Raw genomic sequence first — 56,600 nt, 5'->3', positions numbered from 1 at the left:
GAACCGTCACCGGAGCAGACCGTGCCCACTCCCCCGGCCGAGGCGGTCGCACCCGCCGATCCGTCGGCGGGGATCGACCGCGACAATTGGCAGGATCCCGGCAATGTCCGATGGTCGTTTCAGAACGTCAAGCAGGTGCTGCCGACGACGCCGATCTCGCGTGGGACCGGCCCGGTGGCCGAACTGCCGGTCGATCTGCAGGACCTCGGTGAGGTCGAGATCCCGGCGACGGAGTTCTCGGAGGCGCGCAGAGTCCGCAGCGTCATCGAATCGACCGACACGGATGCGTGGATGCTGTTGCACAACGGAACCGTGCTCACCGAGGAGTACTTCGGTGCGATGACGCCCGGCACCGAACATCTGCTGATGTCGGTGTCGAAGTCCCTCGTCGGCACCGTCGCCGGTGTGCTGGTGGGTTCGAGCGACCTCGACCCGAACCGTCTGATCACCGACTATGTGCCCGAACTCGCCGACTCCGGCTATGCCGGGGCCACGGTGAGGCACATCCTCGACATGCGCTCGGGCATCCGCTTCTCCGAGGACTATCTCGACCCGAAGTCCGAGGTCAGGCAGATCGAGGAGTCGATCGGCTGGTCCGAGGCGAAGCGGGAGAGCCCGGGCATCGGAATGTACGAGTTCCTCACCACGCTCGAGGCGAAGTCCGCACACGGAGGGGTCTTCGAATACCGCTCGTGCGAGACGGATGTGCTCGGCTGGGTGTGCGAGAAGATCGCCGGTGAGTCCATGCAGACGCTCATGTCACGGGTGCTGTGGTCGCGGATCGGCGCAGAGCAGGATGCGCTCATCGCCACCGACCAGTACGGGGTCGGAATGTTCGATGGCGGCATCAACACCACGCTGCGCGATCTGGCCCGCTTCGGCTACGTCTACGCCAACCGCGGCCAGTCGCTGACCGGGCAGCAGGTCGCCCCGACGACATGGATCGGGGACACCCTGACGACCACCGAGGATGTTCGGCAGGCGTTCGCCGACGGCCCCGGGGACAACCGAATGCCCGGCGGGGCGTATCACAACCAGTTCTGGTTCCCCTTCCCCGATTCGCACGCTTTCCTCGCCCTGGGCATCCACGGTCAGATGATCTACATCAACCCCGGGGCGAACCTCGTCGGGGTCAAGCTCTCCAGCTGGGGCCTGCCGCAGGACGCCGCGAAGCTCTTCCCGACGATCCGGGCGTTCGAGGCCCTCGCCAAGGCCGTCAACTCGCCTGCCGCAGAGTAACCGGGAACCGGCGGTCGGCCCGAGCGCGCTCCTGTGTCCGATCCGCCACATGTGTCCCCGGATCCGCACACGGCCCGACATTCGTGGGCAATGGGTCATGGCAGAATCGTGGTGTATCGACAACGTTTGTGATCGCAGAAGTGCGAAGGAGTAAGACGATGACACCTGTTCGCCACTCAAATTGGATGCCCCGCTTGATGACTGTGGCAGCGGGCACCGCTCTGGCCTTGTCGCTCACGGCCTGCGGTGGGGGTGACGAGCCCGCCGAGGGTGAGAAGTCGGAAGCGGCCCAGGCCACCGAGGACTCTTCGGACGGCGGTGGATTCGGCGGAGGTGCCGCGACCTCGCCCGCAGCTTCAGAAACCGCCGAGGCGGAGCCGACCGACACGAAATCGACCGATCCGTTCGCCGACGCCGCCAGAACGACGAACTGGGCCAGTGACGATGGCATGAAGTTCGACAAGAAGGGCAACGGCACGGTGCCGGCCACATCCATCGAAGCCGACCTCGTCGACCTGTTCGAGAACAAGGTCGGCATGAAGGTCAAGAAGGCCGAATGTGCCGACGATATGGACCTCAAGGAGTGGTACGGCTTCGAGACCTGTGATGTCACGGTCAAGGACAAGGATCGGGTCAAGGGTGAGTGGACGTACTACGGGACCGTGAAGATCGTCGATCACAAGGACAAGATGGTCAAGTACGAGCTCGTGTTCCCCGGCATCGATCAGAAGGACTTCGACTTCAAGGACTGATCACCGAGGCTGCCCATCCGCACCCTCCTCGTCGCCCGCACAACTCTCGGTCGTGGGGGCGACGAATCGCTTCCGGGGGTGTCCGGACGAACCGGTGATGACGTATCGGCCGGCCGCCTCGGCGATGGATTCCTCTGAGTCCGAGACACGAGCCGTCTCCTCCTCCGCGGTCGGCGTTGTCGGGTCCGGTTCGGTCAGTGCCTCGCGGACGATCCGTCGCGGATCGTACTGCCGGGGATCGAGCGCCTGCCAGTGCTCGACACCCATCGAGTCGGCCGCCCGGGTCCGAGCAGTGTCGATCTGCGCCCGGAGCAGGCGAACCGCTTCGCCGAGCTTGTGCGCATAGGCGGGCAGCCGGCTCGGGCCGATGATGATCGCGGCGATGATGCCGATGAGGACGATCTTCTCGAAGCTCAGGCCGAACATGTCCGGCTCCCTTCCGTCGTCGAGGTCGGATCTGCGGTCGAGGTCGGATCTATGGTCGAGCTCGGATCCGTGGTGACGGTTCCTTCTGTGGTCGAGGACCGTGGTCGGTCGCTCCGCAGCGCCTCGCTGCGTGACCGCTCGATAACCGTGGAAGCGTCGTAACCGCGTGACCGGTCGTGCACCCATGCGATGGCGAGCGCGGCGAGGAAGAGCAGCGCCATCGGAGCGGCGACGAAGAACATCGAGAGCACATCGGCGGCGGGGGTGACCAGGGCTGCGAAGACGACGATTCCGACGATGCTCACCCGCCACGCCTTCGCGATCGTCCGCGCCGGAAGCACTCCGATGAAGTTGAGGACGACGAGGAACACCGGGAGGACGAAGGCGATGCCGGTGGCGATGACGATCTTGAAAACGAAGTCGAAATAGTACGACGCCTGCAGGATCGTGCTGTCCTCGGAGGAGGCGAACGAGGTGAGCACTTCGACCATCCGCGGGAAGACGTAGAGGCCGGTGAGGCAGCCGGCGACGAAGAGGGGAAGTGCCGCGCCGAGGAAGCCGAACGTGTACTTCTTCTCCTTCGCCGTCAGCCCCGGGGTGAGGAACCCGAAGATCTCCCCCAGCCACACCGGGCTGGAGAGGATGATGCCTGAGTACACGGCGATCCGCAGGTGGAGGTCGAACGCGCCGGTGACACTGTCGTAGTTGAGCGAGGCGCTGCGGGAGGCGGCGAGCTCCGTGATCGGGGCACGGAGGATGTCCATGACCAGGTCCGAGGTGAGATAGCCGATGACGGTGCCGATGAGGAGCGCCACCGCCGCGCGCACCGCCCGTCTCCGTGCCTCTCGCAGGTGCGCGGACAGCGGCATCTTCTCGGCGGTGGCGGTGCTCATGAGCGGGCTCGAAGGGCCGATGCGTCGGCGGAGTCACCGAGGTTCTGTTCGATGCTCGCCGAGGTGGGGCTGTCATTCCGTTCGACGCTCGCCGAGGTGGAGCCGTGGTCCCCTACAACACTCGCCGAGGTGGGAGCGGAGTTCCGCTCGGCCCCGGCGGAGGTGCGGTTCGAGGTGCCGGCCGGTGTCCCGGCCACCGGATCCGTGATGATGGGATCGGTTACTGCCTCGTTGCCATGGGAAGCGTTGGCGTTCTTTCGAGTCTCGGTCGTTTCGTCCTTGAGGATACGCACGGACTGGCCGAGGCTCTTGGCGAGCGCGGGCAGTTTGGCGGCTCCGAAGACGAGGATGATGATGGCGAGGATGACGAGGGCGTGCCAGCCCGTGAGGTTGTGCAGCATGATGGTGAGCCTTTCGGATGAGTGGTCTGGTGCGGCAGGGTGACGTGGCGGAGGGGTGACGTGGTGGACGGGTTCTCAGCTGTCGTCGCTGTCCGACGACTCGCTGTCCGACGACCCGCTGCCGGACGACTCGCCCTCAGTTGGGGTTCCGCCCTCCGGCCCCGCGCCGCCTTCCGGTGGTTCTCCGCCCTGGCCGCCGCCTTCGCCTCCGGGTGCCGCACCGCCGGTCGGTTCGGTGTCGGTGTCGACGGGCACGTCGAGGGAGGCCACGTAGCCGGAGTCGGTGTCGCCGCTGATCGTGGCGATCTGGTGTTCTCCTCCGTCGTCGCCGAAGACGTTGTCATCATCGAGGCTGATGTTCGCGAGGTTCTTCGCCGACCCGTCGTAGGCATCGAGTTCGAACACGGCGTTGCAGGCGTCCTCGGGCATGGCCATCTGCGAGGTGGCGATGGCGTTGTCGGCATCGGTGATGGAGTCGACGTCGGGGTAGACCTCGAAGTGGATGTGCGTCCACCGGCCCGAATAGCAGGCGGGGAAGACGGAGGTGAAGGTGACCTCTCCCTTGGAGTCGGCGACCTGCACGCCGCGCAGCCAGGTCGCATCCTCGACCCCGTCGGAGTACATCGAGTAGCGGCCCTGAGCGTCGCAGTGCCAAGCGTAGACGGCCACACCTTCGAAGGCCTGGTTGTCACCCGCCATATCGGTGACCTTGAGGGTGAAGGTCAGCGGCACCCCGTCGACGGTGTCGGTGCCGTCGATGTTCGAGCGGATGTCCGAGCGCACGATTCCTGACTCTTCGAGTATGTCGGGCCCGTTGGAGCCGTCTGCCGGGTACGGACCGGCCGTTTCGTCGGGGATCTCGGTGACCGACCCGCTGCTGCTCGAGCTCGTCGATCCGGAGGTGCAGGCGGCCAGGGCCATAGTGCCGACGCCGGCGCCGACGAGTCCGAGGACTCCGCGCCGGCTGAAGAGAGTGCGGATGTCGAACGAGGCGCCTTGATCGACGACTTCCTCACCGGGGCGGTCGAGGAGCCTGCCTTCATAGGCGGGTCCGTCGGGCGTCTGGTCGGGTTCGGGTACACGAGCCATGAGCTGTCCTTCCTTCGATGATGTGATGACACCATCGTGGTGACCGGCTCTGGCGTGGGACTGTGGTGTTCCTATGTCGGGGCTGAGGATGCTCAGACGGGTGGTGTTCCGTCCCACCAGTCGAGGACCCGAGTCGCCTGCAGCGTCACCCATTTCGAGGGTTCTCCCGGCGGCACATCGACGTCGAACCAGACATCACCGTCGAGGCGGTGGTCCTGATTCCAGGTCCCGTCAGCGGATCGTCGATTCCGGACCAACTCCACAGCCTCCGCCATCCGCGGATCCGGTGCGAGACCGTCGAGCATCCGCGCCTCACGGAAATGATCGAGCGCCGGAAGGATGCCGTAGAACCACCGCCGGGGATGGAACAGCGCCAGGGCACGGCCGTCGAAGGGTTCACCGGTGCCTCGGCGGCGGAACAGGTCACGGGAGAGGAGGTACTCCTCTCCCCCTGCCCTAGCGTGCTGAACGCGGGCCCTGTCTCCGGTGACCTTCTCATAATCGAGGAGGGCGACGAGAGCGTTGAGGGTGGAGTGGAAGGACGCAACCTCCGCCCCTTCGACCCATTCGCAGTTCCACCCGCCGTCGGGCAGCTGATGGTCGAGGAACCAGTCGACGAGGCTGTCGACGTCGGCACCCAGCCACAGTCCGTTCGACAGCGTCCACGAATTGATGCACACGTCGACCTCGCCGCCCCAGTAGGGCAGATCCTCGTATTCCCATCGTGCTGACTGCAGCTTCTCCGCCGTTCCCTCCAGCGCCGAGGCGGCCGCTCCCCATTCGCGCAGGTCCTTGAGCGCCCACGTCGTCGCTGTCCAGGGCTGCGAACGGTCATCGTCGAAGGCGAAGTCCGCGGGGAAGAACGCTCCGCCGGCCCATTGTCCGTCGGCGTCCTGGCGGGACAGAAGTTCGGCCCCGAATCCCTCGTGGACGACTCTCGCTCGGGTGGCCTGCCAGGTCGCCTCGTCGGCGCCGAGCAGGTCGCGTTCGACCTGCCATCTCAGCGCCGGATCGGAGTCAAGCAGCCAGTCTGACAGTTGTGTATCGATCATCGCTGATCCCCCACCCTGGTCGAACGGTTCCTTCGAGGATAGGCGCCGAGGCGGCCCTTGACTACGTTTCGAACACAGGGTGGTCCATGGCGATCTGTGCGCTCTTCGCCGTCGGCGGAAGGATGAGCGCTCCGCTCAGTCGCGCAGTGACCGCTCCCAGGCCAGGGTCGCCAGCGCCGCTGCCTGGTCGGGGAGGTGAGCATCATCGAACTGGACTTCCGGCGAGTGATTCGTCGCAGCGGTCGCCGGATCGACGCCTTCCGGTGACACGAAGAAGAAGACGAAGGCTCCCGGCACCTGTTCGAGCACGTACGAGAAGTCTTCGGATCCCATGACCGGGTTCGGTGCTTCGACGACGCGTTCGGCGCCGAAGCGTTCGGTCAGGGTCGTCAGCGCGAACTCGGCTTCGTGACCGTCGTTGATCGTCACTGGGTACTGTTCGTTCCAGACCACCTCGGCGGTGCAGCCGTGGGCGGCGGCAATCGACTCGGCCAGTCGGGTCGCACGTTCCGGGAACTTCCGCGTCGTCTCCGCAGACAGCGTGCGCACCGAAGCGCCGAGCTTCGCCGAGGCGGGAATGACGTTGACGGCGTCTCCTGCTTCCAGCTGAGTCACCTCGGCGACGATGGGGTCGAAGACGCTGAACGATCCCGTGATCATCGAATACAGCGCCTGCCCGAACTCGAGAATCGGACGGACGGGGTCGACGGAGTCCTCCGGTCGAGAGCTGTGACCGCCCTTGCCGTGCATCGTCACATGCAGAGTGTTCGCTCCGGCCATGACCGTGCCCGGTCGGGTGACGAACGTTCCCGGCGCTCCGGGGGCGACGTGGATCGCGTAGGCCGCATCGGGAGTCTGGCCGATGGCTTCGAACATCCCCTCGTCGAGCATGATCTTCGCCCCGCCCATACCTTCCTCTCCCGGCTGGAACATGAAGGCCACGGTCCCGCGCAGCTCGGCCTGATGGGCGGCGAGCAGCTTCGCGGCACCGACCAGTCCGGAGACATGGAGGTCGTGTCCGCAGGCGTGCATGTTGCCGTTGGCCGAGGCGAAGTCGAGTCCGGTGCTCTCGACCACGGGGAGGGCATCCATGTCCCCGCGCAGCAGAACCGTTGGTCCGGGCTGACCTCCGCGCAGGACCGCGACGATCGAACTGAGGTCTTTGCCGAGGGTGATGTCGAGCGGCAGTCCCTCGAGGGCTGCGAGGATCTGCTTCTGCGTGTACGGCAGTTCGAGCCCGATCTCGGGGTTGCGGTGGAGGTCGCGGCGCAGTTCGCGCAGTTCTGTGCTCAGGCTCGCGGACTCTGCGGTGAAGTCGATCGTCATGGTGGTGTCCTTCTGTCGTTGGTGTCCGTCGACCGAGTCGGTCGCGGAGGTTGTACGTGCCGTCCGAACGACGGCGTTCATGGTGTCGGGAACAGCATCTCGACGAGGTGGCCGAGCATCACCCTATCTGCGCGAGACAGGGGTATGCCGAGTCCTGTGAGCTGCGGTGGAAGGTCGGGTGCACTCGCGTCCTCGTCGACGCCCGCGTCGGGGTCGGGTATCGGAGGCAGCGAACTGGCCAGATCCGGGTTCGGCCTGCGCAGATGATGATCGGTGTGCGACTGGAAGAGCTCGCCGACCGACAGAACAAGATCTTCTCCTCTCGGGCACGTCGTTCCCGAGGCTGTCGGTCGTGCGCCGGACCCGACGAATTGCAGCGACAACGGCAGACCCAGTGAGTCGAAGCCCATCGGGACGGCGAGTGCCGGATTTCCGGTGGCGCAGAAGGCCGCGGTCAGGTTCCAGTCGTCCTGAGGGGTTCCGCCTTCGAACACGTAGGGCGGTGCGGACGACGGCCACGTCGGCAGCGCCAGGACGGCACCCCTGTCGAGGAGACTCTCGAGTCGCCCGCGCAGCTCTGCGGCTGAACGAAGTGCCGCAGCGTAGGCTCTGTCGGACACCAGTGCACCGGCGAGCGCGAGGCGACGGAAGGACCGACCGTAGTCGTTCCAGCGCGAGACCAGCCGCTCACGGTGGACGTCGTACATCTCGCGGAGCATGATCGTCAGAGTCGCCGTGATGAGGTCGTCGAGGTAGGGCAGGTCCGCTGATCCGAGGTCGAGTCCCAGCGTCCCGAGTGTACGCAGCCCGTCGTCGAAGGCGGCGGCCACCCCGGCGGAGATCCGCGGTGAGCCGATGATGTGCCTCGGAACGAGCACCCGTGTCGGCAGTTCCCGCGGTGAGGACCCGACAGGCACTCCGCGCATCACTTCGAGCAGCAGACGGCAGTCCTCGGCGCTTCTGGCCATCGGACCGACGATGTCGAGGCTCGGGGCCGCGGGCATGATGCCCTTCATCGGCAGCGAGCCGGCCGTCGGCCGCAGTCCCGTGACTCCGCAGTAGGCGGCGGGTATTCGGCAGCTGCCGGAGGTGTCGGTCCCCAGTCCGGCCGAGATGATTCCGAGACTGATCGCGATCGCGGTTCCGCAGCTCGATCCCCCAGGCCAACGGGTCGGATCCCAAGGGTTGCGGGGAAGCGGGAATCCGAGCGCAGGATCCGGCCGGCCGGCAGCGTGTTCGACCATCGTCGTCGTACACGCAATCACTCCCCCGGCCTCACGCAGTCGGGCGACGACCTCGGCGTCACGGCCTCGGTGGAAATCTCGATCGAAGACTCGACTCTGGGAGCTCGGGACCGCCTCGGCGACGGCGATGTTCGCTTTGATCCCCAGCGACATACCGGAGAGAGGTCCGCTGCTGTCCCCGCTCGTGTCGATCGCCGATTCGTCGAAGCGTTCGAGGATGGCGCCGAATCTGTCGTTCACTGTGCCAGCAGAGGCCGGACGGGTGCCGAGTCGAACCACGCTGCTGTGTCCTTGACCACTGCACCGCCTTGCACAACGGCCTTGACGTTGTCCGGTGTCGCCAGCGGAGTGATGTCCTCGAGCGGGTCGAAGTCGATGATGATGAGGTCCGCGAGCTTGCCCTCTTCCAGGGTTCCCAGATCGGAGTCGAGGCGGAGCAGTTCGGCGGCGTTCTTCGTTCCTGCGACGATCGCCTGCATCGGGCTCAATCCGAGCTCGACCGCGTGGACGGGCTCGCGCAGGTTCTCACCGTGCGGGCACACCCCGGAGTCGGTGCCGAGCGCGACCTTGACCCCGGCCGCCAGTGCGGCGGCGACGCGTTCACGGGCAATGGCCGACCACTTCACCTTCTTCTCGTACAGGTAGCCGGGAACCGCTGCCGGGTCGGGGACGCGCAGGGCGCTGCTGAGAGTCGGGACGAGGAAGGTGCCGTGCTCGAGCATCAGCTCGATGCCCTCGTCGTCGATGCCGTAGCCGTGTTCGACCGACCTCACTCCGCCGCGGATGGCGGCTTTGATGCCTTCGGCGCCCTGCGCATGTGCGGCGACCGGCTGGCCGGCACGTTTTGCGGTTTCGGCGACGATGAGCCGCACGTGTTCTTCGGGGACACCGATGTCGTCTGGTGTGTCAGAAGGACTGGACACTCCTCCGGTCGTGCAGACCTTGATGACGTCGGCACCGCCGCGGATGAGGAGGCGGATCGTCCGCCGCACATCGTCGTCGGTGTCGATGATCGGATTGACCGGCATGTGCATCGGCACTGCACGCCCGTTGGGCATCGTGAAATCCGTGTGCCCACCGGTCGGTGACAGTGGTGCGAGTGCGAGATGGGTGCGCGGGCCCTGGATGAGTCCGGCCGCGATCGCGTCGCGGTAGCCGCGGTCGATTCCGCCGAGGTCGCGGGCTGTGGTCACTCCTGCCATGAGCGTCTTCCGGGCGTTGAGCGCTGACCTGAAGGTGCGTTCCGACTCGAAGCGGGCCGCGTCGGCGGGTTGGTCCTCGATCGACATGCCCAAGTGGACATGGGCGTCGATGAACCCGGGCAGAATTGTTCTGCCTTCCAGCGCAACGAGCGTGGCGTCGGCTGGAGCGGTCTCACGTGCCGGTCCCGCATAGGTCACGCGGCCGTCCCTGACCTCGACCTCGGCATCGGTGATCGGAGCGTTGCCGGTGCCGTCGATGAGGGTGGCTCCGCGCAGCACCAGGTGATCTGCGCCGGGAATGGTGGAGGGAAGCTGTGCAGTGGACATGGGGTTCCTTTCGCGGTGGAGCAATGGGCAGATCGGTCAGGGACCGACGGGATCTGATGGCTCTTCAGACGCCTTCGCGCGTCTGGTCTGCCGCGGTGTCGGTGGCGGAGGCGGGTCCCTCCGTGTTGCTCTCGGGACGGATCAGCGCGAGAAGCACCGGGCAGAGACCGGTAGCTGCGGCGCAGATCACCCAGATGGAGATGTATCCTCCTGGAGGCTCCGGCCTCGGGAATGACGAACATCCCGAGGATGAGCGCGAACACGGCTCCGGCCAGTGCGCCGCCGAGTGTCTTCACGGAGTTGTACACACCGGTGGCGATACCTGTCTCGTCGGCGGGCGAGGCCTCGGTGGTCGCGCACGGAGTCGAGCAGAGGCAGGTAGTAGCCCTGCAGGAATCCACTGGAGAATTCGACGAAGACGAGAAAGCCGACGACGGCGAGGATTCTCTTGTTCGATCTGGTGGCGAGTGTCGGATCGGGGATGGTCATTGAGGTCCTTTCACGGGGTATCGGGTCAGTGCGGCGACGACCTCGTCACAACAGCACCGGATCTCATCGGCCGGTCGTCGACGAGCGGCCGACGAGCGAACACACGAGACTGCGGTAGGTGTCCCTGAGCGCGGCATCGTCGGTGCGACTGGCGTCGGGCTTGAGAGTGATGCGGAAGAGGGTGAAACCAGCGAGAGTGTCGATGATGAGGTCGTGATCGAGTTCGTCACTCATCTGGCCGCGGTCGACGGCCCTGGAGAGGATTTCTCGTCCCATGGCATGGCGAACCATCATGAATGACTCCGAGATGATCGGAATGACGTCCATGTTGAACATAGCCAACAGCAATCCGTTGTTCTTCGCGTCGTCCTTCGACCGGCGAAAATTCTCAAGATTCTGCCATGCGTGCTCGACGAGGTCATCCACCACGTCACCGGTGTCCGGCAGTTCACCGAGTGTGAGTCCATCGACGAGGGCCGCCGCGACGAGTTCGGGTTTCGTCGGCCACCGTCGGTAGATCGTCGTCTTGCCGCACCCCACGGCCGAGGCGATCTTCTCGATGTTGAGATTCACGAATCCGTGTTCCTCAAGCTGAGATCGCACGGCCGCGAGAACACGTCGGGTCAGATCATCATCGAGGGGCCGACCCTTCATTGTGCTCTCGGTCATATTCAGAGCATTGCATACGTCACATCTATTACGCAACACAACGTATCGTTTCGTAATTCGTCCTGTGAAATCGAAGATGTGCACATGGGCCTCAAGGCGGCCGAAGGTGTGCGTACTGGCCGCAAAGGAGTATCAAAGCGCGCTGACTGCGCAACCGAAGACGAGACGAGGCCACCCAGAACTCGGTCACTCCCCAGGGCGCCGGGCACGGACACCCGGTACCTGTCGATCAAGCCGCAGCGCGTCTGTCGACCCGCGCACCATTCGATATGCGCGCGCCCGCTTGATCGAGGTCGGAGTCCGGTTCTTGGGCATGAAAATAGCCCCTCACCGAGATCGAATCTCAGGTGAGGGGCCTGTCGGTAGCGGGAGGGGGACTCGATCCCCCGACCTCACGATTATGAGTCGTGCGCTCTAACCAGCTGAGCTACCCCGCCCCAGCGCCGCATTTGAGGCGGCACGAGAGCCCCGAAAGGGAATCGAACCCTTGACCTTCTCCTTACCATGGAGATGCTCTGCCGACTGAGCTATCGGGGCAACAGGTAAGAATTTACACGGGTTTGCGCGGCCGGGGCAAATCGGGATTCGGTGACCTCACTCACAAGCACCGAAAGCGGCAGGATCGGTCGGCGACGGTGCCCACATCACCCGTTGCCGCGCAGTACAGCCGCCCTACTTCACCGGGTCGAATCGTCCCGCCAGGAACCCCTGCAGGCGGCCCGGATGATTGGTGATGATCCCATCGACCTCAGCATCGAGGAGTTCCCGCCATTCGTTCATCTCATCCGCGGTCCAGACGAACACGCCGAGGTCGTTGTCCCGGATCTCCGTGACCACGGACTTCCGCACCGAGAATCCCCTGTACGAGGGATTGATCGCCACCGCTCCGAGCTCACGGGCGACCTCGATGTCCTCGGGCTTGGGCACCATCCGCAGCAGGAAGCGGGCGACCATCGGAAGCATGTCACGGCAGGTCTCCAACGTGACGGTGTTGAAGGACTGCACCACCATCCGATCCGCGATTCCTGTCTCGACGACCAGTTCGGAGATCCTGGCCACCGCACCCGATGACCACTCCCCCTTGAGTTCGAGGAGGAGTTCACCACCTCGGTGCTGGATCGATTGCATCACTGCCGACAGCGTCGGAACCCGCACACCGGTGAACCCGGGCCCCATCCAGGACCCTGCGTCGACGAAGGAGAGCTCCTCGGCGGTGAGGTTGACGACCGGCCCTTTGCGATTCGTCGTCCGGTCGAGATCGGGGTCGTGGAGGATCACCGGCACGCCGTCGGCACTCGTCGAGGTGTCGACCTCGATGAAGTCGACCCCGAGCGCACGGGCGGCATCGACAGCGGCGAGGCTGTTCTCCGGCACCACCGCCGAATAGCCTCGGTGAGCGATCACCAGGGGTCGACTGCCCGAACCAGGGCGTTCGACCATGCCGCGTTCGTGGAGGAACTGCATGAAACTCATGCCTCCACCCTATGCCCTGACCTCGATGACCGCCGCCCCGATGGGGAGGGGTCAGGTCCCGCCTATCAGGAAATCTCACCGAAACCTCCAAGCACGGCTCCTGGCGTAGTATCTTGTGATCCGGTTCACTTTCCAAATTTAAGGACCATCCATGGAAGCCATCTTCGCCGCCGCCATCGTTCTCGCCTTCATCGCCCTGGGCGAATTGATCTCGATCTGGTCGAAAGCACGCATACCCAGCCTGCTCGTGGCGATGCTCGGCATCTTCGTCTTCGCGAAGATCGGCATCGTCCCCGACTCCGTCGTCGACGACTCGATGCTCGTGCAGATCTACACGATCCTCGTCGCCCCGCTGCTGTTCCACATGGGCACGCTCATCCCGCTGCGCGTGATGCTCAAACAGTGGCGCTCGGTGATCATCGCGGTGTCCGGCATGCTCGTGGCCGTCCTGCTCATCCTCGCGGTCGTCGCCCCGCTCTTCGGATTCGAGACCTTCGTCGCCGGTTCCGGCCCACTGGCCGGAGGCATCGTCGCCACCAGCCTGACGACCGAGGGGCTGACGGCCCACGGAGCCGCCTCGTCGATCATCGTGCTCCCGGCACTCGTGCTCATGCTCCAGTCCCTGCCGTCGATGCCGATGACGAACTTCCTGCTCCGCCGGTACGCCACGAAGCTGCGCGACAGCGGCGAACTCAACGATCTCGCCGCCGCTCACCATGAAGACGAGGCCGAGGCCGCGCAGAAGAAGAAGCTCATCACCCTGCCGTCCTTCCTCATCGACAACCAGCTGTTCATGCTCTTCCTCATCCTCGTCGGCGGATCGATCGCCACCCTCATCGAGATCCCCACGCACATCCCATCCTCGATCGTCGCTCTCCTCCTCGGTATTCTCGCCACAGCGATCGGCCTCTCACCGGATAAGGCGATGGAGAGATCGAACTCGTTCGGCATCGCCATGGCCGGCGTCATCGCCATCGTCATGGCCCCGCTCGTCACCGCCTCGGTGCAGGACGTCATCAACGCCTTCCTGCCGACCATCTCGATCCTCATCGTCGGCGGCGCCGGCATCGTCATCGGCGGTTTCGTCGCCACGAAGCTGCTGCGGTGGAAGGCACCGCTGGGCATGTCGGTGGCGCTGACGGCAATGTACGGCTTCCCCGCCGACTACCTGCTCACCAACGAGGTGGCCCGTTCCATCGCCCGTGACGACGAGGAGAAGGAAGCCCTGCTCAACGTCATGCTTCCGCCGATGCTCGTCGGCGGCTTCACCTCGGTGTCGGCAGGATCCGTCGTCATCGCCAGCGTCCTCGTGAGCCTGCTGTGAGCGCGGCGCACAGCGGCACCCGGAACCTCCTCGCCGAGGGCGGAGCCCTGCTGTCTGAACTCCAGGATCTGCGGCGTGCACTCCACACGATGCCGGAGATCGGCCTCGACCTGCCCCGGACCCAGGCTGCCGTCCTCGAGGCCCTGGCCGGTCTCGATCTCGAGGTGACCACGGGCGAGAGCACCACCTCGGTGGTCGCCGTCCTGCGCGGCTCGCATCCGAACAGGCCCGTCGATGCTCCCGCCGTGCTCCTGCGCGGAGACATGGACGCGCTGCCCGTGGCGGAGGAGACGGACGAGCCGTTCGCCTCGACGAACGGAAACATGCACGCCTGCGGCCACGACCTGCACACCGCAGGTCTCGTCGGAGCCGCACGGCTCCTCCACAGCCACCGGCATGAGCTGGCCGGGGACGTCGTCTTCATGTTCCAGCCCGGGGAGGAGGGCTACAACGGTGCGTCGGTGATGATCGACGAAGGTGTGCTCGATGCCGCCGGTACGCGGGCGATCGCCGCGTTCGGAGTCCACGTGCTTCCGCTCGCTCGCGGGGTCGTCGCGACCCGCCCCGGAACTCTGCAGGCGGGTTCGAACACGCTGCGGGTGACCATCCACGGACGCGGCGGACACGGGTCTCAGCCGCAGACCGCCGTCGACCCGGTGCCGGCTCTGGCCGAACTCGTCACGGCGCTGCAGAACATGGTCAGCCGCCGCATCGACGTCTTCGACCCCATCGCGATGTCGGTGACCCAATTGCGCGCCTCGGACGCGATCAACGTCATCCCCGCCTCGGCGAGCCTGGGGGCGACCGTCCGCACGCTCTCCGACGAATCCCTCGACATCGTCCGCACCCGGTCGAAGCAGCTCGCCGACGGCATCGCCGCGGCCCACGGCTGCACCGCCGAGGTGGATTTCGACGTCCAATACCCCGTCACCGTCAACGACATCGACGAGACCGGGTGGGCGGTGGACGAACTCCGGGGCCTCCTCGGCGAGGACCGGGTGGACCTTCTGGAACAGCCGATCATGCCGAGTGAGGACTTCTCGTTCGTCCTCCGCGAGGTGCCGGGCACGTATCTCATGCTCGGGGCCGAGCGCACGGACGTTCCCGCCGACCGACAGGGCAACAACCACTCCCCCTTCGTCATCTTCGACGATTCGGTGCTCGGCGATCAGGCGGCTCTCCTGGCGCACCTTGCTATCGAGAGACTGGCGCAGGAGACGCTGACGTCGTAGCGCCGAGGCGGTGGCCGCGGTCGTGTGCCTCACGTCGCGGTCGCCCACCGGAAGCTCCCTCTCACCCTCACATCGAACCGTCCGTCACCGTCTCACCTGCGGAAGAAGTGCCACCACCGCCGAGGTGACCCACCGGACCCAGCGTCACCGTCGGCCGCTTCCGGGACACCGTCCGTCGCTTCCGGGCCACCGTCCGTGGGCGGTCGGCCTCTCAAGGGCGGGGCAACCTCGGCGCCGTCGGTCTTCATGGTTCGGTGGCTGCGTCGCAGCCGCCACGCGCTGACTTCCTTCTCCACGTCTCGCGGAGGGGTGAAGACGGGCGGGCCCTCGCGCAGATCCATCACCGCTTCGCGGACACGGGCGTTGAACCCTGCGAGGTAGTCGCGAACGTCGGATTCGCTGGTGAAGGCGTCGATGGTGTCTTCGAGGACGGCGTTCTCCTTGCGCAGCTGGAATGCGGCAGGCGCGACGCCGTTGATGCCTTCGTTGTCCATCTTCTGCTTGATCCACCAGTCGGGATCGGAGGACCCGTGCAGGCCGGTCAGCGGCTTGCCGAGGCCGGGCAGATCGTCGAAATCCCCGCGCTTGATGGCCTTGTCGAGGGCGGATTCGACCACGGCGTTGCGGTCCTCGAGCGAATTCAGACGCCGAGGCGACCCTTCGTCAGTCGGATCCTCACTCATCGTCTCGCCTCTCCTCACACCCGCGCACCGCGCGATGTCCCTCAACGCTAGGGGTCCGGTTCGGTCGTGGCAACCGCGGGCCGCGAGAATCCTGGGCTCCGCAACCGTGCTCAACACAACTGTCCGTCGAAAGTGCATACGTCCCTGCATTTGTGCCCGACGCCCGCATTTCCGATGCACAGTCGCGAATGTCCGCGGCTGAAGAGAGCCTGGAGCAAGCACGGGATACAAGAGAAGCTCCGTGACCGATCGGTCACGGAGCTTCTCCGTTCTGCGTGGCAGATGAAGGATTCGAACCTTCGAAGGCAATGCCGGCTGATTTACAGTCAGCTCCCTTTGGCCGCTCGGGCAATCTGCCGCAGTCAGCGCTCGATGAGCACCTGAAAAGAATACAAGGCTCGGGCCCGAATCTCCAACTCGATTGACGCACATCACATCCGGGGCCCTCCACTAGACTTGGCGGTGAGAATCCCGCCCGCCGGGCGCGGGCACGATGCCTACGAGAACAAGGAGCACCCATGGCCAGCGAATCCTCATTCGACGTCGTCAGCAAGGTCGACCGCCAAGAGGCAGACAACGCGCTGAACCAAGCGGCGAAGGAGATCAACTCCCGCTACGACTTCCGTGGCACCGACGCCTCGATCGCCTGGAGCGGCGAGGCGGTGCAGATGAAGGCCAACAGCGAGGACCGGGTCAAGGCCATCCTCGACGTCTTCCAGTCGAAGCTGGTCAAGCGCGGCATCTCGCTCAAGTCCCTCGAAGACGGCGACCCCTACCCCTCGGGGAAGGAGTACCGTATCGATGCCTCGATCAAGGAAGGCATCGACAAGGACAACGCGAAGAAGATCTCGAAGATCATCCGCGACGAGGGGCCCAAGGGCGTCAAGGCGCAGATCCAGGGAGACGAGTTGCGCGTGAGCTCGAAGAAGCGCGATGACCTGCAGGAGGTCATCTCCCTGCTCAAGAGCCAGGACCTCGAGGTCGACCTCCAGTTCACGAATTACCGCTGAGGTCGGTGCCGTTCACCCACTTCGCACTTCCTCGGCGAAGTCGAGCAGCTCGGTCGTGACGGTCGTATTCATCTGCTCGTCGCCGATGTGAGGCGAACCATCGCCTTTCTGCGCACCGTAGTCGCCGAAGCTCGAATGGCTGGCTCCCGGAATCTCGACCATCGTCGCCGAGGCGGGTAGCTTCTCACGGGCGTCCGCGACTTTCTGCGGTGTGGAGAGTCCGTCCTCACTGCCGGCGAGGCTGAGCACGGGAAGCTGATCGTCGGAGAGATCGGCGGCGCAATAGGAGCCGAAGAGCACCAGGGCGTCGGCTTCGTCGGCGGCGGAGCAGGCACGGACCCCGCCCATGGAATGCCCGCCGACCAACCACGACTCGGTCCCCGGCGAATAGTCCGTGAAGGTGGACAGACCGCGCGGGTCGACGATGGCCAGGCGCAGCCAGGTTTTGACGATGACGACCGTGGCAGAACCTTCGGCCACGATTCCGCTCAGACGCCGGGCGTAGGCTTCCGCGTCGACCTTCGCTCCTGGGTAGAAGACGAGACCGATCGATGTCGTCGACTTCTCGGCCGGGTGCAGCACGACAGCGTCGGCATGCTCTTCGACGGTGATCGTCGGGTCGGTGAGGGCGGTCTCCCAGGCCTCCGATTCGGCGTGCATCACTCCCGATTTCGCCCAGATCACCAACGCGATAACGGCGATGACACAGAGCGCCAGTACACCGGCCACCACTCGGACGGCCCAGCGGCGTACTGTTCGGATGGAAGTCACTCAAGAAGTCTACGCGCGACCGCGGAACAGGCCCCCATACCCCATCAGCGCTCAGCCTGCCCGACTATGACGGACTGCGTCGTCATCTGACCGAACCGTACGTTCCTTGACCCTCACGTGACGGGCTGTGACGCCGATCATCGGCTCGGCCCGCCCGCATCCGCCGCCGCTGTGAAGATGGCGGCATGTCCACCACACTGACCACGCCGCGGATCTCCGCCTCGGCACCGGCTTCTGCGATCGAATCGCAGCCGACAGCCCGGCACCGTCTGCGCCGAGCGCTGTCCTTCGAGGTCATCCCGCCCCGGTCCGAAAAGCAGGCCGCACGGCTGCCCGAACTGCTGCGATTCCTCGACTCGCTGAGTCCCGACTACCTTGCCGTGACCTCCTCAGCCAACAGCGGCTGGCTGCAGGGCACTGCGGACTTCATCGCCGACATCACCGCCACCACCTCCCTTCGGCCCTTGGCGCATCTGGCCTGCACGGCCGGCACCGAGGCGGAGCTGCTGCCCTGGATCGACCACCTCCTCGGCGTCGGGGTGCGAGGATTCCTCGCCATCCGCGGGGACTTTCCCGTCGGAGAATCGAGCCTGCCGTCCGGGCACCTGCCCCACGCCGATGCCCTTGTGCAGCTGCTGCGCACCGTCGAGACCGACAACGTCGCCCGACTGGCCGCCGGACGCCTCGGCATCGGCGTCGCCGCCTATCCTTCCGGGCACCCCGAGTCCACAGGGCCGGAAGAGGACCTCGACGTGCTGGCCGCCAAACAGCGCAACGGTGCCGACTTCGCGATCACGCAGCTCTTCTTCGACCCGAACGCCTACGCCAGGCTGCGCCGTCGCGCCGAGCATGCCGGCATCACCATCCCGATCATCCCCGGCATCCTGCCGATCACCGACATCAAACGACTCCACACGATGGGACGCCTCTCCGAACTCCCCGTCCCCGACCACCTCGTCGCCCGCTTCGATCACGCCGAGGATGCCGCCGCCGCTCGACGCATCGGGCTCGACATCACCGCCGAGCACACAGCCGCGATCCTCGACCAGGGAGCCGACGGCCTCCATTTCTACACCTTCAACGACCTGTCCACCACCGAAGAGCTGCTCACCGCACTCGACGACAAAGGAGTATCCGTGTCCTCATTCCCACCCCCGCCGCCACCTCGACGGTGGCCGCCGACGACCGACAGTGAAACCACAACACAGAAGGAAGCACGTTCATGACCAGCACATTCCCACAGGCCACGATCACCGGCTACCCGCGCATCGGACCGCGACGCGAACAGAAGAAGGCCCTCGAATCCTATTGGGCCGGCCGCATCGACGCCGCCGAGTTCGCCCAGGCCGTGCACACCCTGCGCATCGACACCTACCACCGGCTGCGTGCACTCGGACTCACCGAGGACTACGCGATCCCCGTGTCCTACAGCCACTACGATCACGTCCTCGACACCGCTCTGAGCGTCGGTCTCATCCCCTCCGAGACCACCGGCACCGACTTCGACCTCGACGAATACTTCGCCCTCGCCCGCGGCACCGCGCAGCGTTCCCCGCTCGAGATGACGAAGTGGTTCGACACGAACTACCACTACCTCGTGCCCGAACTCGAGGACTCGACGACGTTCAAAGCCCACCCTCAGCATCTGCTCTCCCTCGTCTCCGAGGCCAGGACCGCCGGCCACCTCGTCCGCCCCGTCCTCGTCGGACCGGTCACGCTGCTCACCCTGGCGAAGACCGCGCCGGGCACCGCCACCTCGCCGCTGGATCGGCTCGAGGAGCTCACCGCCGTCTACCTCGACGTCATCTCCATCCTCGCCGCCGCCGGCGTCGAATGGGTCCAGCTCGATGAGCCGGCACTCGTCACCGACGTCCCCGGGTTCACCGATGAGCAGCTCGCCGAGGCAGCCGGGCACGCCTATGCCACCCTGTCAGGGGCGAGCACGCACCCGAAGATCTTCGTCACCGCCCCGTACGGGACCCTGCGGTCGGGGCTCTCGGCGCTGGCGACCTCGGGCATCGACGCACTCGGAGTCGACATCTCCGCGGCCACCCGCACGAACGACCCGGACTACCTCGAGCGTGTGGCCGCCGAAGTGCCCGAGTCGACCCACCTCGTTGCCGGCATCGTCGACGGACGCAATGTGTGGGCCGCTGACCTGGAGGAGAGCCTCGATGTGCTCACCGGTCTGGGACGAAAGTCGCTGAGCGTGTCGACCTCGACCTCCCTGCTCCACGTGCCCTACACCGTCGCCAACGAATCCGCGCTTCCGGTCGACGTCGCCTCCTGGCTGTCCTTCGCCGAGGAGAAGGTCACCGAGGTCGAGGCGCTGTCGACGGCCTTGTCCTCCGGTCCGGAAGCCCGCACCGAGGCGTTCAACCGTTCGAATCGGGCCTGCCGCACCCGCGCCGAGTCCGCGCGAGTCCACGACGCCGAGGTGGCCGCCCGCACCGCGGCCCTGTCCGGTCACGACGGCTTCCGCACCGACTATGCGACGAGGCGGGAGGCACAGTCCGGCCTCGCAATCCCGTCCCTGCCGACGACGACCATCGGATCGTTCCCGCAGACGGCCGAGGTCCGCCGGGCACGTGCCGATCATCGGGCGTCGCGGATCGACGCCACCGCGTACGAAGCGGCGATGCAGGCGGAGATCGATCGGGTCGTGGCGTTGCAGGAGGACCTCGGGCTCGACGTCATCGTCCACGGCGAACCCGAACGCAACGACATGGTCCAGTACTTCGCGGAGAACCTCGGCGGCTTTGCCACCACGGACAACGGCTGGGTCCAGTCCTACGGTTCTCGCTGCACCCGACCGCCGATCCTCTTCGGCGACGTCTCCCGCCCGGCACCGATCACCGTAAAGTGGTCGACCTATACGGCGACGCGGACCCAGCGGCTCGTCAAGGGCATGCTCACCGGGCCGGTGACGATCCTCGCCTGGTCCTTCGTCCGCGATGACGTGCCGTTGGCCGAATCGGCCGATCAGATCGGAATCGCTCTCTCGGACGAGGTCGCCGACCTCGAAGCGGCCGGCATCGGCATCATCCAGGTCGATGAGCCGGCCCTGCGAGAGCTGCTGCCGCTGCGCGAGGCCGATCGGGAAGCCTACCTCGGCTGGTCGGTGCGTTCCTTCCGGCTCGTCAACGCCCGTGTCGCTCCCGGTACGCAGATCCACACACATCTGTGCTATTCGGAGTTCGGTGAGATCATCGACGCGATCAATGCCCTCGACGCCGATGTCACGAGCATCGAGGCGGCCCGGTCGCGGATGGAGGTGCTCGATGACATCGCGGACTTCGACTTCGTGCGCGGGATCGGGCCCGGCGTCTATGACATCCATTCGCCGAGGGTTCCCTCGGTGCCCGAGCTCACCGAACTCATCGATGCCGCACTGGCGAAGGTTCCGGCCGAGCGGCTGTGGATCAATCCCGACTGTGGGCTCAAGACCCGCGGCTACGCAGAGGTCCGCGCCTCGCTGGCCAACCTCGTCGCCGCCCGTGATGCCGTCCTCGCACGAGAGGCGGACACGGTCACGGTCTGATTCGGGCGAACACTGAGGCAGCGCCCCGGGGCCGGGGCGAAGGACACGCCCCCGTGTCGTGAGGCAGCACCTCGGGGCCGGGCGGGAGGACGAACCTTCCGTCCGGCCCCGTCTCAGTCCCACCTCAGCGCTGGGGCAGTTCGAGTGGAATGTAGTACAAGCCCTTCGAGTCCTCCTCCACACTCACCCGCAACCGGTCGTCGACGGCAATGAAGTCGTTGACCTTGATGGTGCCCTTCGTCTCGCTGAGTTTGCGCACGGCGAACGCCGGGATGAGTCCCTGGCGGCCCGAGCTGTCGACGGCCAGGGCGTATTTGGGACCGGTGGCCCGCACTCGGACGTCGATGGCGCTCTGCTGTTCGCGCACCGCCACCGGGTCCAGTTCGTGTTCGGGATCGGTCAGTGCGGTGAGCTCGACGGCCAGTGTGTCGGCCATGTCGTCGACGGTGGCAAGCATGTTCGCCATCGCGCGGGCGAATTCGCCGTGCAGCTTGCTCGGCTTCATCGCCGCACCCGGTTTGTACATGTCCTCGTGGGTCAGTTCGCTCCATGCATCCTGGAGTCGGGTCTTGACCTGAATCTCCGCGAAGACCGGTTGCCCCTGGTCAGAGGGGATGCGGAGGATGACGTGGCAGGCACGGTAGCCGCTGGCTTTCGGCGGGTTCGTGTAGTCCCGCGATTCGATGAGGTCGAAGGAGCCGAGCTGTTCGGGATCTCGCAGAGCCTCGAACATCATCTTCTGATCACGCGGTGATTTGCACAGCACCTTGACGCCGACGATGTCGCGGATCTGATCCTCGACGTCGGCGGTGTCGCGGACCTCGAGCTGCGGATCCTCGTCGAACTTCTCGGTCAGCTTGGCCAGGGTCCTTGCGGCGTCCTTGATCCTGTGTCCGTCGACGTCGAGGCGGGAGATGTCCTTGTCCTTGAGCAGACCCTTCTGCTGTTCCTTGAGCCAGTGTTTGATCCGCACAGCCGCCGTCTGCCAGGCATCGAGTCGTTCGACGTAGGCGCGTTCGACGACCGTTCTCAGCTCCGATTCTTGGCTCACGGGGCCTCCCTGCCTGTTTTCGGCGCGCACTTCGGTGCGCAGTGGACGTTTCCGACTCTACGCGTCGGGACCATCCCACACCGGCAGCGACTCGTCACCCCGGTGCACCGGGTGGAGATGCCGCGACCGGTAGGGTGTGCTGCGACCGGGAGGACACGCGGCGACCGGGAAGGGACGCTGCCGCCGCTGACGATGGGGGACGCCGCTGACGGTAAGGTGGTCCGCCACCAGTGCGACTTGCCGCTACGGGTGCGGGATGCTCGGGAGCCTCAGTGGCCGGAGGCCGACTGGCCCACGGACTCCGAGGTGACGTGGCCGCGTGCTTCCGCGAGCATCGCCTCGCGGGTGGCGAGCTTGATCCGTTCGCGGCCCTCGGCCTCGCCGGCGGCCTTCTCGGCAGCCTCGACCCGGTGGTAGCCCTCCCAGTCGACGTAGTCGATGCCCTTGGACTCAAGCAGGTCGACGATCGCCGACTCGTCGGGGTACACGGGCTCGGTGAGCGCTCCGGCCTCACGGTCATCGAAGACGTGACCGATCGTCTCCAGCGCATCGCCCTTCGTGTGTCCGATGAGTCCGACGGGTCCGCGCTTGATCCAACCTGTGGCGTAGACGCCCTGGACGACATCGGCCTCGGCGGCCTGCGTCTGATCGTCGGCGTCGACGACCCGGCCCTCGTGGTTGGGGATCACACGTCTGCGGTCGTCGAAGGGAAGCTGCGGCAGTTCGGTGCCGGCATAGCCGACCGCACGGTAGACCGCGTCGAGGTCCCAGTCGTGGAAGGTTCCGGTGCCGTTGACCCCGCCGGTTCCGTCGAGTTCCATGCGTTCGGTCCGCAGACCGGTGACATGGTCCTCGCCGAGGATGGCCACCGGGGCGTGGAGGAAGTGCAGGTGGAGGCGACGCTTGGCTCCGGTGGGTTCACGCATCGTGAAGTCGGTGAGGGTCTTCGCCACCTGTTTGACCTGGTTGCTCGATTCGATGGCTTCCATGGACCCGTCGTCGAACTCGAAGTCCTCGGGGTAGACGATGATGTCGACATCCTTGACGTGTCCGAGTTCGCGGAGCTCCAGAGGCGTGAACTTCGCCTGAGCCGGACCACGGCGGCCGAAGATATGGACGTCGGTGACGGCAGAGGACTTCAGTCCTTCGTACACATGGTCGGGGATCTCCGTGGTGTGCATGTCATCGGCCTGCTTCGCCAGCACACGCGCCACGTCGAGGGCGACGTTGCCGTTGCCGATGACCGCGACCCTCTCGGCGTCGAGCGGCCAGGTCTGGCCGACGTCGGGATGGGAGTCATACCAGTTGACGAAGTCCGCAGCACCGTAGGAGCCGGGCAGATCGACGCCGGGCAGGTCGAGTGCGGCATCGACGAAGCACCCGGTGGAGAAGATGACGGCGTCATAGCGGTCGGTGAGCTCTTCGAGGTGAAGGTCCACGCCGTATTCGACGTTGGTGAACAGGCGGATGTCACCACGGTCGAGCACCTTGATGAGTGCGTTGATGATGCCCTTGATCCGCGGATGGTCGGGGGCGACTCCGTAGCGGACGAGGCCGAAGGGAGTCGGCAGACGATCGAAGAGGTCGATGCTCAGATCGAAGTCGCGTTCGGCCTTCGTCATGAGATCAGCAGCGTAGATCCCGGCAGGACCGGCGCCCACGATTGCCACCCGGAAGGGACGAGTCATTCTCACACCTCTCTAGTCATTCGACCCCGAGTCTATCGCCAATGTAGGCAATCCTTACAACGACGTGACCAAACTCGCACTCCACCCTCGGCCCATACCAGCTGTCGGAACCACTCGCGAGAAGTCTGGGAGTTCCCTAGACTCACTCTGTGATCGCCTCTGCACCTGATGAGTCCGCGTTCCGGCGCGTCGGACTGGGATATGGAACCTCCGCCTACATCATCTGGGGGCTCATCCCCCTCCTCTTCGCTGCGGCCGCCCCGACCGGCGCGTTCGAGATCGTCGCCCACCGCATCATCTGGTCGCTGATCTTCTGCGCCGTCCTCCTCTTCTTCGCCAGGGGCTTCACCCGCACATGGAAGATCGTGCGCTCGGGACGGACATTCGGCCTGCTCGCACTGGCGTCAGTCCTCATCGCGATCAACTGGACGACGTACGTCTACGGGATCGAGTCGGGCCACCTCGTCGAGATCTCCCTGGGGTACTACCTCAATCCGCTCATCTCGATCGGCCTCGGCGTGATCCTGCTCAAGGAGAAGCTGCGCCCACTCCAGTGGGCCGCGGTGGGCGTCGGTGCCGTCGCCGTCATCGTCGTCGGACTCGGCCTCGGCCGATTCCCCTACCTCGCCCTCACCGTCGCACTCTCCTTCGGCCTCTACGGCCTCGTGAAGAACAAGGTCGGCGGGACCGTCGGCGCACTCGAGGGCATGACGGTCGAGACCGCCGTGCTCACCATCCCGAGCATCGGCTTCCTGCTCTACCTCGCTTCCCAGGGTGTCGGCACCTTCACCGGCTTCGGTGCATGGCACGTGGTCATCCTCCTGGCCACCGGCCCCCTCACAGCAATTCCCCTCATCCTCTTCGGCGCCGCCGCACGCAGGATCCCCCTGTCGTGGGTGGGCATGCTGCAGTACATCGCCCCGACGATGCAGTTCATCCTCGGTGTCGCCGTCTTCGGTGAGACGATGTCGACGACGAGGTGGATCGGCTTCCTCATCATCTGGATCGCCGTCATCCTGCTGTGCACAGACATGATCCGCCAGTCGCGCAGGCATCCTCGCATCGGCTGAGACACCGGCCGGCCTCACCCTGGCCGGCAGGCACGGAATCCGAATCGAGACGGATCGATCTGTCGAGACGAATTCACCCGTCACCCTTGACACCCCTATAGGCACCATGGTTCATTAGTTAGGTAACTAACCAATACACATGGAGCCGAGAATGATCGACGACGCGAAACCCCTCTTCATTCAGATCGCAGAGAAGGTCGAGGACTCGATCCTCAACGGAACCCTGCCCGAACTCTCGCGGGCTCCGTCGACGAACGAACTCGCCGGCTTCTACACCATCAACCCGGCCACCGCTGCCAAGGGCATCAATCAGCTCGTGTCCAAGGGCGTGCTGGAGAAGCGCCGCGGAATCGGAATGTTCGTCACCGAAGGTGCCCGGGCGCCGCTGATCAACGAGCACCGCACCACCTTCTCCGAGAACTTCATCACTCCGCTCCTAGCCGAGGCCAATCGCCTCGGGCTGGGTTCGAAGGACGTGATCGCGCTCATCGAAGAGCGCTCCCAAGAGCTCCACCTGACCACCGCCATCGACCCGACCACCACCGATCCGACCGCACTCGATCCGACCGCAGCGAAGGGATGACCCATGAACTCCGTCGTCGAGGTCCGCCACCTCACCAAGACGTACAAGAACGCCACCGCACTCGATGACATCAGCCTCACCATCGAGAAGGATTCGATCTACGGGCTGCTCGGACGCAACGGCGCCGGCAAGACCACTCTGATGTCGATCCTCACCGCCCAGAACTTCGCCACCAGCGGCGAGGTCGCGGTCTTCGGCGAGGATCCGTACGAGAACGCCCGCGTGCTGGCCCGCATGTGCTTCGTCCGAGAAAGTCAGAAATACCCTGACGATTCGAATGCCGGTCACGCTCTGGCAAACGCCCGGCTGTTCTTCCCACACTGGGATCAGGCCCTGGCAGAGGAGCTCACAGACGACTTTCGCCTGCCGCTGAAGACGATGACCAGGAAGCTCTCCCGCGGTCAGCAGTCCGCCATCGGTGTCATCATCGGACTGGCCTCCCGCGCCGAGATCACCTTCTTCGATGAGCCCTACCTCGGCTTCGACGCCGTCGCCCGGCAGACCTTCTACGACCGACTCATCGCCGACTACGCTGAGCATCCGCGCACCATCGTGCTCTCCAGCCACCTCATCGACGAGGTCGCCGATCTCATCGAGAACGTCATCGTCATCGACCGCGGCCGCATCATCATGGATGAGACCACCGAGGAGGTCCGCAATCGCGCGGTCAACGTCGTCGGGGATGTCGACGCGATCAACCGCCTCGCGGCCGGTCGCGAGGTCATCCACCGCGAATCCCTCGGTCGGGTGGCCTCGGTGACGATGCTCGGCCGGCTCAGCAGAACCGACTGCGAATTCATCGCCGAGGCGAACCTCGATCTCACTCCCGTCTCCCTGCAGCAGCTCATCGTGCGCAGCACGCAGACCGATTCCACCGACCATTCCGCAGCCGACACCGAAGTCAGGAGCCTGCAGTCATGACCGCTGCGATCGAAAACCCACCCCGAACCGCTCCCTCACGTCCGAGGAACCGCACGCTGGGAGTCATCCGCCTCCAATTCACCAACACCCAGACCTTCGTCTGGGTCCCCGTCCTCGTCCTCGGCGGGATGTGGCTCATCACTCTCATCGTCTACTGGATCATCTCGGCGTCGGGCGTCGACGGACCGATGTACAGCGGAGGATCACAGGCACCGCTGTGGTACTTCGCCGTCGTCGGAGCCCAGGCGATGAACCTCACCTTCTACTTCTCCCAGGCTATGAGCCTCACCCGTCGCGAGTTCTACGTCGGTTCGCTGCTCGCGGCCACAATGAGCGCCGTGGGGGTCTCCGCCGTCTTCGTCGCCCTCGGGCTCATCGAACAGGCGACGAACGGCTATGGGATCGGCGGCTACTTCGCCTACCTGCCGTGGGTGTGGGCGAGCGGACCGCTCGCCGCCGGCGTCATCTACTTCGTGCTCACGATGCTGTGGTTCGTCCTCGGCTTCTGGTTCGCCATCGTCAACAAGCGCTTCGGTGCGCTCATCCTCACGCTCTCGCTCATCGTCATCGCTCTGGTGCTGTTGGCGGGTGCCGCCTGGCTGAGTTTCAACCAGTCCTGGGGCGAGCTGTGGATGTGGTTGGCGAACACGCAGGCGATCGGCCTGGCCTGCTGGGCACTGGGACTGACAGCGGTCTTCGCTCTGGGGTCGTATCTCACGCTCCGCCGCCTGACTTCCTAGGTCGCCGAAGACGACCCGGCAGCCGAGATCAGCTCAGCACCGCCAGCACTCCTCCGGCGAGCATCGCGGCCACCGCTACGGCGGCACCCATCGCCGCGGTCGTCCTCCATCCCATCGCCTTGCCGACCATGACCATCGACGGAATGCTCAGGGCCGGCAGGGCGATGAGCAGGGCACCGGTGACGCCGGCACCGACACCCAGCGGCAGGAGGGTGAGGATGATCGGGATCTCTCCCCCGGTCGGGATGACGAGCAGCGTCGCCACGATCGCCGCCACGAGCACCGCGCCGGCACCCAGCTGCGCTTCGAGTCCGTAGACCCCGGTCAGCCACGGAGCGAGCAGCCCGACGAGGAAGACGAGCGCGAGGTGCTCGGGCACGAGGATGAGTGTGAACCGGCCCAGCGACCGAAGGTAGCGCACGGGCAGGGAGGACAGCCTCGGCGAGGTGGGGCTCGGGTCGGGCGCAGCCTCGGCGCTTCCCGTGATCCATCGTCCGATGAGCGCGCTGGCGCCGACGGCGATGAGGAGGGCGAAGACGATGCGCACGGCCACGTACTGCCAGGGCAGGACGAGGGCCAAGAAGATGAGTACGGCCGGGTTGAGCAGCGGATTGCCGACCCAGTACGCCAGCGCCGCGGATCGTCTCACCCCGGTGTCGCGCAGACCCGCGGCGACGGGTGCCGCGCAGCAGGTGCACATCATGCTCGGCGTGGACAGGGCGGCTCCGGCGAGGGCCTGGCCCGTGTGGCTGCGACGGTTGAGCAGCCGGGCCAGCCAATCGCGAGGCACGAGGGCATCGATGGCCGCGGCGACGAGCAGTGCCACGAGCAGCGCCTTCCACACTGCGGTGAAGTATACGAGCGTGAAGTCCCAGGCCCCGGCGAACGAGATCGTGTCGCCGGCCGCGTCGAAGAGCGGGCCGCCGTCCCATATCGAGGTCTGGCTCATCGTCCAGGCCTTGTCCCAGTAGGGCAGCCATTTCGACCAGCTCAGCCCCACCACGAGGACTGCGACGAGGACGCCCAGGCCGATCCAATCGGCGGGAGCCAGTCGTCGTGAGGAGTGTGTGGGCTCCGTTGCCGTGGGGCTGGTCATCGCTGTTCGTCCTTGCTTCGGCCGCGGTGATGCGGAACGGAGAATTCAGCCAGAGAAGTTCAGGAGGTGCGGGCGACGACGGAGTCGGCGAACGCGAACAGGGAGTCTTTCACCTGTCCTGCCGGCAGCGGTGCGAGGGCGACCTTCGCCTCATCGGCCCAGCGCAGAGCCTCGGCGCGGGCACGTTCGGTCACGGGGTGCGCGGCCAGGGCGGCCCGGGCGGTCTCCAAGGCGACGTCGGAACTCAAATCCTCATCGAGGAGGCGCACCACCTCGGCGGCGGAATCATCACCGTCGGCGGCAGCGGCCCGCACGTAGAGCACGGGCAGGGTCGGAACGCGTTCGCGCAGGTCCGTGCCCGGGGTCTTGCCGGACTCGGAGCTCGTCGTGGTGAGGTCGATGATGTCGTCGGCGAGCTGGAAGGCCACGCCCACACGCTCACCGAAGGTGCGCACGGGCTCGGCCAGCGCCGGATCCGCGCCGGAGAACATGACCCCGAACTGCGCCGAGGTGGCGATGAGCGAGCCCGTCTTGTCCGCGAGCACCTGGATGTAGTGATCGATGACGTCGGCGCCCTCGGGCGGTCCGGCGAATTCGTTGAGCTGACCGAGGACGAGGCGTTCGAAGGTCTCGGCCTGGATGCGCACGGCCTCGGGACCGAGCTTCGCCGTCACCCCGGAGGCCTTGGAGAAGAGCAGGTCGCCGGTGAGGATGGCCACCGAGTTGCCCCACACCTCGTGGGCGGCCGGTGCCCCGCGGCGCACGGGAGCGTCGTCCATGACGTCGTCGTGGTAGAGCGAGGCGAGGTGGATGAGCTCGACGGCCACGGCCGCGTCGATGATGTCCTCGGTGTCGGCCTGACCCAGGCGGGCGGTGAGCAGCACGAGGTTCGGGCGGGCGCGTTTGCCGCCGGCGGCCAGCAGATGCTTCGAGGTCTCGTCGGGCAGCCGACGCATCTGCGCGGTCACCTCGTAGAGCCTGGCCTCGACGGCGTCCAACTGAGTCGAGATCTCCGCCGCGAGCTGGGCGTCGTCACCGGTGAAGGTGGCCTGAGAGGCTGGGTGGCTCATGTCCTCGTCATTCGTCGTAGTCGGTGTCTGTCCTCGCCCGAGTGCTCAGCCGTTGCTGGTGGCCGGGACGATTCGGGTCAGGGCGTCGATCACCCTGTCGATGAGATCGGCGTGGGAGACCTTCGGGTCGCGGTAGAGGTTCGCCAACAATTTGACGACGAACTCCATCACAACGTCAACACCCATACCGTACTTGATTCCGAACTGCATGAGCGCAGGGTGGCCGATGATCGAGGCGAAAACCCGTCCGAGGGTGAAGTAGCCGCCCAGGGAGTTCCCGAGCAGTTCGGGGTATTCGGCCAGTCGTGCGCGCAGCACGTGCTGCGGGTAGCGGGAGTAGGTGGAGATCACCTCGGCGGCGATGCGCGCCGATTCCAGCGCGTAGTCGATGCCCTCCCCGTTGAACGGGTTGACCATTCCGCCGGAGTCGCCGACGAGCAGCAGCCCGCGGTGGAAGTGAGGGGTGCGGTTGAACGCCATCGGCAGGGCCGCGGACTTGATCGGTCCCAGCTCGGTGGTCTCATCGATGCCCCATTCGTGGCCCATGTCCGCAATCCACTGCCCCATCACCGAGCGCAGGTCGACGGATCTGAACTGCGGCGAGGAGTCGAGCAGGCCGGCGCCGATGTTCACGGTGCCGTCGCCGAGGGGGAAGATCCACCCGTATCCGGGCAGGGTCTCGGATTCGCCGTTCGCGTTGCTCGAGCGCATCTCGACCCAGGACTCGATGTAGTCGTCGGCGTGCCGAGGCGTCGTGTGATACGAGCGGGCGGCGATGCCCATGGGGCGGTCGTCGCGCTTCTCCAGGCCCATGGCCACGGCCAGGCGGGAGGAGACTCCGTCGGCGGCGATGACGATGGGGGCGCGGAAGTGGGCTTCGGGCCCGACACGGCGACCGCGGTGGTCGGTGCCCGAGGCGTGCACCCCGCGGATCCATCCGTCCTCGCCGATGTCCGGGGACATCGCCTTGACCTGTTCGAAGAGGCGGGCACCGCTGCGTTGGGCATGCCGGGCGAAGGCTTCGTCCATGCTCATGCGGGGGCGGGTCAGTCCGTAGTTCGGGGTGCCGTCGATGTCGGGCCAGTCGAGTTCGAGGCGGTGGCCGCCTCCGATGAGTCGCAGTCCCCGGTTCGGGTGCCAGCCGTCGGATTCCTCGAGCTCCATGCCGAGGAGCCCGGCTTCCTTGACTGCGCGTGGGGTCAGGGCGTCGCCGCAGATCTTGTCGCGGGGGAAGCCTGACTTCTCGAGGATGATCACCTCGTGTCCGGCCTGGGCGAGGTAGGCGCCGATCGCCGATCCGGCTGGGCCGGCACCGACGACGACGACCTCGGCGTCGAACTCGTTCACGGTTTGAGAGCGTGATGGACGGCGACGATTCCGCCGGTGAGGTTGCGGTACTTCACCTGGTCGAACCCGGCGTCGAGGATCTGGTGGGCGAACGCGTCCTGGTTCGGCCAGGCGCGGATCGACTCGGCCAGATAGACGTAGGCCTCGGGGTTCGAGGACACGGCGCGGGCAACGGCGGGCAGTGCCCGCATGAGGTATTCCTTGTACACGAGGCTGAAGGCGTCGAGGGTCGGGGTGGAGAACTCGCAGATGACGAGCCGTCCGCCGGGTTTGAGCACACGCAGCATCTCGTTGAGGGCCGTGTCGACGTCGTGGACGTTGCGGATGCCGAAGGAGATCGTGACGACGTCGAAGCTGGCGTCGGAGAAGGGCAGATCCATCGCATCGGCGTAGATGAAGTCGATCTGCGGGTGACGACGGCGGCCTTCGGAGAGCATGCCCGACGAGATGTCCCCGGCGACCACCTCGGCGCCGTGATGGGTGAACGTCATCGACGAGGTGCCGGTTCCCGCCGCCAGATCGAGCACGCGTTCGCCGGGTCCGGCGGCCACGGAATGGGCGACGGTGCGCCGCCAGGTGCGGGCGAGACCGAAGGTGAGGACGTCGTTCGTGAGGTCGTAGCGGGAGGCGACATCATCGAACATCGAGGCGACGTCGTCGGGCTGCTTGTCCAGCTGGGCACGATTCATGCTCTCATTGTCTCAACACCACCGCGCAGACGGCGAATCCGGATCCCCGCTCTCACGCGGGCGCGGATGTGGAGATAGCCACATTCGCCGTTCCCTCCATCACCGAGGCGGCGGATCGACAGCGGGTCCTCGTCTAGAATCGAAGCGACATGACTACGACATACGGCACCTCCGACATCCTCGCCGCTCCCCCGCGTCTGAACGTAGCCTCCCGCTTCGTCGACGACGTCGATCCGGGTCCGGGCTTCCCGTTCGAGTCCGGTCTGCCGACCACTGTCGAGCAGACCCTCGAGCTGCTCCCGACGACGGCGTTCTCGTGCTGGGTCCGCGACACCTCCGGGCTGATCGGCTTCGGACGGACGATGCGCATCAGCGCGCGCGGTCCCGAACGGTTCACCGAACTCTCGCGTGCCTGGTCGGCGATCGCCGAGGCGGCCAGTGTCGAGGACGAGGTCGACCTGCTCGGGTCGGGTCTGATGTGCTTCGCCACGGTCGCGTATTCCGGGGAGTCGAGCGTCGACTCGATCCTCCACATCCCCGAATTCGTGCTCGGCCGCCGCGGGGGCCGCGTATGGCTGACATCGATCACGACGTCCGACGAGCATCCCGTGCCGCCGGTGCTCCACCCCGAACCGCTGCGCCGCATCGAGTCGGCGACGTCCGAGCTGGGTGAACTCGATCCGAGCAGGTGGGCGCGGCTGGTCGAACAGGTTTCGGCGATGCTCACCCCCATCGACACCACCGCCGAGGTTGACGCGTTCACCGACGATCCGACGCTGCGCAAGATCGTCCTCGCCCGCGACGAGGTGGTCACCACCGAGAACGACATCGACGTGCGTGCCGTGCTCGGGGCGCTCAACCGCAGCTATCCGAGCTGCTGGACCTTCGACGTCGCCGGGCTGATCGGGTCGACCCCGGAGCTGCTCATCGGGGTCGAGAACGGTCGGGTGACCTCCCGCGTCCTCGCCGGTACCTATCGGGTGGAGAAGAACCCGATGGAGGAGATGCCGCAGGCGAGGAAGCTGCTGAGCGCACACAAGGACAGCACCGAACACGCTTTCGCCATCGCGTCGCTGCAGCGCAGCCTGGGTTCGGTCGCCGAGGACGTCACCGTCGATGAGCGCCCGCACCTGCTGCCGTTGGCCAATGTCATCCATTCGGCTTCGGATGCGCAGGCGACGCTGGCGGCAGGCTCCGACCTCAATGCCCTCGACATCGCCGCCGCCGTCCACCCCACCGCAGCAGTTGGCGGGTACCCGCAGGCGAGCGCCGTCGCCCACGTCGATGAGCTCGAACCGCTCGACCGCGGCCGCTATTCGGGCCCCGTCGGGTGGATGGACGGGCGCGGCAACGGCCAGTTCGGCATCGCCCTGCGCTGTGGTCAGCTTGAGGACCGCAACCGGATCCGCCTCTACGCCGGTGCCGGGATCATGCCCGATTCGGATCCCGCCACCGAGGTGGCCGAGACGAATGCGAAGTTCGCCCCGATGCGCCGGGCGCTGGGTCTGGACTGAAGGTCCGGGTCAGACCAACCGGGCTGCCTGATTCGCCCCGGGAATAATGGAGACAGTGAAGCCACGGAAAGGACTTCCCTGTCATGCCCCAAAAGAAATACCCGCTCGAGCTTCGTGAGAGAGCAGTCCGCATGGTCCTCGACGCACTCGAAGCTGACCCGGGTGCCCGCCGCGGCATCTTCCGCCGTATCGGCGACCAGCTCGGTGTCAACCCCGAAACGCTGCGGTCGTGGGTCAACCAGGACCAGGTCGATGCCGGCGACCGGCCCGGCACCACCACCGCTGATGCCCAGCGGATCAAGGACCTCGAGAAAGAGAACCGGGAACTGCGCCGGGCTAACCAGATCCTGAAGTCGGCGTCGGCTTTCTTCGCGGCGGAGCTCGACCGCCCCTCGAAGTAATCGTCGCCTTCATCGACGAGCATAAGGACGAATTCGGAGTCGAGCCGATCTGTTCCACGCTGCGTGCTGCCGGCGTGAAGATCGCTCCGAGTACCTACTATGCCCGCAAACAGCGGCCAGCCTCGAATAGGCAGAAACGTGACGAGATCCTGAAAGAGGAGATCAGCAGGGTGCATACGAACAACTACGATGCGTTCGGAGCCCGGAAGATGCACATCGTCCTCAACCGCGAACCCGACCCGTTAGGGCGCGGGCATGTAGCCCGATGCACGATCGAACGCCTGATGAAAGACCTCGGATTACACGGGATCAAGAGGGCCAAAGCACCGAACACCACACGGTCAGCACCGCGGGAGAACTGTCCAGCCGATCTCGTCGATCGCCACTTCGCGGCTTTCGCCCCTGACCGGCTGTGGGTTGCCGACATAACTTATGTGCACACGTTCACCGGGTGGGTCTACGTCGCGTTCGTCACCGACGTGTTCAACCGCGAGATCGTCGGCTGGCAAGTCTCGAGATCGCTGCATACCGAGTTGGCTCTTGATGCTCTGCAGATGGGGATCTATCAGCGGAAACGTGCAGGTGGCGACCTATCCGGGCTGGTGCACCACTCAGATCGCGGGGTCCAGTATCGGGCGATTCGCTATGGCGAGGCCCTGGCCGAACAAGACGCCGTCGCCTCTGTCGGGTCGAAAGGCGACTCGTACGATAACGCCCTTGCCGAAGCCTTAAATTCACTCTATAAGGCCGAGCTGATCCGGAACAAGGGTCCGTGGAAAGGTATTGATGATGTCGAGATCTCCACGGCGGAGTGGGTGCACTGGTTCAACACGTACCGGCCTCACGGAGCACTCGGTGGTGCGACTCCCGCTGCGTTCCGAGCAGACTATTTCAACGCGCTGCCACGGGCTGCCTAGCTCGTGCACAAGCTGACGATTTCCAAGTAGAAAACTCTCCATCAAACCCGGGGCTTGACAGCCTCCCCGGCCACGCTGACCGCCTTGGCGCTCACACCATCTCGGCGCTCACACCGCCTGGGCCGCTCACTCACCGGTTCGGTTGAAGAACGCGTCGTGCACGGCGTGTTCTTCGAGGCAAGCGATCAGTGAGCCGGATCAGCGCGGGATGGCGACCTCGATGATGCGGCGACTTCCGGCAACGCCGGTGCCGGAGACGTCAGCAGCGTTCTCACCGGAGGCGTCGGCGCTGCCTTCACCGGCGAAGGCGCGTTCGAACTCTGCCGCGCTCGTCACCTGCGCATAGTCCCACCCGTATCCTGCAGCGAGGTCGGCGAATCCGCGGCCGTGCGGGACGGTGAAGTACCGCTCCAGATATCCTGCGAGGTGGTCCTGGGAGTGTTCGAGTCCGGAGAAGATCGCTCCCCCGTCGTCGTTGAGCACCACGATCGTCACGTCGCCGATGGCCTCGGCGCTGGGGGTGAGCAGTCCGCCGATGTCGTGGAGCATCGCGATGTCCCCGATGAGCAGAACGACCGGCTCACCCAACCCGAGGGACAGTCCCGTGGCAGTGGAGACGAGTCCGTCGATGCCCGCCAGTCCCCGCGAGGCATGGATGCGGGCACGGATGTCGGCGGCATCGCTGAGATAGCGCACCGAGTTCGAACTCGCGACGAAGAGTGTGGTGTCCTGCCCGGCGAGGTATTCGGTGATCGCGCGTGCAGTCGACTGGAAATCCCCCGCCGAGGCGGCGCCTGCAGACCCGGTCGACTCCGCGTGCGAGGACCTGGTCGACTCCGCTGCCGCGGAACGTTCGTTCCGAGCGGCTGCGACAAAGCCCTCCCCCGCATCGATCCAGTCACGCACCCACACAGCGCCCGCAGCGGCATCGCCGTCTGCGACATCGGTCTTGACTGTGTCATCCGCGATAGTCGCTTCGTCCGCAACGATCGCCCCGCCCGTCACGGTCACCTCGTCCGTCACGGTCAGGGTCAGCGCATCGATATCGTCGGGCACGCGCTGCACGGTCACCCTTTCGTCGGCGAGCAGCGCGGCCACGGGTCGTGTCAGCGTCGGCTTGCCGTGGACGATGACCGTCCGGATCGCATCCCGCAGGTCTGTCCGCTCGCCGAGGACCCGCGCGTGGGAGGGCACGAAAGTCGAGGACTCTTCTGTTGCCCGCGCCAGCGGACTCGAGGGTTCGGCGAGCACCGGCAGGTGGTGAGCGGCGGCGAGCGCACGCAGCGATTCGGCCGGGTGACCACCTGCGTCGCCGGCGACGATGACGGTGCCAGAGGTGATCGTCACGGTGGCTCCGGAGCGTGCTCCCTCCGCCGGCCCGGCTTGGGCGACCCTCTCGGACGGTGCGGCGGTCATGGCCTGCCCGACTGTCGTCGCCGAAGGCTCGGACTCGGCCATCCCCTCGACCTCATCGGTCCACGTCCTCAGTTCGTCCGGGGTCGGAACCAGCGGGGTGTCGAACTGCACGTTGAACTGGACCGGTCCGGCCACCTCGGCGACGGTTCCACCGACCTGACCCACCGACGCCGACACCGCAGAGGTCACCTCTCGATCAACGATCTCCGCGTCCTCACCTGCGGCAATGTCAAAGCGGGCGCGGACATCGCTGAGCACTTGGGACTGATCGTCGATGGTCTGGTTGGCGCCGGTCGCCCGCAGTCGGGCGGGTCGGTCGGCGCTGAGCACAAGCAGCGGGAGATGCCCATAGGAAGCCTCGAGGACGGCAGGGTGAAGATTGGCCACGGCCGATCCGGAGGTCGTCACGACCGCCACGGCAGACTGCCGTTCGCGCGCACGCAGGCCGCGGGCCAGGCCGAGGGCGAGGAACCCGGCGTCGCGCTCGTCGATGCGCACATGCGTTCGGATCAGCCCCGCCTCGGCGAGGGGGCCGAGCGCGTAGACCAAGGGAGCGGACCGGGAACCGGGGGCGATGACCACATCGGTCACCCGCGATCGGACCAGGCTCCGGGCTATCTGCTGCGCCACCGCGCTCGAATTCGACATCACCTGATATTCAACCACTTGCCCACCTGCGGTTCATCTCGACCCTCTAGCCTCGAGAAATGCGCCGCTCGTTGATCATCGCGATGGGAGCACGTGCCATCCGCACGCTGACCGCGGCTCGCGCACAGCGCGGACGGTACCCTGCCCTCGAACAGAACAGTGCCTTCCTCGGGCCCGAACCCCGCGGCAAGGATGCCCGGACGTGGCATATCCGTGACAAACGCAAGCTCTCGCCGAGGCTGCGCGAATTTTTCATCTATTCCCCCGCACTCGGCCGCACCGTCGGTGTCCGCGTGCTCCTGCCCGGCATCCCCGCCGAGGTCAGCCCCGTCATTCACCTCTTCCACGGCGGCGGAGACGACTTCCGTTCGTGGACGGACTTCGGATCCGCCGAGGAGCTCACGCTCGAGACCCCCTACCTCGTCGTCATGCCCGACGGTGGGGCCGGGACCTACTCCCGGCTGGCGGTCGGCAGCGAGGTCCACGACTGGCCGCGCTTCCACACCGAGGAGATCCCCGCCTTCCTCAAAGCGAACTTCTCCGTCGATCAGGCACCGGCCAACCAGCTGCTCGCGGGACTGTCGATGGGCGGGTACGGGGCGATGAAATACGCCGCCTGGCATCCGGACCGCTTCGGCGCCGCGGCCGCGTTCTCCTCACCTTTGGACCCACTGTCGACGGTGCCGGCCTTCGATATCATCGCGATGCGCGAAGGGGCGAGATCCATGACGCTCTTCGGCGACCCGGTGGCCGACCGCAGCGAATGGCTGGCGAACTCCCCGTACGCGCTGGCCGAGAACCTCTCCGGCCTCGACCTGTGGTTCAGCGCCGGGTCCGGCAGCCTCGAGGAGTCGAAAGACCGCGATCTGCTCGAGTCGATGATCAACAGTCAGGGCGAGCGATTCTCCGCCCGCCTCAATGGATTGGGCATCCGGCACTCGTGGTTTCCCCGCACCAGCGGTCTGCACAACTGGAGCAGCTGGGAGCGCGAGCTCGGCGCGTGGCTGACAACGCTGGGTCGCCGCCGGAACTATGCGAGTTCGGACCGTCGAGGGCCCGGCGTCGCCGATGGCGGTGAGTTCTCTTATCTCACCGGGCATGCCCTCTTCGACATCCACGGCTGGAGGGTGGAGATCTCCCGGCGTCGGGCTCAGATCGTGCGGTTCGACGCCGTCAGCGCCGCCGGCTTCTCCCTGTCCGGGACAGGCAGCTTCCGGGTGCGCACCCCGGGCCTGTTCGAGCCCAAGCGCCGCTATGACATCACGGTCTCCGGACCCAGCGGCGACAATGCCTATCAGCAGCGGGCGGACAAGAAGGGGCGACTGACTTTCACGGGGCGACTGGCCGCGGCCATGCACGACCCGATCATCCCCGGCAGACGCACTCAGCACTTCACCACGCTGGGACAGGATGAGGTGACGACGGTGCGAATCGCCTCAGCGCCGGTCGATGCGGACACGGGTGTGGGCGCGGACGGCGACCATGCCTCAGCGGTCGATGTTTCAGATCCGGCACAGCCTGAGTCCGCGGATGACGTGCTGGGCGCATATATTGAGAGCGGTCGTGATGCTGCGGCCGCCGATTCTCCTACGGAACGCTGACTCGAGAGGTCCATCATGAAACGCATACTCCCAGCCATCGCGCTCATCGCCGGTCTGACCCTTGTGGGCTGCTCGGGCGGCCAAGACGGCGGCGACAAGGCGCAGGAAGACGGCGGCGGCGCTGCGGCTCAGACCGAGGAGGCACCGCAGGCGACTCAGCTCGACGAGGCGCAGCTGAAGAAGATCCTCGAATCCACCGATGCGGACGGCCTGTCGTTCAAGACCATCGACACCACCGCGGCCTCCGGCAGCGAAGCTCTCAAGGCGCTCGAACAGGCCGAGTACGAACCCAGCGAGTGCAAGGACCTGTCGATGGCGGCGCTCAACGCCGCGCAGGCCAGTGACACCACCACGGTCACCGGTGTCTCGAGCGACAACACCATGTCCGTCGGACTCGTCAGCCTCGCCGACGATGAAGCCGCAGCGTCTCAGCTGAAGACCTCGAGCGCGGTGACGGAGAAGTGCAGCGACGTGAGCATCAAGTCCCAGGGCATCGAGATGAAGATGAAGTTCGAGTCCTTCGACGCCACCGTCTCAGGCGCCGACGAAACGGTCGGGGTCAAGGCGACGATCGATGCCGGCGGTCAGACGGTCCTCAACACGAGTTCCATCTCCGCTCGTGTCGGCAACAACGTCGTCACCGCGGCCAATGTCGCTGACATCGACGAGTCGACCGTGTCGACGACCGCCGAGACCTTCGTCGACGCCGTCAAGAACGCCGGCTGAGTTCGGGCCAGCTCGGTCGAGACCAGGCCCGGCTCGGTCGAGGTCGGCTCAGCTGAGTTCGAGTCCGGCTCAGCCGGGTTCGGGTCAGCCGAGTTCGGCTCAGCCGGGTTCGGGCTCGCGTCGCAGAAGCGACCAGCATTGCTGGAGTCGCTCTGCCCACCAGTCGTATCGCCCCGGATCCACCGCCAGCGTCTGCAGGCGGTCAGGGTCCGGGGCGATACGCGTGACAGGGACGTATCCGTCGACCGGACGCATCCCGGCGTTCGGGTTCGTGACGTCGTCGGCGAAGAGACGGACGGTGCCCAGTCCGCAGGCCGGATCATCACCGAGGAGTCTGCGACTGATCTCGGTGCGGGGCAGCCCGGCGGCCAGTGCCGCACCTGCGGCCAGACCGACCGATGATTCGAGTGCCGAGGACACCACGGCCGGCAGGCCGCAGTCGGCGATGACCGCGCGTGCTGATCCGATGCCGCCCAGCGGCTGGACCTTGACGATGATGACCTCGGCAGCCCCGAGTTCGGCCACCCGCAGCGGGTCCTCGGCTTTGCGGATGGACTCGTCGGCGGCGAGCACGACCGGCAGACCACGACGGTCGAGCTCGGCACGGAGCCGCGCCATGTCCTCGACCGCCGCGACGGGCTGTTCGAAGTATTGGAGACCGAAGTCGGCGAACTGCGCCGAGGCGGTCAGCGCCTCATCGAGCGAATAGCCGGCGTTGGCATCGAGGCGCAGAGTGGCCTGCGGGAAGAGTCGGCGGAACTCGCGCAGTCGTTCGAGGTCCTCAGCCAGGGAATCGAGTCCATGCTCGGCGACCTTGGCTTTGACGGTGCCGACGCGGCCGTAGCGGGCGAGGATGGATTCGACCTCGCCGGGCGAACAAGCCGGCAGCGTGCCGTTGACCGCCACTTCCGTCCGGATCGGTTCGGCCGCCTCGGCGGGCGCTGATTCCGTGTCCGGCGAGCAGGCGTCCACCGACCGGACGGACGAGGCCGGGTGAATACCGATCGGCGACGTGATGAGGCCGGCGAATTCGAGGGCGGCCTGCAGCCAGCGGCTCGCCTCCTCGGTGCGGTATTCGACGAACGGGGAGAACTCCGCCCAGCCGACGGGGCCGGAGAAGAGCGCGACTTCGCGTTCGGTGATGCCGCGGAACCGGGTGACCATCGGCAGCCGCAGCACATGCAGATCGTCGATGACCTCGTCGAACCGTTCGGGGAGATCGGAGAGAGTGCACGCGTGGTCGGCCATGCCCTCAGACTATCCCTCGTCGTTGGGGCACGACAGCGTGCAGTGGCCGGTACCAGCCTGTGCTCAGAAACGCCGGTCCGAGCCTTGCGTTCAGAGGTCCTCGCTCTCAGAGGTCCTGCAGGAACGCGTGCACTCGCGACCGCACCAGCCCGGCAGCATCGGCGTCGAACGCCTCGAGCGAGGAATCCGTGAAGAGATGCGCGTTGCCGGGGTAGACGAACAATTCGGCCGAGGGCGTCGATTCGGCGAGCTCACGTGCTGCCGGCAGATCCTCGTCGAAGAACTCATCGCCGTCCATCCCGTGGATCTGCACCGGGAGCCCGTCGGGCCACGACTGCCCGAATTCGGAGACCGGGGCGCACGAATGCAGGAACAGGGCAGCTCGGGCACCCGGTCGGGTCTGGGCCAGCTGCTGGGCGGTCATCACTCCGTAGGAGAAGCCCGCATAGACGAGCTCGGGCCCCAACCCATCGGCTGCTGCCAGGCCCTTGTCGCGGAGCGCATCGAAGCCGATCTCCTGGGCAAAGGCGAAGCCGTCGTCGATCGAGGCGAAGGTCTGTCCGTCGAACAGGTCGGGGGCGTGCACGGTGTGGCCCTGCTGCCGCAGATCCTCGGCGAAGGCGCTGACCCCGTCGGTGAGGCCCTGGATATGGTGGTAGAGCAGAACTTCGGCCATCTTCAGTCTCCCATTGACTGTTGTTCCGGTGCGCTCGTCGTTCCGGTGCGCTCGTCGTTCCGGTCCGCCGGAATGATGTTCGACTCTAGACCTGCGTTGCCTGCCGCACAAGGTGCTCAGGGCCAAGCGCTAGGCTGGGGACCATGACGGTTTCAGCAATCTTCGACCCTTCCCTGTGGCGTGAGGTCTCCGGTTTCGACTTCACCGACATCACCTACCATCGTGCGATCGACCCGGCGACCGGCAGCGACCTCGGCTGCGTGCGGATCGCCTTCGACCGCCCCGAGGTCCGCAATGCCTTCCGCCCGCACACCGTCGACGAGCTCTACCGCGCCCTCGACCATGCTCGCCAGACCTCCGACGTCGGAGCGGTCCTGCTCACCGGCAACGGTCCGAGCGAGAAGGACGGCGGCTGGGCATTCTGCTCCGGTGGAGACCAGCGGATCCGCGGTCGTTCCGGCTACCAGTACGCCTCGGGCGAGACTCGTGAAAGCGTCGATCCGGCTCAGGCCGGACGCCTCCACATCCTCGAGGTCCAGCGACTCATCCGGACCATGCCCAAGGTCGTCATCGCCGTCGTCCCCGGCTGGGCTGCCGGCGGCGGCCACAGTCTCCACGTCGTGTGCGATATGACCATCGCCTCCCGCGAACACGCGAAGTTCAAGCAGACCGATGCCGACGTCGGCTCCTATGACGCCGGCTACGGTTCGGCGTATCTGGCGAAGATAGTCGGGCAGAAGAAGGCCCGCGAGATCTTCTTCCTCGGCCGCACGTATTCGGCCCAGGAGATGGCCGACATGGGTGCCGTCAACGAGGTCGTCGACCACGCCGAACTCGAAACCGCCGCTTTGACCATGGCGCGTGAGATCCTCGGCAAGTCCCCGAACGCGCAGCGGATGCTCAAGTTCGCCTTCAACCTCGTCGACGACGGCCTCATGGGCCAGCAGGTCTTCGCCGGTGAGGCCACGCGTCTGGGCTATATGACCGACGAAGCCGTCGAGGGCCGCGATGCCTACCTGGAAAAGCGCGATCCCGACTGGTCGCCCTTCCCCTGGTACTACTGACGGCTCGGTCTCAGATCACCGTGGACACCCGCGAACTGCGCACCGATGAGCTGCCCGAGGCCATCGACCGGGCTCTCGACGGACGCTCGATCCTCATCCTGCCGTCCTCCCGGACGGGCACCGTCACCGAGGCGGCTCCCCGTTCGTGGACGGGCCCGGGCCCCTGCCCGGCCCTCATCCTCCACACCTCCGGGTCGACGGGGACGGCGAAGGCCGTGGCGCTCTCCCCCGAAGCCCTGACCGCCTCGGCGCAGGCGACCGAGGACTCTCTGTCCGGGCCCGGTGATTGGCACCTGTGCCTGCCGGTCAACCACATCGCCGGGTTCCAGGTGGAGCTGCGCGCCCGCCTGGCAGGGCGCCCACCGGTGCGGGCCACCTCGGCGAGGTTCTCCCCCATATCCTTCGCCTCAGCGGTCGACGACCTGCTGGAGCGGGCGGGCGAACGCCCGACGTACACGTCTCTCGTGCCCACCCAGCTCCACCGGATCCTCGAAGACGATCATGCGACCGACCTCGCGGCAAGCATCTCGCACATCCTCCTCGGCGGGTCGGCGATCTCACCGGCCCTGCTCGAACGCGCGGATGCCGCGGGACTGTCGATCGTGCGCACCTACGGGATGAGCGAGACCGCCGGCGGCTGCGTGTACGACGGTGTGCCCTTCCACAGGGTCGAGGTCACCATCACCGAGGCGGGAACGATCGACCTGACCGGCCCCGTCGTCGCCGACGGATACGTCGCGATCTCGCCCGACGGCACCATCGCACCGGTGGAGTCGACGGCGCTGACCATCGACGATGCCGGTCGGCGGATCATGCACACGAGCGATCTCGGCCGCCTCGATCACGGGGTGCTCACGGTCCTCGGCCGGGTCGATGACATCATCATCTCCGGCGGGACGAATGTCTCCCCGCACGCTCTGGAGACGGGTCTGCTCCCGCGCTGGCAGAAGGAAGGCGTCGCCGAGGTGCTCGTGACGTGGGTGCCCGACGAGGAGTGGGGCAGACGGATCGTCGCGCTGGTCAGGTTCGCCGGCGGGGACGCCGCGGAGGCCGGGTCGGGGCTCGACGGTCGCTCCCCTCGCGAACTGGCTCGGCATCTCAACGGCCTCGATCATGGGATGGACGGGCACCTGCTGCCGCACCTCGTGTTTCCCGTCGACGAGATCCCGAATCGGTCGATCGGCAAACCCGACCGTCGGGCCGCCGCCGAGCTTGCCGCGCACCTCGCGGCGGACTGCGCCGAATACCCTTGCCGGTGAACAATCGGTAATATAAGACGGTTCGACGACATAAGAGGAAGGTGACCTGGGACTATGGCTGATGCCGCCCAGTGGATTTCGGGAGCTCGACTGCGAACTCTCCCCCTGGCTCTCGCACCCGTCCTCATCGGCACCGGAGCTGCGATCGGGTCGCTCGGCGGGTTCACCGCCTTCATCCTCGACGACATCTCGGGCGGGGACGACCACGTCAGCCTCGGGCAGATCCTGTTCCGCGGGTTCCTCGCCCTGCTCGTCTCCCTCTGTCTGCAGATCGGTTCGAACTACGCCAACGACTACTCCGACGGCATTCGCGGCACTGACGACGAACGCGTCGGACCGGTGCGTCTGACAGCGACCGGCCTCGCAGAGGCGCGCGAGGTCAAACGTGCCGCATTCCTGTTCTTCGGCATCGCCGGGGTCGTCGGGATCGTGCTCATCCTCGTCTCTCAGGCCTGGTGGTTCCTCATCGTCGGGGCCGCCGCGGTGGCCGCAGCATGGTTCTACACCGGCGGGAAGAAGCCCTACGGGTACATGGGCCTGGGTGAGGTGTTCGTCTTCGTCTTCTTCGGACTCGTGGCCACCCTGGGAACGATGTGGATGCAGGTCGGGCACCTCAGCCTCAGCGGCTGGGCCGGTGCCGTGGCGATCGGTTCGCTTGCGTCCGCCGTGCTCATGGTCAACAACCTCCGCGACATCCCCACCGACATCGAGGCCGGCAAGATCACGCTCGCGGTGCGTCTGGGCGACAATTCCGCCCGCATCGCCTATGCGGTGCTCGTGCTGCTGCCGTTTGCGCTCCTGGCCCTGGCCATCCTCGACGGGCATCCGGCAGCGGCGTTGGCGATCCTCGCCCTGGTGCCGGCGCTCAATCCGCTCAAGACGGTGCTCAGCGGTACGACGGGACCCGGGCTCATCCCGCCGATCAAATCGACCGGGCTGACCGGCCTGGCATTCGCTGCGCTGATGGGACTCGGCCTGGCGCTCTGAGCCAGTGGGTTCTGAGTCAGTGGGTCCTGAGCCAGTGGGTTCTGAGTGTCAGCTCTGATTGGCAGGACTCTGAGCGTGTCAGCTCTGGGCGGCAGACGGCCGGGGTCTATTTCTCTCGGCCGTTGCCGTCTGAGATGTTCTCTTCGTCGGCAGTCCGCTTCTCGTCGGCCGCGTGTTCCTCTTCGGTGAGGCGCTCTTCTTCGGTGAGGCGATCGTCGACGATCTGGTCCTCAGCCGCTTCGTCGGCACTCTTGCGTTTGGGTTTGGAAGCACGAGCGGCAAGACGGGCCTCGATGTCAGTGGCCACTCGAGCGCGCATGTTCCCGAGGAACAGGTAGCTGAGCAGCGCGCCGATGACGATGGCCGCGACCGCCATGAGCAGGTTGAGCCCGAGGAACGGGAAGAGGATGAGTCCGACGCCGACGATGATGCCGAGTCGAGCGAGAGTGTAGAGCCAGAAGGTGCGCATTGAGCCTATTTTAGCCCTCGATCGTGATCGTCTCGTCACCGACTGCCTGAGTCGGTGTTCAGGATCGTGGACTATCCTTGGTGCATGGCTCGATTTCTCATTGCCGCGATCGTCCTAGCGGCAGCGGTGACACTGTATGGACTCTTCGATTGCCTGTTGCGCGATCGGGGTCTGATTCGAGTCCTGCCCAAACCCGCATGGGCCCTCATCATCCTTTTCATCCCGGTCCTCGGATTCGTCCTCTGGTTCCTCTTCGGTCGTGGCTCCGAAGCCAAACCGTCGGCGGCGCAGCGTCCCCGCGGGCAGGTCGCCCCGGATGATGACGATGACTACCTGCGACAGGTCGACCGGGACGTCAAGCTCGGCAAGCACGCTCCACCGGCACATGAGAACGATGAGCCGAAGACCGAGAGCGATGACGCCTCCGAGTCCGACGATGACGACGATTCTGCAGCGGACTCTTCGGCCGACACCGATGATCGCGGTACCAAGGGCGAAGGCCGCGGCCGCTCCAACTGAGTCCCGTCGCATCGACCTCGTCGCATCGACGCCATCCGGCAGTTACAAGTTCGGCCCCATCTGCGCCGAGCAGCCCACGTTGAGAACTGGGCTGTCCAGCCTCAAGTGGGCCGAAAAGCCACCCTCGAGAGGCTGCAAAGGGCTCTCCCGCGTCGTTCAAGGCGAAGCGCATCTGTGGAGCCGTGCAACGATCGACTACCGCGCTCCGGCTTGAACAAGGCTGTTCTCGCCGCACTCCGGCCTGAACGACATTTCGTGTCCGCCCAAGCGCCGGCACGAAGACGCCCCTCACCCGACTTACGGTGAGGGGCGTGTCGCCGCTGTCGGGAAGTCGTCAGTCGAGGCCGGAGTAGGAGTGCAGGCCGTTGAAGTAGACGTTGACGACGGTGAAGTTGAAGATCACCGAGGCGATGCCGATGATGTTGAGCACCGCAACCTTCGTCTTGCTCCAGCCGCGGGTCGCGCGAGCGTGCAGGTAGGCCGCGTAGATGACCCACACGACGAAGGTCCAGATCTCCTTGGTGTCCCAGCCCCAATAGCGGCTCCAGGCCACCTCGGCCCAGATCGCACCCGCGATGAGGGTGAAGGTCCAGGTGATGAAGCCGACGGCCGCGATCGTGTAGGAGGAGCGCTCGAGGTCGTCGCTCGCGGGCAGACGGTGCATGAACCGCAGCCACTTCGGGTTCTTCGTCTCGTAGACGCTCTTGAGGATCTGGAACACCGCGAGGATCGCTGAGATGTAGAGCAGCGACGTCGAGAGGATCGCGATCGGCACGTGGATGGCGATCCAGTACGAGTCCAGGGCCGGGATGAGCTTGGCTGCCGGGGTGTAGAACACGGTGATTGCCAGGCCCAGGCACAGCAGCACTCCCCCGGACACGAACGTGCCCAGGTAGCGCACGTCCTTCTTCGTCAGCACCACGAGGTAGACGATGACGGTGATCGTCGTCGCCGTGAGCACGTACTCCATCATGTTGCCCCACGGCACGCGGGACACAGACAGGGCGCGGGTGAGCACGGCGGAGGCGTGCAGCAGGACGGCGAGCACCAGCAGCGATGTGCCGATGCGGGCTCCGCGTCGTCTGTTCCCGCGGCTCTTCTTCACCGGTACTTCCGACTCATCATCGCCGGGCCGGTCGAGGACAGCAGTGGTCGCGGTCTTCCGGTTCGTCCGCCGCACAGCACTCGCCTTCGCGGGGCTGGCGACCTCTGTCTTGGCCGTCTTGAGTTCGCGCGATCCGAACAGGTCGAACGCATAGAAGATCATCGCGAAGGCATAGACGATCATCGCCGAGATGATCAGCTGGTTCGACCACATTGCGAGGTCAGTGTTGACGTCCATTCATCCTCCGCACCGTCAGGTGCTCTCATATCGCTCATTGTCGGCGTGCCCGTGTCCGAGCCCGCCGCCCTGTCGGGTGCGGTCTGAAACTCCGACACTCCGCGGCTATTCTACTCCGCGTAGTACCAGAGTCTCATCTTTCGTCGTCGCCCTCGTCCTGCCCCTCAGCGGGGTCGGGGTCGCGCAGGTCCTTCACGAGGTCGGATACGGCGCGCTCGACCATCGGATCCTCACCGCGGGCGAGGGCGGCCACCTCGGCGTTTCCGTCCTTGATCCTCACCCACACGCGGCGGCGGGGAATGAACAGAGACAGCCCCAGGCCGGCGAGCACGAGGATCGCGCTGATGAGCATGAGTGCCTGCGTCGGATCCTGCGAGATGTCGACGGCGATGTACTTCTTCACTCCGTCGAAGGTCACGGATCCGCCGCCGGGCAGGTCCTGAGTCTCACCCTCGGCGAGCTGGATGATCAGCGGATTGCCCGAGTCATCGGTCATTTCGGTCATCTTATCGGCATCGAGGGAGTACACCGACTGCGGGACTCCGTCGTCGAGGCCGAGGTCGCCGGTGTATCCGCTCATCACGAGGTAGGGGTTGCGCAGCTCGGCGAAGCTCGAGACGAGCTCGCCCTTGTCGTTCTGCGTTGCGGTCGGCAGGAAGACCCCGACGAAGCCCATCTGCGTGCCGGCCGAATCCGGGACCTTGATGACGCCCTCCGAGGTGTAGCCCCCGTCGCCGCCGTCGGGGATGAAGACCTGCGGCCCGGACTGGACGACATTGCCCTGAGCGTCACGGACGGTCACCTCGGGGGCGTAGCCGTTGCCCGTGAGGTAGACGCCGACGCCGTTGATGCGCACGGGCTTGTTGACCTCGAGTGTGTGCGATTCGGTCTTGCCCTCGGAGTTCGTCGTGACCTTCGCATCGAAGCTGCGCGGCTGCCCGAACTGATTGCCCGCCGCCTGATCGTCGAAGCTCGAGGAGAAGCTGTCGAGCTTGAGCCGGAAGTCCGGCAGGTTGTCCGCATCGTAGTAGGACCCGGGGGTGAAGGAATCGTAGGAGACCAGGGAGTTCGAGAACGTCTCCCCCTCGACGAGGATGCGCTGACCTTCGTAGCCGAAGAGCGAACCGATGGCCATCGTCAGGGTGGCCATGAGCAGGGCGACGTGGAAGACGAGGTTGCCCGTCTCCCGCAGATATCCGCGCTCGGCCGCCACATGGTCATCCCGCCGATTGATCCGGTACCCGGACTTCTTCAGCCGGGCCTCGGCACGGTCGAGGAAGGCCTGGTCGGCGTCCTCCCGACTGTCGGCCTCCCCCGTCGCCGAGGTGAAGGCGGCGTAGCCGGGCATCCGGCCCAGCCGCCTCGGCGCCTTGGGAGGGGCCGAGCGCATCGCCTTCCAGTGCTGTTTCGTCCGCGGGATGATGCAGCCGACGAGTGAGATCATCAGCAGCAGGTAGATGGCGGAGAACCACACGGATGAGTAGACGTCGAACATCTGGATGGTGTCGAGGAACGTACCCCACGCACCGTTGTTCTCCAGGAACGTGTTCACCCGTCCCGGGTCCTGGATGCGCTGAGGCAGGAGGGAGCCGGGGATCGCTGCGAGCGCGAGGACGAGCAGCAGGATGAGCGCCACGCGCATCGTCGTCAGCTGCGTCCACGCCCACCGGCACATGCCGAAGAAGCCCAGCTGAGGTTGCGTCACCTGAGGCTTCTGGCTCGCCGACTTCGTCTTCTCCGCCACTAGATCACCACTTCGAATCCATTGATCAGACCTTGCAGAGAGGTCATCCACATATTCCATACGCCGCTGGCCATGAGCACACCGAGGATGATCAGCATGATGCCTCCGGCGCGCACGATCGCGGTCTGGTGTCTGCGCACCCATTCGAGTCGTCCCGCGCCCTTGTGGATCGCCACCGCCAGGATGATGAACGGAATTCCCAGTCCCAGACAGTAGACGAATGCGAGCAGGGCGCCGCGCCAGATCATGCCGTCGCCGCCGAAGCTCACCGACATGCTCAGCACCGCCGACAGCGTCGGTCCCACACACGGCGCCCAGCCGAGCGCGAAGGTGGCACCGAGGACCGGTGCACCCCACAGACCCGCCTTCGGCCGCGCTCGGATCCGATGTTCGTTCTGCAGCAGACCGAACCCGCCCATGAACACGAAACCGGCGATGATGACGACGACGCCGAGGATGCGCATGATCACCGACTGCCACTGCGAGAACAGCGCCCCGAGGGCCGAGAAGCTGGTCCCCAGCAGCACGAAGACGACAGTGAAGCCGAGGACGAAGAGGCTGATGCCCACGACGACCCGCCATGTCTGCTTGTCGCGCAGCGAGGTTCCCGAGAGCCCGGTGACGTACCCGACGTAGCCGGGGACGAGCGGGAGCACGCACGGAGAGACGAAGGAGACGAGTCCTGCCAGTGCTGCGGCACCGGCGGCCAGCAGCAGCGGGCCGGAGAGAACCGTCTGGGCGAATTCCGCCCCGAGCCCGCTCACTCCGCCAGCACGTCCTCGACGAGTCCCTTGAGCGTCGAAGCGTCGACCTCGCCGACGACTCGGGCAGCGGCCCGGCCCTTCGCATCGAGCACGACCGTCGACGGGGTCGCCTGCGGGGGCAGGACACCGGAAAGGAGGGAGACCATCTCTCCGCTCGAGTCGAGCATGTTCGGGTACGGGACCTGGTAGTTGTTGATGAATGCGTTCGCCGCGGCGGCCTGATCTCGGACGTTGACGCCGATGAACTGCGCCTTGTCGCCGAATCCGTCGGCCACGGACTTGAGATCCGGTGCCTCCTTCCGGCACGGCGGGCAGGCCGCGTACCAGAGGTTGATGACCACGGGGGTCGGGCGCAGATCGGCCAGGGACATCGTCTTCCCATCGAGGGTCTCGAAGCTCAGATCCAAGGGCTCACCGCGCTTGTCGACGGCCACCTGCGAGACGACTCCCGAACCGGAGACGTAGCCCTGGTCGGATCCGGCCTGATCGGCCAGTTCGTCGTTCTCACTGCAGGCGCTGACCAGAACGGCTGTGCCGGCGGCGAGGGCCGAGGCGAACAGGGTGCGGCGGTTCAGTGGGCTGCGGCCGAAACTCATGCTCCTGCCACCGGGGTTCCGGGCTGCAGATCGGCACAGATGCTCTCATAACTCACGGACACCAGTGTGGACGAGTCGAATGTGAAACTGGTGATAGAAGCCAGGTCACATTCGCGTCGGCGGGGGTCGTGGAAGAGGGAACGCCCCTCCCCCGACAGCCGCGTCATCCAGATCGGCAGCTGGTGGGAGACGATGACGCCTTCGGCCTCGGGACCGTGGCCGTCGAGCTTCGCACGCAGGCTGGCCATTGCCGCGCGCATGCGCAGCACGATCTGCTTGTACGGTTCGCCCCACGACGGGGTCAGCGGGTTGTACAGACGCAGCAGGTTCTTCGGTTCGGCCAGGCGCCGGGCGTCGACCTTCTGACCTTCGAACGAGTTCGCCGCTTCGATGACCCGGTCGTCGGTGAATACCGGCAGATCGAGGGTGTTCGCCAGCGGGGCGATCGTCTGTTGGGTCCGCAGCAGCGGGGAGGCGACGAGTTCGACCGGGGACGTCGCCGCGGCGTCGAAGTGCTCGGCGACCCGAGCGGCCATCTCATGACCGCGCTCGGTCAGTCCGAAGTGCGGCAGGCGGCCATAGAGGATCTTCTCCGGGTTGTCGACCTCACCGTGCCTGACCAGATGGATCGTGGTCATGCCTGTCCTTTCCCGGGCCCCGGCACGGCGGCCGCGGCCTTCGCTGCCGCCGGCAGTGCGGAGATGATCCGATCGAGGATCTCATCGGTGTGGGCGTAGGAGAGGAACCAGGCTTCGAACGCACTCGGCGGCATGTGGATGCCCTGATCGAGCATGGCGTTGAAGAACGCGGTGTAGCGGTCGACGTTCTGTGCGCGCGCCTCGTCATAGTTCGTCACGGCACCATCGGTGAAGAACACGGAGAACATCGAGTTCGCGGACTGGATGACGTGGGCAACACCTTCGGCTTCGAGCGCTGAGGCGACGGCCGGGCGCAGAATGTCCGCGGCGCGGCCGATGTGCGAGTACACATCGAGTTCGGTCGTGAGCTTGAGCGTGGCGAGACCGGCGGCGGTGGCCACGGGGTTCCCCGACAGGGTGCCCGCCTGGTAGACGGGTCCGGCCGGTGCCAGGTGCGCCATGATCTCGGCGCGACCGCCGAAGGCCGCCGCGGGGAATCCGCCGCCCATGACCTTGCCGAAGGTGAACAGGTCGGCCGGTCCCTCGGGGTAGCCGAGGGCCTGCGATTCGTAGCCGTACCAGCCGGCTGCGGAGACGCGGAAGCCGGTCATCACCTCGTCGCTGATCATCAGCGCACCGTGGGCCTTCGTCAGCCGACGGATGGTGTTGGTGAAGCCGTCGACCGGGGGCACGATGCCCATGTTGCCGGGGCTGGCCTCGGTGATCACGCAGGCGATGTCCTCTCCGTGTTCGGCGAAGACGGCTTCGAGTCCGGCGGCATCGTTGTAGCCGACGACGATGGTGTCCTGGGCCTGCGCCCCCGTGACTCCGGGGGTGTCGGGCAGGGAGAAGGTGGCCAGACCGGATCCGGCCTGGGCGAGCAGGGAGTCGACGTGGCCGTGGTAGCAGCCGGCGAACTTCACGACCTTGGACCGACCGGTGTAGCCGCGGGCAAGACGGATCGCAGACATCGTCGCCTCGGTGCCCGAGGACACCAGCCGCACCTGCTCGACGGGGTCGACGCGGGAGACGATCTCCTCGGCGAGTTCGACCTCACCGGTCGACGGTGTGCCGAAGGAGAAGCCCTTGACCGCGGCTTCCTGCACGGCGGCGACGACCTCGGGGCGGGAATGGCCCATGATCATCGGCCCCCACGAGCCGATGAGGTCGATGTAGTCGTTGCCGTCGGCATCGCGCAGCCACGCACCCGTGGCCTCGGTGATGAAGCGGGGTGTGCCGCCGACGGCCTTGAACGCCCGCACGGGAGAGTTGACTCCGCCGGGGATGACCGCCTCGGCGCGGGTGAAGAGTGCTGCTGACTGGTCGGTGACGTGAGCGTTCGTCTCTGCTGTCGTCATGGGGTCTCCTCTGAATCGTCGCGGGTCGTTGTCGTCGCGGGATCGGTCGCGGGTGCGGGGCGCCTCAAATGCCGTCGATATCGCGCATATGATCGTAGACCTTCGTGAAGATGCGGCCCAAGGTCGCCATCTCCTCGGGTTCGAGCAGGTCGACGAGGTGGGTCCGCACACCTCTCACATGGTCGGGCGCTGCGACCTGGAGCAGCTGCCATCCGGCCTCGGTCATCACGCAGTTCACACCGCGCCCGTCCTCGGGGATGGCGGAGCGTTCGAGCAGTCCGCGCTTCTCCATTCGGGCCACGCTGTGGGTCAGTCGGGACCGGGACATCGTGGTGTCCGTGGCCAGCAGGGCCATGCGCATGGTCCGATCCTCGTGCTCGGACAGACGCACGAGGATCTCGTATTCGGGCAGGCCGATGCCGTGCGTGTCGCGCAGCTCCTTGTCGAGTTCGGCGCTGAGCAGCTGCGAGCCGTTGAGGTAGCTGCGCCACGACTTCTGGTCGACCGCGCTCAGCCAGCGGGGTTCGGCCATCACCGGCCCCCGGCCGTCTGGGACCCGGCGGACTGAGGCCCGGTGAGGGTACCTGCGGCCGCGCCATCGAGGCGCTGGGCGACCTCGGTGGCCCAGTAGGTGAGGATCGCATCGGAGCCGGCGCGTTTGAAGGCGACGAGGGACTCCTCGATCGCACGTTCCCGGTCGATGGCGCCGGCCTGGGCGGCGAACTCGATCATCGCGTACTCGCCGGAGACCTGATAGGTCCACACGGGCACGATGGACTCGGCAGCCACCTCGGCGAGGACGTCGAGGTAGGGCAGCCCGGGTTTGACCATGACGACGTCAGCGCCTTCGGCGAGATCGAGGCCGAGTTCCCGCAGCGCCTCGCGGCCGTTCGCGGGATCCTGCTGGTAGGTCTTCCGGTCACCCTGGAGTTCGGAGTCCACTGCTTCGCGGAAGGGCCCATAGAAGGCTGAGGCGTACTTCGCGGTGTAGCCCATGACGACGGTGTCGGTGAAGCCGGCGGCGTCGAGAGCCTCGCGGCAGTAGGCGACCTGCCCGTCCATCATGCCGGAGAGTCCGAGCACCTGTGCACCCGCGCGAGCCTGGGCCAGCGCCATCGAGGCGTAGCGGTCGAGCGTGGCATCGTTGTCGACTCCCCCGGCGGAGTCGAGGACCCCGCAGTGACCGTGGGAGGTGAATTCGTCGAGGCAGAGATCGGCCATGACGACCGTGTCCTCGCCGAGGTCGTCGGCCAGGAGTCGCAGCGCGCGGTTGAGGATGCCCTCGGGGTCATCGGCCTGGGAGCCGATCTCGTCCCTGTGCTCGGGAATGCCGAAGAGCATGAGCCCTCCGACCCCGGCGGCGACGGCCTCTCGGGCGGCGGCCAGCAGCGAGTCAAGGGTGTGCTGGACGACGCCTGGCATCCCCGTCAGCGGCACGGGCTCGGTCAATCCCTCTTTGACGAACATCGGCAGGATGAGGTCGGCCGGGTGCAGCCGCACCTCGGAGACGAGCCGGCGCAGGGCGGCGGTCGAGCGGAGACGACGGGGGCGAACGGTTCCGGGAACCAGTGTCATGTCAGGCCTTCCTTCTGCGGCGTTTCTGGCTCGGACGCTGCGGGGAGATTCCGGCGTCCACGTCAGCGGCCCGCTGGGTGAGTGCGTATTCGACGAGTCCGTCGATGAGCGAGGTGAGGTTGGCTTCCTCGGCGAGGACGTCGACGCGCAGTCCGTGCTCGGCCGCGGTGTTCGCGGTGGCCGGGCCGATGCAGCAGATCACCGAGGTGGCTGCGGGCTTGCCGGCGATGCCGACGAGGTTGCGCACCGTCGACGAGGAGGTGAAGAGGAACGCATCGAAGTCGCCGGCCTTGATCGACTCGCGGATCGGTGCCGGCGGCGGGGAGGCCCGGACTGTGCGGTAGGCGGTGACGTCGTCGGGGTCCCAGCCCTTCTCCAACAGGCCGGAGACGAGCACCTCGGTGGCGATGTCGGCCCGGGGCAGCAGGACGGTGTTCATCGGGTCGATGTCGTCGACGAAGTCCGGCCAGGCTGCGGCCAGCCCGCGGGCGGAGTGCTCGCCGTCGGGGACGAGGTCGGGGGTGATGCCCCAGTCGATCAGTGCCGCAGCCGTGCGGCCGCCGACGGCCGCGACCTTGACTCCGGCCATCGACCTCGAGTCGAGCCCGAAGTCCTCGAACCACATGCGCACGGCGCGGACCGCGTTGACCGAGGTGAAGCCGACCCATTCGTAAGAACCGTCGACGAGGCCGCGGATGGCCTTCTCCATCTGCGTCGGAGTGCGTGGGGGCTGGACGGCGATCGTGGGCACGACGGTGCCGACGGCACCGAGCTCGGCCAGTGCCTCGGCGGTGGAGGTTCCCTGTTCCTTGGTCCGCGGGATGAGCACCTGCCAGCCGAAGAGCGGTTTGGATTCGAACCAGCTGAGTTCGCCTCGCGACTCGACTCCCTGTCCCATGATCACCACCATACGATCCGAACCTGTCTGCGCCATGGACAGCGCCTGCTTCAGGGTCGTCTCCACGCTCGTCTGCTCGATCGTGGAGATCCCCCAGCCCAACAGCACCTTCGTGTCCTCGTCCCAGCCGTCGGCGAGCAGGGCGCTGATGGCCTGCTCGTGAGCGGCGGCGGTGCCCGTGAGCACATGGGAGGTGTTGCGGTGGCGGGAGACGTCGACATGGGTCTGGGGTCCGGCTTCGATGAAGCGCACGGACCGGACCCGGCTCGTCGTCAGGGCGGTGCCTGTGTAGGCGGCGGTCGACGCGGACAACCCGACTCCGGGGACGATCTCGACCTCGACGTCGGCCTTGCGGCACACGGCCGCCTCGGCGGTGGTGTTCGTGAAGATCAGACCATCGTCGGAACACAGCCGCACGACGGTGTTGTCGGGGCGGGCCAGGTCGGCGAGCTTGCGACCGCGGGTCGACGCGGCGGCACCGAGGTCGGCGGCGTCGATGAGCTTCGCGGCCTGAGGCACGTAGGCGGTGACGATCTCCGAATGGACATCGGCATCGTAGACGACGGTCTCGGCGGTGGCGAGGATCTCGGCTCCGCGCATGGTCATCAGGCCCGATTCTCCGGGTCCGCTGCCGATGAAGACGACCCGAGGAGCGGCCGGCAGAAGTCGGCGCGGTTGGACCTGACCGCTCAGAGGTGTGCTGTTCATCCCTGCTCCTGTGCCTTGACGGGGGTGAGGTGATCGGCGCTGGCGGCCGGGTCGATGCCGAGCCGATCGAGGAGGTCTTCGGCCGCGGCGGTGCCGAGTTCATCGGCGACGCGGGCGAGTTCCTTCGCGGTGACGCTCAGCTGCTGGGCCGTGTCGGTCGACCAGTCGGCGTCGGGGACGACGGGCAGGTGGGTGCTCTGCCGGGTGCGGGCCAGGTGCCCGTCATCATCGGCCATCACGGCGTCGACGACGAATCGGTCGCCGTCGATCTTCGCCAGTGCCCCGATGGGTGCCGAACATCCAGCCTCGGCGCGGGAGAGGATGGCGCGTTCGCAGGTCACGGCCAGGTCCGTGGACTGGTCGTGGAGACGCATGAGGGCGGCGCGCACCTCGGCGTCGGCGTTGAGGATGTCCTCGGAACCGGCGTGCGAGCTGTCGGCGCTGCGGGTCTCCACTGCCAGGGCTCCCTGGCCGGGCGCCGGCAGCATGACGTCGAAGTCGAGGATGTCGGTGGCCTCGGCCAGGCGGCCGATGCGGCGGACCCCGGCGGCGGCGAGCACGACGGCGTCGAGGCGGCCGTCGCGGACGTGCCCGATGCGGGTGTCGACGTTGCCGCGCACACCCCTGACCTCGATGTCCGGACGAGCGGCCTGCAGCTGCACGGCCCGCCTGGGCGAACCGGTGCCGATGACCGACCCGGCGGGCAGTTCGGCCAGGCTCAGACCGTCCCGGCCGATGAGCACATCGGCAGGGTCGACGCGGGGTGGGATGGCCGCCATCTGGATGCCGGCCTCGGGAGTGGTGGGCAGGTCCTTGAGCGAGTGGACGGCGAGGTCGATCTTGCCCTGGTGCAGGGCCTGGCGGACGGCGGAGACGAAGACTCCGGTGCCGCCGAAGCCGGCGAGCGGGGACATGTTGACGTCGCCTTCGGTGACGACCTCGACGATCTCGACGCGCCACCCGGTCAGGGCGGCGAGTTGGTGGGCGATCGCCGTGGACTGGGACCGGGCCAGCTGGGACCGGCGGGTGCCCAGGCGCACGGTGCGTCCGCTGAAGTGTTCGGGTTCGACGATGTCGAGGGTGTGGTCGGCCACGGGACGGATGCCGTCGGCCTCGACGTGGTGGGCGCTGGCGGCCTTCGCGACCTTCGTCTCCGCGGGTGTCATCGCATGGGCGACCTTGTTCACGGGCAGGTCGAAGAGCTGCATGAGCGCCTGCGCATAGTCGACCTCGGATTCGCTCACGGCCAGTTCCTTGACCTTCACGGTCGGGGTGTGGATGAGCTTCTCGGCCACGCGGTGAAGGGACTTGCGGATCTCGGCGAAGGACTTCTCGTCGACGTTGGCGCCGAGCTTCTTCTCCAACCGCTCGGTCTCGGTGGCGAGCACGTCCTTGGCGTGGGAGCGCAGCGCGGTCACGGTCGGAGCCACGGCGCGCTCCTTGTTGCCGGTGGCGATGTTCTCCAGCTCAGCGGAGATGATCGCACGAACCTCTTCGACGGTGTGCACGACCTTCGCATCGCGTTCCTTGTCGGAGCCTCTGAGCAGGTCTCGGATCTCGCCGAGGCCGAACAGGGCGACGTGTTCGAACTCGCGGACGCTGGGGTCGATGTCGTGCGGCAGCGCGAGGTCGATGAACGCCTTGTTCGCCGCGCCCTTCGGGTTCTGGGACAGACCGGCGACGATGTCGTCACGGGTGACGACGACACCGCGCGCACCGGTGCACGAGACGATGAGGTCGGCGTCGGCGATCTCCTCGGCCATCACACGGGGGTTGAGTTCGCGGGCGCGTCCGCCCACCTCGGCGACGAGGCGTTCGGCCTTGTCCACCGTGCGGTTGAGCACGGTGATGCGGCCCACGCCCTCTCTGTGGAGTCCCGAGACGACGAGACCGGACATGGCACCTGCCCCGATGACCAGGGTGCTGGCCGCCCGCAGGGAGCCGATGTGCGCCGCCGATGCTTCGAGCGCCGCGCCGAAGAGCGACCGGGCGACCTCGCCGAGGTCGGTCTCCGAATGGGCGCGCTTACCCACCCGCAGCGCCTGCTGGAGGGCATGGGAGAGTTCGGAGGTCAGCGCCTTGTCCGTCTGCGAATCGGTGAACGACGAGCGCAGCTGGCCGAGGATCTGGGCCT

52 protein-coding genes, 3 tRNA genes and 1 other annotated feature (2 of these 56 cut by a window edge) are annotated in these 56,600 nt (G+C 66.3%); of the genes, 20 read left to right on the top strand and 35 right to left on the bottom strand.

What is annotated here, in order from left to right:
- Together J9314_RS05980 and J9314_RS05975 are read left to right on the top strand one after the other, a co-directional pair.
- Positions 1–1,239, top strand: partial view of a serine hydrolase domain-containing protein gene (locus tag J9314_RS05980; RefSeq protein ID WP_210604954.1) — the 3' portion only. Its footprint begins 6 nt before the window's first position; the window shows 1,239 of its 1,245 coding nt (coding positions 7–1,245); its start codon lies beyond the left edge, outside the window; its stop codon occupies positions 1,237–1,239.
- Between the two features lie 197 nt (positions 1,240–1,436).
- Positions 1,437–1,991 carry a hypothetical protein gene (locus tag J9314_RS05975; RefSeq protein WP_246490636.1) on the top strand — a complete coding sequence of 185 codons (555 nt, stop codon included), beginning with the start codon at positions 1,437–1,439 and terminating at the stop codon, positions 1,989–1,991.
- On the opposite strand, the gene J9314_RS05970 is transcribed toward J9314_RS05975, so the two are convergent.
- From J9314_RS05970 to J9314_RS05935, 8 genes are all read right to left on the bottom strand, one after another.
- A complete protein-coding gene (locus J9314_RS05970) occupies positions 1,992–2,417 on the bottom strand; it encodes a twin-arginine translocase TatA/TatE family subunit (protein ID WP_210604952.1) in 426 nt (141 codons plus the stop codon).
- Complete coding sequence (gene tatC, locus J9314_RS05965) at positions 2,405–3,310, bottom strand: twin-arginine translocase subunit TatC (protein WP_246490635.1); 906 nt, start codon at positions 3,308–3,310, stop codon at positions 2,405–2,407. Before tatC ends, J9314_RS05970 begins: the two co-directional genes overlap by 13 nt.
- Entirely contained in the window at positions 3,307–3,711 is a 405-nt protein-coding gene (locus J9314_RS19445; protein ID WP_210604951.1) for a twin-arginine translocase TatA/TatE family subunit, read from the bottom strand. Before J9314_RS19445 ends, tatC begins: the two co-directional genes overlap by 4 nt.
- A gap of 75 nt (positions 3,712–3,786) precedes the next feature.
- Entirely contained in the window at positions 3,787–4,800 is a 1,014-nt protein-coding gene (locus tag J9314_RS05955) for an intradiol ring-cleavage dioxygenase (RefSeq protein ID WP_210604950.1), read from the bottom strand.
- 92 nt (positions 4,801–4,892) lie between these two features.
- The gene (locus J9314_RS05950) at positions 4,893–5,852 is read right to left on the bottom strand and encodes a squalene cyclase (protein WP_210604949.1); all 960 of its coding nucleotides are present in this window, start codon (positions 5,850–5,852) and stop codon (positions 4,893–4,895) included.
- A 135-nt stretch (positions 5,853–5,987) separates the two neighbouring features.
- A complete protein-coding gene (locus tag J9314_RS05945; RefSeq protein WP_210604948.1) occupies positions 5,988–7,178 on the bottom strand; it encodes a M20 metallopeptidase family protein in 1,191 nt (396 codons plus the stop codon).
- 77 nt (positions 7,179–7,255) lie between these two features.
- The gene (locus J9314_RS05940; RefSeq protein ID WP_210604947.1) at positions 7,256–8,662 is read right to left on the bottom strand and encodes an amidase; all 1,407 of its coding nucleotides are present in this window, start codon (positions 8,660–8,662) and stop codon (positions 7,256–7,258) included.
- Positions 8,659–9,951, bottom strand: coding sequence for a metal-dependent hydrolase family protein (locus tag J9314_RS05935; protein ID WP_210604946.1), 1,293 nt, complete (start codon positions 9,949–9,951; stop codon positions 8,659–8,661). The genes J9314_RS05940 and J9314_RS05935 overlap by 4 nt, the downstream gene beginning before the upstream one ends.
- Before the next feature lie 249 nt (positions 9,952–10,200).
- On the opposite strand from J9314_RS05935, the gene J9314_RS05930 reads away from it, so the two are divergent.
- Entirely contained in the window at positions 10,201–10,443 is a 243-nt protein-coding gene (locus J9314_RS05930) for a hypothetical protein (protein ID WP_210604945.1), read from the top strand.
- 60 nt (positions 10,444–10,503) lie between these two features.
- Here the strand turns inward: J9314_RS05930 and J9314_RS05925 are convergent, their stop codons facing one another.
- From J9314_RS05925 to J9314_RS05910, 4 genes are all read right to left on the bottom strand, one after another.
- Positions 10,504–11,094, bottom strand: a complete 591-nt coding sequence (locus J9314_RS05925; protein ID WP_281412381.1) for a TetR/AcrR family transcriptional regulator — start codon at positions 11,092–11,094, stop codon at positions 10,504–10,506.
- Between the two features lie 378 nt (positions 11,095–11,472).
- Positions 11,473–11,546, bottom strand: a tRNA-Met gene (locus J9314_RS05920).
- Positions 11,547–11,573: 27 nt separating this feature from the next.
- A tRNA-Thr gene (locus tag J9314_RS05915) sits at positions 11,574–11,646 on the bottom strand.
- 135 nt (positions 11,647–11,781) lie between these two features.
- Positions 11,782–12,582 (bottom strand): glycerophosphodiester phosphodiesterase, encoded by an 801-nt coding sequence (locus J9314_RS05910; protein WP_210604944.1) that lies wholly within the window; start codon positions 12,580–12,582, stop codon positions 11,782–11,784.
- 151 nt (positions 12,583–12,733) lie between these two features.
- Between J9314_RS05910 and J9314_RS05905 the strand changes: the two genes are divergently transcribed.
- Both J9314_RS05905 and J9314_RS05900 read left to right on the top strand, forming a co-directional pair.
- Positions 12,734–13,906 carry a hypothetical protein gene (locus J9314_RS05905; RefSeq protein WP_181274786.1) on the top strand — a complete coding sequence of 391 codons (1,173 nt, stop codon included), beginning with the start codon at positions 12,734–12,736 and terminating at the stop codon, positions 13,904–13,906.
- On the top strand, positions 13,903–15,138 hold the full coding sequence (locus J9314_RS05900; protein WP_246490634.1) for a M20 metallopeptidase family protein: 1,236 nt from the start codon (positions 13,903–13,905) through the stop codon (positions 15,136–15,138). Before J9314_RS05905 ends, J9314_RS05900 begins: the two co-directional genes overlap by 4 nt.
- Before the next feature lie 92 nt (positions 15,139–15,230).
- On the opposite strand, the gene J9314_RS05895 is transcribed toward J9314_RS05900, so the two are convergent.
- Positions 15,231–15,821 carry a DnaJ family domain-containing protein gene (locus J9314_RS05895; protein WP_210604943.1) on the bottom strand — a complete coding sequence of 197 codons (591 nt, stop codon included), beginning with the start codon at positions 15,819–15,821 and terminating at the stop codon, positions 15,231–15,233.
- A gap of 276 nt (positions 15,822–16,097) precedes the next feature.
- A tRNA-Tyr gene (locus J9314_RS05890) sits at positions 16,098–16,179 on the bottom strand.
- 160 nt (positions 16,180–16,339) lie between these two features.
- Here J9314_RS05890 and J9314_RS05885 point away from each other — a divergent pair.
- Positions 16,340–16,831 carry a YajQ family cyclic di-GMP-binding protein gene (locus tag J9314_RS05885; RefSeq protein ID WP_210604942.1) on the top strand — a complete coding sequence of 164 codons (492 nt, stop codon included), beginning with the start codon at positions 16,340–16,342 and terminating at the stop codon, positions 16,829–16,831.
- 12 nt (positions 16,832–16,843) lie between these two features.
- Here the strand turns inward: J9314_RS05885 and J9314_RS05880 are convergent, their stop codons facing one another.
- On the bottom strand, positions 16,844–17,602 hold the full coding sequence (locus tag J9314_RS05880; RefSeq protein ID WP_210604941.1) for an alpha/beta hydrolase: 759 nt from the start codon (positions 17,600–17,602) through the stop codon (positions 16,844–16,846).
- Positions 17,603–17,787: 185 nt separating this feature from the next.
- Between J9314_RS05880 and J9314_RS05875 the strand changes: the two genes are divergently transcribed.
- Positions 17,788–18,828 (top strand): methylenetetrahydrofolate reductase, encoded by a 1,041-nt coding sequence (locus tag J9314_RS05875; protein WP_210604940.1) that lies wholly within the window; start codon positions 17,788–17,790, stop codon positions 18,826–18,828.
- A complete protein-coding gene (gene metE / locus J9314_RS05870) occupies positions 18,825–21,143 on the top strand; it encodes a 5-methyltetrahydropteroyltriglutamate--homocysteine S-methyltransferase (protein ID WP_210604939.1) in 2,319 nt (772 codons plus the stop codon). Before J9314_RS05875 ends, metE begins: the two co-directional genes overlap by 4 nt.
- A gap of 124 nt (positions 21,144–21,267) precedes the next feature.
- Here the strand turns inward: metE and J9314_RS05865 are convergent, their stop codons facing one another.
- Complete coding sequence (locus J9314_RS05865; protein ID WP_210604938.1) at positions 21,268–22,194, bottom strand: GTP pyrophosphokinase; 927 nt, start codon at positions 22,192–22,194, stop codon at positions 21,268–21,270.
- Positions 22,195–22,463: 269 nt separating this feature from the next.
- Positions 22,464–23,882: an FAD-dependent oxidoreductase gene (locus J9314_RS05860; RefSeq protein WP_210604937.1), complete on the bottom strand. Its 1,419-nt coding sequence runs from the start codon at positions 23,880–23,882 to the stop codon at positions 22,464–22,466.
- Between the two features lie 149 nt (positions 23,883–24,031).
- Between J9314_RS05860 and rarD the strand changes: the two genes are divergently transcribed.
- The 4 genes from rarD (at position 24,032) to J9314_RS05840 (ending at position 27,196) form a co-directional block, all read left to right on the top strand.
- A complete protein-coding gene (gene rarD / locus J9314_RS05855) occupies positions 24,032–24,952 on the top strand; it encodes an EamA family transporter RarD (protein ID WP_425514176.1) in 921 nt (306 codons plus the stop codon).
- 151 nt (positions 24,953–25,103) lie between these two features.
- Positions 25,104–25,535: a GntR family transcriptional regulator gene (locus J9314_RS05850; RefSeq protein ID WP_210604936.1), complete on the top strand. Its 432-nt coding sequence runs from the start codon at positions 25,104–25,106 to the stop codon at positions 25,533–25,535.
- Positions 25,536–25,538: 3 nt separating this feature from the next.
- Positions 25,539–26,456, top strand: coding sequence for an ABC transporter ATP-binding protein (locus tag J9314_RS05845; protein ID WP_210604935.1), 918 nt, complete (start codon positions 25,539–25,541; stop codon positions 26,454–26,456).
- A complete protein-coding gene (locus tag J9314_RS05840; RefSeq protein WP_210604934.1) occupies positions 26,453–27,196 on the top strand; it encodes a hypothetical protein in 744 nt (247 codons plus the stop codon). Before J9314_RS05845 ends, J9314_RS05840 begins: the two co-directional genes overlap by 4 nt.
- Before the next feature lie 28 nt (positions 27,197–27,224).
- Here the strand turns inward: J9314_RS05840 and J9314_RS05835 are convergent, their stop codons facing one another.
- Genes J9314_RS05835 through J9314_RS05820 form a run of 4 tightly spaced genes read right to left on the bottom strand, consistent with a single transcriptional unit; the run spans position 27,225 to position 31,398 of the window.
- Positions 27,225–28,292: a permease gene (locus J9314_RS05835; protein ID WP_210604933.1), complete on the bottom strand. Its 1,068-nt coding sequence runs from the start codon at positions 28,290–28,292 to the stop codon at positions 27,225–27,227.
- Positions 28,293–28,351: 59 nt separating this feature from the next.
- Positions 28,352–29,362, bottom strand: a complete 1,011-nt coding sequence (locus J9314_RS05830) for a polyprenyl synthetase family protein (RefSeq protein WP_181274774.1) — start codon at positions 29,360–29,362, stop codon at positions 28,352–28,354.
- Between the two features lie 45 nt (positions 29,363–29,407).
- On the bottom strand, positions 29,408–30,709 hold the full coding sequence (locus J9314_RS05825) for a geranylgeranyl reductase family protein (RefSeq protein ID WP_210604932.1): 1,302 nt from the start codon (positions 30,707–30,709) through the stop codon (positions 29,408–29,410).
- Entirely contained in the window at positions 30,706–31,398 is a 693-nt protein-coding gene (locus J9314_RS05820; RefSeq protein ID WP_210604931.1) for a demethylmenaquinone methyltransferase, read from the bottom strand. The genes J9314_RS05825 and J9314_RS05820 overlap by 4 nt, the downstream gene beginning before the upstream one ends.
- 149 nt (positions 31,399–31,547) lie before the next feature.
- Here J9314_RS05820 and J9314_RS05815 point away from each other — a divergent pair, with 149 nt between their 5' ends.
- The gene (locus tag J9314_RS05815) at positions 31,548–32,912 is read left to right on the top strand and encodes an isochorismate synthase (RefSeq protein ID WP_210604930.1); all 1,365 of its coding nucleotides are present in this window, start codon (positions 31,548–31,550) and stop codon (positions 32,910–32,912) included.
- An 83-nt stretch (positions 32,913–32,995) separates the two neighbouring features.
- Positions 32,996–34,230 (top strand): IS3 family transposase gene (locus tag J9314_RS05805; protein WP_425514167.1). Its coding sequence is split into 2 segments (ribosomal slippage): positions 32,996–33,275 and positions 33,275–34,230, totalling 1,236 coding nucleotides; the frame shifts between segments, so codons are not numbered across the junction.
- Positions 33,274–33,402 (top strand) — a sequence feature (AL1L pseudoknot). It overlaps the preceding gene by 129 nt.
- A gap of 198 nt (positions 34,231–34,428) precedes the next feature.
- On the opposite strand, the gene menD is transcribed toward J9314_RS05805, so the two are convergent.
- Positions 34,429–36,294: a 2-succinyl-5-enolpyruvyl-6-hydroxy-3-cyclohexene-1-carboxylic-acid synthase gene (menD, locus tag J9314_RS05800; protein ID WP_246490633.1), complete on the bottom strand. Its 1,866-nt coding sequence runs from the start codon at positions 36,292–36,294 to the stop codon at positions 34,429–34,431.
- Positions 36,295–36,353: 59 nt separating this feature from the next.
- On the opposite strand from menD, the gene J9314_RS05795 reads away from it, so the two are divergent.
- Together J9314_RS05795 and J9314_RS05790 are read left to right on the top strand one after the other, a co-directional pair.
- Positions 36,354–37,895, top strand: coding sequence for an alpha/beta hydrolase (locus J9314_RS05795; RefSeq protein WP_210604929.1), 1,542 nt, complete (start codon positions 36,354–36,356; stop codon positions 37,893–37,895).
- Between the two features lie 15 nt (positions 37,896–37,910).
- A complete protein-coding gene (locus tag J9314_RS05790) occupies positions 37,911–38,621 on the top strand; it encodes a hypothetical protein (RefSeq protein WP_210604928.1) in 711 nt (236 codons plus the stop codon).
- Positions 38,622–38,720: 99 nt separating this feature from the next.
- Here the strand turns inward: J9314_RS05790 and J9314_RS05785 are convergent, their stop codons facing one another.
- Both J9314_RS05785 and J9314_RS05780 read right to left on the bottom strand, forming a co-directional pair.
- Positions 38,721–39,869: an o-succinylbenzoate synthase gene (locus J9314_RS05785; RefSeq protein WP_210604927.1), complete on the bottom strand. Its 1,149-nt coding sequence runs from the start codon at positions 39,867–39,869 to the stop codon at positions 38,721–38,723.
- Positions 39,870–39,975: 106 nt separating this feature from the next.
- Complete coding sequence (locus J9314_RS05780; protein ID WP_210604926.1) at positions 39,976–40,545, bottom strand: dienelactone hydrolase family protein; 570 nt, start codon at positions 40,543–40,545, stop codon at positions 39,976–39,978.
- Positions 40,546–40,688: 143 nt separating this feature from the next.
- On the opposite strand from J9314_RS05780, the gene J9314_RS05775 reads away from it, so the two are divergent.
- The 3 genes from J9314_RS05775 to J9314_RS05765 are packed head-to-tail and all read left to right on the top strand — an operon-like array spanning position 40,689 to position 43,855.
- The gene (locus J9314_RS05775; protein ID WP_210604925.1) at positions 40,689–41,609 is read left to right on the top strand and encodes a 1,4-dihydroxy-2-naphthoyl-CoA synthase; all 921 of its coding nucleotides are present in this window, start codon (positions 40,689–40,691) and stop codon (positions 41,607–41,609) included.
- 20 nt (positions 41,610–41,629) lie between these two features.
- Entirely contained in the window at positions 41,630–42,868 is a 1,239-nt protein-coding gene (locus tag J9314_RS05770) for an AMP-binding protein (protein WP_246490632.1), read from the top strand.
- A 54-nt stretch (positions 42,869–42,922) separates the two neighbouring features.
- Positions 42,923–43,855, top strand: a complete 933-nt coding sequence (locus J9314_RS05765; protein ID WP_210604924.1) for a 1,4-dihydroxy-2-naphthoate polyprenyltransferase — start codon at positions 42,923–42,925, stop codon at positions 43,853–43,855.
- Positions 43,856–43,961: 106 nt separating this feature from the next.
- Here J9314_RS05765 and J9314_RS05760 read toward each other — a convergent pair whose 3' ends face one another.
- Positions 43,962–44,324, bottom strand: a complete 363-nt coding sequence (locus J9314_RS05760) for a DUF4229 domain-containing protein (protein ID WP_210604923.1) — start codon at positions 44,322–44,324, stop codon at positions 43,962–43,964.
- Positions 44,325–44,408: 84 nt separating this feature from the next.
- On the opposite strand from J9314_RS05760, the gene J9314_RS05755 reads away from it, so the two are divergent.
- Entirely contained in the window at positions 44,409–44,843 is a 435-nt protein-coding gene (locus tag J9314_RS05755) for a PLD nuclease N-terminal domain-containing protein (protein WP_181274758.1), read from the top strand.
- A 334-nt stretch (positions 44,844–45,177) separates the two neighbouring features.
- Here the strand turns inward: J9314_RS05755 and ccsB are convergent, their stop codons facing one another.
- The 10 genes from ccsB to hemA all read right to left on the bottom strand — a co-directional run.
- Positions 45,178–46,185 (bottom strand): c-type cytochrome biogenesis protein CcsB, encoded by a 1,008-nt coding sequence (gene ccsB / locus J9314_RS05750; protein ID WP_210604922.1) that lies wholly within the window; start codon positions 46,183–46,185, stop codon positions 45,178–45,180.
- A gap of 133 nt (positions 46,186–46,318) precedes the next feature.
- Entirely contained in the window at positions 46,319–47,890 is a 1,572-nt protein-coding gene (resB, locus tag J9314_RS05745; RefSeq protein ID WP_343207049.1) for a cytochrome c biogenesis protein ResB, read from the bottom strand.
- Between the two features lie 38 nt (positions 47,891–47,928).
- Complete coding sequence (locus J9314_RS05740; RefSeq protein ID WP_210604921.1) at positions 47,929–48,693, bottom strand: cytochrome c biogenesis CcdA family protein; 765 nt, start codon at positions 48,691–48,693, stop codon at positions 47,929–47,931.
- Entirely contained in the window at positions 48,690–49,289 is a 600-nt protein-coding gene (locus J9314_RS05735) for a TlpA family protein disulfide reductase (protein WP_210604920.1), read from the bottom strand. The genes J9314_RS05740 and J9314_RS05735 overlap by 4 nt, the downstream gene beginning before the upstream one ends.
- Positions 49,286–49,927, bottom strand: coding sequence for a histidine phosphatase family protein (locus J9314_RS05730; protein ID WP_210604919.1), 642 nt, complete (start codon positions 49,925–49,927; stop codon positions 49,286–49,288). The genes J9314_RS05735 and J9314_RS05730 overlap by 4 nt, the downstream gene beginning before the upstream one ends.
- Positions 49,924–51,285 (bottom strand): glutamate-1-semialdehyde 2,1-aminomutase, encoded by a 1,362-nt coding sequence (hemL, locus tag J9314_RS05725; protein WP_210604918.1) that lies wholly within the window; start codon positions 51,283–51,285, stop codon positions 49,924–49,926. Before hemL ends, J9314_RS05730 begins: the two co-directional genes overlap by 4 nt.
- Positions 51,286–51,349: 64 nt before the next feature.
- Positions 51,350–51,817 carry a MarR family winged helix-turn-helix transcriptional regulator gene (locus J9314_RS05720; protein ID WP_210604917.1) on the bottom strand — a complete coding sequence of 156 codons (468 nt, stop codon included), beginning with the start codon at positions 51,815–51,817 and terminating at the stop codon, positions 51,350–51,352.
- Positions 51,817–52,860, bottom strand: coding sequence for a porphobilinogen synthase (gene hemB / locus J9314_RS05715; RefSeq protein ID WP_210604916.1), 1,044 nt, complete (start codon positions 52,858–52,860; stop codon positions 51,817–51,819). The genes J9314_RS05720 and hemB overlap by 1 nt, the downstream gene beginning before the upstream one ends.
- A gap of 1 nt (position 52,861) precedes the next feature.
- Positions 52,862–54,466: a bifunctional uroporphyrinogen-III C-methyltransferase/uroporphyrinogen-III synthase gene (locus J9314_RS05710; RefSeq protein WP_181274745.1), complete on the bottom strand. Its 1,605-nt coding sequence runs from the start codon at positions 54,464–54,466 to the stop codon at positions 52,862–52,864.
- Positions 54,463–56,600 carry the 3' portion of a glutamyl-tRNA reductase gene (gene hemA / locus J9314_RS05705; protein WP_181274744.1) on the bottom strand. 340 nt of this gene lie beyond the right edge of the window, so only the last 2,138 of its 2,478 coding nucleotides appear in the window; its start codon lies beyond the right edge, outside the window — the gene reads right to left on this strand; its stop codon occupies positions 54,463–54,465. Before hemA ends, J9314_RS05710 begins: the two co-directional genes overlap by 4 nt.

Origin of the sequence: Brevibacterium oceani (genome assembly GCF_017948325.1) — a bacterium.
GTDB lineage: Bacteria > Actinomycetota > Actinomycetes > Actinomycetales > Brevibacteriaceae > Brevibacterium > Brevibacterium oceani.
This window is presented reverse-complemented; position numbering and strand designations above follow the sequence as displayed.

Bases quoted from the DNA above. Each gene is read 5' to 3' on its own strand.
- J9314_RS05975 (WP_246490636.1), top strand. From the start codon at position 1,437: ATGACTGTGGCAGCGGGCACCGCTCTGGCCTTGTCGCTCACGGCCTGC.
- J9314_RS05970 (WP_210604952.1), bottom strand. From the start codon at position 2,417: ATGTTCGGCCTGAGCTTCGAGAAGATCGTCCTCATCGGCATCATCGCC.
- tatC (WP_246490635.1), bottom strand. From the start codon at position 3,310: ATGAGCACCGCCACCGCCGAGAAGATGCCGCTGTCCGCGCACCTGCGA.
- J9314_RS19445 (WP_210604951.1), bottom strand. From the start codon at position 3,711: ATGCTGCACAACCTCACGGGCTGGCACGCCCTCGTCATCCTCGCCATC.
- J9314_RS05955 (WP_210604950.1), bottom strand. From the start codon at position 4,800: ATGGCTCGTGTACCCGAACCCGACCAGACGCCCGACGGACCCGCCTAT.
- J9314_RS05950 (WP_210604949.1), bottom strand. From the start codon at position 5,852: ATGATCGATACACAACTGTCAGACTGGCTGCTTGACTCCGATCCGGCG.
- J9314_RS05945 (WP_210604948.1), bottom strand. From the start codon at position 7,178: ATGACGATCGACTTCACCGCAGAGTCCGCGAGCCTGAGCACAGAACTG.
- J9314_RS05935 (WP_210604946.1), bottom strand. From the start codon at position 9,951: ATGTCCACTGCACAGCTTCCCTCCACCATTCCCGGCGCAGATCACCTG.
- J9314_RS05930 (WP_210604945.1), top strand. From the start codon at position 10,201: ATGAGCGCGAACACGGCTCCGGCCAGTGCGCCGCCGAGTGTCTTCACG.
- J9314_RS05925 (WP_281412381.1), bottom strand. From the start codon at position 11,094: ATGAAGGGTCGGCCCCTCGATGATGATCTGACCCGACGTGTTCTCGCG.
- J9314_RS05910 (WP_210604944.1), bottom strand. From the start codon at position 12,582: ATGAGTTTCATGCAGTTCCTCCACGAACGCGGCATGGTCGAACGCCCT.
- J9314_RS05905 (WP_181274786.1), top strand. From the start codon at position 12,734: ATGGAAGCCATCTTCGCCGCCGCCATCGTTCTCGCCTTCATCGCCCTG.
- J9314_RS05895 (WP_210604943.1), bottom strand. From the start codon at position 15,821: ATGAGTGAGGATCCGACTGACGAAGGGTCGCCTCGGCGTCTGAATTCG.
- J9314_RS05885 (WP_210604942.1), top strand. From the start codon at position 16,340: ATGGCCAGCGAATCCTCATTCGACGTCGTCAGCAAGGTCGACCGCCAA.
- J9314_RS05875 (WP_210604940.1), top strand. From the start codon at position 17,788: ATGTCCACCACACTGACCACGCCGCGGATCTCCGCCTCGGCACCGGCT.
- metE (WP_210604939.1), top strand. From the start codon at position 18,825: ATGACCAGCACATTCCCACAGGCCACGATCACCGGCTACCCGCGCATC.
- J9314_RS05860 (WP_210604937.1), bottom strand. From the start codon at position 23,882: ATGACTCGTCCCTTCCGGGTGGCAATCGTGGGCGCCGGTCCTGCCGGG.
- J9314_RS05850 (WP_210604936.1), top strand. From the start codon at position 25,104: ATGATCGACGACGCGAAACCCCTCTTCATTCAGATCGCAGAGAAGGTC.
- J9314_RS05845 (WP_210604935.1), top strand. From the start codon at position 25,539: ATGAACTCCGTCGTCGAGGTCCGCCACCTCACCAAGACGTACAAGAAC.
- J9314_RS05840 (WP_210604934.1), top strand. From the start codon at position 26,453: ATGACCGCTGCGATCGAAAACCCACCCCGAACCGCTCCCTCACGTCCG.
- J9314_RS05835 (WP_210604933.1), bottom strand. From the start codon at position 28,292: ATGACCAGCCCCACGGCAACGGAGCCCACACACTCCTCACGACGACTG.
- J9314_RS05830 (WP_181274774.1), bottom strand. From the start codon at position 29,362: ATGAGCCACCCAGCCTCTCAGGCCACCTTCACCGGTGACGACGCCCAG.
- J9314_RS05820 (WP_210604931.1), bottom strand. From the start codon at position 31,398: ATGAATCGTGCCCAGCTGGACAAGCAGCCCGACGACGTCGCCTCGATG.
- J9314_RS05815 (WP_210604930.1), top strand. From the start codon at position 31,548: ATGACTACGACATACGGCACCTCCGACATCCTCGCCGCTCCCCCGCGT.
- menD (WP_246490633.1), bottom strand. From the start codon at position 36,294: ATGTCGAATTCGAGCGCGGTGGCGCAGCAGATAGCCCGGAGCCTGGTC.
- J9314_RS05795 (WP_210604929.1), top strand. From the start codon at position 36,354: ATGCGCCGCTCGTTGATCATCGCGATGGGAGCACGTGCCATCCGCACG.
- J9314_RS05790 (WP_210604928.1), top strand. From the start codon at position 37,911: ATGAAACGCATACTCCCAGCCATCGCGCTCATCGCCGGTCTGACCCTT.
- J9314_RS05785 (WP_210604927.1), bottom strand. From the start codon at position 39,869: ATGGCCGACCACGCGTGCACTCTCTCCGATCTCCCCGAACGGTTCGAC.
- J9314_RS05780 (WP_210604926.1), bottom strand. From the start codon at position 40,545: ATGGCCGAAGTTCTGCTCTACCACCATATCCAGGGCCTCACCGACGGG.
- J9314_RS05775 (WP_210604925.1), top strand. From the start codon at position 40,689: ATGACGGTTTCAGCAATCTTCGACCCTTCCCTGTGGCGTGAGGTCTCC.
- J9314_RS05765 (WP_210604924.1), top strand. From the start codon at position 42,923: ATGGCTGATGCCGCCCAGTGGATTTCGGGAGCTCGACTGCGAACTCTC.
- J9314_RS05760 (WP_210604923.1), bottom strand. From the start codon at position 44,324: ATGCGCACCTTCTGGCTCTACACTCTCGCTCGACTCGGCATCATCGTC.
- J9314_RS05755 (WP_181274758.1), top strand. From the start codon at position 44,409: ATGGCTCGATTTCTCATTGCCGCGATCGTCCTAGCGGCAGCGGTGACA.
- ccsB (WP_210604922.1), bottom strand. From the start codon at position 46,185: ATGGACGTCAACACTGACCTCGCAATGTGGTCGAACCAGCTGATCATC.
- J9314_RS05735 (WP_210604920.1), bottom strand. From the start codon at position 49,289: ATGAGTTTCGGCCGCAGCCCACTGAACCGCCGCACCCTGTTCGCCTCG.
- J9314_RS05730 (WP_210604919.1), bottom strand. From the start codon at position 49,927: ATGACCACGATCCATCTGGTCAGGCACGGTGAGGTCGACAACCCGGAG.
- hemL (WP_210604918.1), bottom strand. From the start codon at position 51,285: ATGACGACAGCAGAGACGAACGCTCACGTCACCGACCAGTCAGCAGCA.
- J9314_RS05720 (WP_210604917.1), bottom strand. From the start codon at position 51,817: ATGGCCGAACCCCGCTGGCTGAGCGCGGTCGACCAGAAGTCGTGGCGC.
- hemB (WP_210604916.1), bottom strand. From the start codon at position 52,860: ATGACACTGGTTCCCGGAACCGTTCGCCCCCGTCGTCTCCGCTCGACC.
- J9314_RS05710 (WP_181274745.1), bottom strand. From the start codon at position 54,466: ATGAACAGCACACCTCTGAGCGGTCAGGTCCAACCGCGCCGACTTCTG.